Here is a 43,730-nt window from a genome sequence, read left to right on the forward strand (position 1 = left end):
AGCTAACCGATACTAATGAACCGTGAGGCTTAACCTTACAACGCCGAAGATGTTTTGGCGAAAGACAGACACAAGATTCAGCTTGATTACAGATTACATCGACATGCAAAAGCGTGTTGATAAACAGAATTTGCCTGGCGGCTGTAGCGCGGTGGTCCCACCTGACCCCATGCCGAACTCAGAAGTGAAACGCCGTAGCGCCGATGGTAGTGTGGGGTCTCCCCATGCGAGAGTAGGGAACTGCCAGGCATCAAATTTAGCGTGCTGATATGGCTCAGTTGGTAGAGCGCACCCTTGGTAAGGGTGAGGTCCCCAGTTCGACTCTGGGTATCAGCACCACTTTTTCGGTTAAAGTTTGGCACTTAGCAAAGAATTTGTCTGGCGGCTGTAGCGCGGTGGTCCCACCTGACCCCATGCCGAACTCAGAAGTGAAACGCCGTAGCGCCGATGGTAGTGTGGGGTCTCCCCATGCGAGAGTAGGGAACTGCCAGACATCAATTTAGTGAGAAAGCCCATCCTGACGGATGGGCTTTTTTGCGTTTGTAGTCCTGAGAATTCCCGGCGTCGCTGCTCGCGTCCGGGGGCAACATGATGATGGTATTATCCTCGATATAAACACCGTCTTGTCGCCTGGACGAGGCACATTCACGCCTACCCCGGAAACCCTCATCGTTAAATGACAGCGTTCTTAAAACCAGGCGGTAATTAAAAAACGTAAGGCTATCTCTTTATTATGGCTGGTGTTTTCTGACGGAGAAAATAAGAAAGGATGCTGTGAGATGAATAAAACAAACCCGCGCTACGATTATGAATAAAATAACCATATACGCGGGTTAATGTTGGAGATAACGATATCTCCGGCCGGGCTATTACTTCGTCAGAGCAACGATACCCAGCGTCAGCCCTGCCAGGGCAGCAGCGCCACCGGCAATGGCACCGGCCGTTTCCCAGTTGTCTTGCGTCGTGCCTTTCATACAGGTGTTGGTGTGAACCAGACGGCCCTGATCGTCATAGACCGGAACGCAAGGTGAGTCATGTGCACAGCCCGCAAGCAGCGTTGCCAGCAGCGTCACCAGAATGAATTTTTTCATGATATAGCCTCTAAATAATCCGTTTCATTACGCCGCAGGAGCGTATTACGGAATGGCTTGTTTTATCACCGTCATGCCGGCTGCCTGATAGGGGAAATAATCTCAATTTATGAGTTACGTAAATATCATGGAGAAAGGGCGCTAAATTGGCGGGATTATGTAGAAATGATGCAGATGAAAATAACGAAATAGTTTGCTAACCCGCGTGATTAGCGGCGTAAGCGATAACGCATTGAACCTTTTGTATTTATCTCGCAACAAAAAAGGCGTCCGAAGACGCCTTTCACATACGGTGGATGGGGTTACTCAGAATGTCTGGTAAATCGACGTCTGACGACCACGAAGAACACCGGCACGAAGAAGATAGCCAACAGCGTTGCCGTCAGCATCCCGCCCATTACGCCGGTACCCACCGCATTCTGCGCCCCGCTGCCGGCGCCGCGGCTGATAACCAGCGGCATAACGCCAAGAATGAAAGCCAGCGAGGTCATCAGGATAGGACGTAGACGCATGCGCGAGGCTTCAAGCGTCGCCTCAATAATCCCCTTGCCCTCTTTATCCATCAGGTCCTTGGCGAACTCAACGATCAAAATCGCGTTCTTCGCCGATAGCCCGATGGTGGTCAGCAGACCCACCTGGAAGTAGACATCGTTATTCAGACCGCGCAGAGAAGCGGCCAGCAGCGCGCCCACGACGCCCAGCGGCACAACCAACATGACGGAGAACGGAATTGACCAGCTTTCATAAAGCGCCGCCAGACACAGGAAGACAACGATTAACGAAATGGCATACAGCGCAGGCGCCTGGTTGCCGGATAAGCGCTCCTGATAAGACATTCCCGTCCAGTCAAAGCCAATACCTGAAGGCAGCTTACCGGCCAGCTGTTCCATCAACGCCATTGCTTCACCGGTACTTTTCCCCGGTGCGGCTTCCCCGAGAATCTCCATGGAAGGCAGACCGTTGTAACGTTCGAGGCGCGGAGAACCGTAGACCCAACGCGAGGTGACAAAGGCGGAGAACGGCACCATCTCTCCGTTGGCGCTACGAACGTACATGTTATTGACGTCGCTCGGCAGCATACGGAATTTCGCATCTGCCTGGACGTAAACCTTCTTCACGCGACCATGATCGATAAAGTCGTTAACGTAGTAACCACCCAGCGCCGCAGAGATGGTCTCGTTGATGTCCGATAACGAAACGCCTAATGCCTGCGCCTTTTCCTGATCGACATCGAGCTTAAATTGCGCGGTATCTTCCAGCCCGTTCGGACGCACACGGACCAGCTGATCCGGATGTTGCTGTACCATCCCCAGCAGCTGATTACGTGCCTGCGTCAGCGCAGTGTGCCCAAGGTTTCCCTGATCAATGAGCTCAAAGTCAAACCCGGTCGCCGTACCCAGCTCAATGATCGCGGGCATATTGAACGGGAAGACCATCGCGTCTTTAATCTGGCTAAAGGCCATGGTTGCGCGCTTGATAATCGATTCCGCGCCATTCTCTTCACCGCTACGCGCTTCCCACGGTTTGAGGCTGACGAACGCCATACCGGAGTTCTGCCCCTGGCCGCTAAAGCTAAAGCCGTTAACGGTGAAGACGCTCTCGACGTTAGCCTTCTCGTTGTTCAGATAGTAGTGGGTGACCGTATCCAGCACCTTCTGCGTGCGCTCCTGTGTGGCGCCCGCGGGCAGCTGGACCATGGTCAGGAACACGCCCTGATCTTCGTCTGGCAGGAAGGAGGTGGGCAGGCGCACAAACAGCACCGCCATGCCGGCCACGATCAGCACGTAGATAACCAGATAGCGGCCAGTACTGCGCAGAATACCGCTCACGCTGTTAGTGTAGTGATTAACGCTCTGATCGAACTTATTGTTGAACCAGCCGAAGAACCCTTTCTTCTCATGGTGATCGGCCGATCCCGGCTTCAGCAGCGTGGCGCACAGCGCGGGCGTCAGAATCAAGGCAACCAGCACCGACAGCGCCATAGCCGACACGATGGTGATAGAGAACTGCCGATAGATGGCGCCCGTCGAGCCGCCGAAGAAGGCCATTGGCACAAACACCGCCGAAAGCACCATGGCGATGCCGACCAGCGCGCCCTGAATCTGCGACATGGATTTCTCCGTCGCTTCGATCGGAGAGAGCTTCTCCTCCACCATCACGCGTTCTACGTTCTCAACCACCACAATGGCGTCATCGACCAATAGGCCTATTGCCAACACCATCCCGAACATTGTCAGGGTATTGATTGAGTAGCCAAACATCTCCAGCACCGCAAAGGTTCCCAGCAGCACCACCGGCACGGCGATGGTGGGGATCAGCGTCGCGCGGATGTTCTGTAAGAACAGATACATCACGAGGAAGACGAGGATAATCGCCTCGAACAGCGTCTTAATCACTTCGTGAATGGAGATGGTAACGAACGGCGTCGTGTCATACGGATAGACCACCTTCATCCCCTGTGGGAAGAATGGCTGCAGCTCGGCCAGTTTGGCCTTGATGGCGGTTGCCGTATCCAGCGCGTTCGCGCCCGTGGCGAGCTTGATCCCCAGCCCCGAGGCTGGTTTACCGTTAATGCGGGCGATGACATTATAGTTCTCTCCGCCCAGCTCAATACGCGCCACGTCGCTCAAATGCACCACCGAACCGTCGGCATTGACGCGCAGGGTCACTTTGCCGAACTCAACCGGGTCTTTCAGACGCGTTTGCGCAATGATTGAGGCATTAAGCTGCTGGCCCTTCACCGATGGCGTACCGCCGAGCTGCCCTGCGGCAATCTGGTCGTTCTGTACCTTCAACTGGTTGATCACATCGACCGGCGTCAGGCTGTATTTGTTAAGCAGGTTACCGTCAAGCCAGATACGCATGGCGTATTGCGCGCCAAACAGCTGAACGTCACCCACGCCGTTCAGGCGGCTGATCGGGTCTTTTACGTTAGAGGCAATATAGTCGGAAATATCATCCTGCACGGTCTGTGGATTATCGGAGATAAACCCGGCGACCATCAGGAAGCTGCTGCTCGACTTCTCAACGCTGATCCCCTGCTGCTGCACCTCCTGTGGCAGCAGCGGCGTTGCCAGCTGCAGTTTATTTTGCACCTGAACCTGGGCAATGTCCGGGTCGGTCCCTGAGTTAAAGGTCAGGGTGATGGTCACTGAACCCGCAGAATCACTGGTTGAGGACATATACATCAGGTTATCGATACCGTTCATATTCTGTTCGATAACCTGAGTCACGGTATCCTGTACCGTCTGGGCATCAGCCCCCGGATAGGTGGCGGAGATCGCGACCGCTGGCGGGGCAATCGTCGGATACTGCGCGATAGGCAGCTGTAAAATCGCCAGCCCGCCCGCAATCATCATGATGATGGCCAGAACCCAGGCAAATACCGGGCGATGAATAAAAAACTTAGACATGGGTTTGCTACCTTATTGCGCAGCCGGAGCCGCGGTATCCGCTTCTGCCTTCACGGTCACGCCTGGGCGCACTTTTTGTAACCCGCTCACGATGACTTTATCGCCGGGCTTCAGGCCGCTGGTAATCAGCCACTGGTCGCCCACCGCTTGCGCGGCAACAACGCTGCGGGTTTCTACCTGATTTTTGTCGTTCACCAGTAGTACGGTGGCATCGCCGCGCGGCGTACGCGTCACGCCCTGCTGAGGCACCAGCATCGCGCTCGGATTGACCCCTTCATCAATGCGCGCACGCACGAACATACCCGGCAGCAGCGTGTGCTGCGGGTTCGGGAAGATGGCGCGCAGGGTGATGGAGCCGGTACTTTCGTCCACGGTGACGTCAGAGAACTGCAGGGATCCTTTCAGGGCGTACGGCTGGCCGTTTTCCATCAGCAGCTGCACGCTCTTTGCGGCGCCGCCCTGCTGCAGGCTTTCCTGCTTCAGGCGCATAAAATCGTTGCTCGACTGGGTGACATCGACATAAATCGGATCGAGCTGCTGCACCGTCGCCATGGCATCGGACTGACCGTTGGTGACCAGCGCGCCTTCCGTTACGCTGGATTTACCAATGCGGCCGGTAATCGGAGAAGTGACTTTGGTATAGGCGAGATTAATACGGGCGCTCTCGACGGCCGCTTTCGCCGCCATCACGTCGGCATCGGCCTGGCGTGCGGTAGCCACCGCCTGATCGTAATCCTGCTGACTAATGTATTTCGTCCCTAACAGCGGGACATAACGTTTTACCGTCAGATGGGCAATGGCTGCAGCGGCCTCTGCTTTGGACTCATCGCCTTTCGCGCTGTCATAGGCGGCCTGATAGGTTGCAGGGTCGATCTGGTACAGCGATTGCCCAGCCTCAACGTCGCTACCTTCCACGAAGTTGCGCTTCAGAATAATGCCGCTGACCTGTGGACGAACCTCGGCGACACGGAACGCGGAGGTGCGCCCCGGCAATTCTGTGGTGATGGATAGCGGCGCATTGTTCACGACATGAACGGTAACCTGGGGCATAGGCGCATGCGCTTGTTGAACCCCAGAATTATCGCAGCCGCTCAGTAATGCCGCAGAGATTATTAAGCTGGATAACAGTGTAACCCTGGCGTGGCTCGTCATTGCGGTTCCTTATAGATTGATAGCCAGATTTGACTACAAATCTGAGAAAGAAAGGGAGAATAAAAAAACGGTTCGTTATCCTACAAATAAACATCGGTGGATGTAAGAGATAGTTATTTTGGGAGGAATGACAAAGGCACGGAAACACAAAAACAGCAGGATTGGAGAATTTGCTTAACGAAATTTAAGAGGTTTATATTTATCCGGTGAATGCAATGGTGCTTAAATATATGTGTATCGGATTTATTTGTTTTTTAACCGGCATCAAACTTTTTGGTAAATACAGCGCTGATACAGAGTGGTAAATTAAATAGATTATTCCATTCGTCGCTTATTTAGCGGCAGGTGATTGACATCATGGCCCGAAAAACGAAAGAAGAGGCGCTCAGGACGCGTCAGCTACTGCTGGACTCGGCAATTCAGCAGTTTGCGCAGCGTGGCGTCAGCAACACCACGTTGACCGATATTGCCGATGCGGCCGGCGTGACCCGCGGCGCGGTGTATTGGCATTTTGCCAGCAAAAGCGAGTTATTTAATGCTATGTGGCAGGAACAACTCCCGCTACGCGAGTTAATTCATCATAAATTGCAACAAATAGAGAGCGGGAATCCGCTACTGGATTTACGCAATAAGTTTGTATTAGGTTTGCAATATATTGCTGAGAATCCCCGGCAGCGCGCCCTGATGCAAATTTTGTATCATAAGTGTGAATTTAGCAGTGATATGATGTCAGAATATGATATTCGAACGCGAATTGGTTTTAACTATGATGCAATACGGGATATATTCCGGATGTGTGAGCGTAACGGAATTTTACCTCCGGATACAAATATTGAAATTATCCTGATTGTATTGCATAGCGCATTTAGCGGCGTCATTAAAAACTGGCTTATGGATCCGCACCAGTTCGATCTCTATCAGCAGGCACCGCTGCTGGTCGACAATATCATGTCTATCGTTTGCACCCCGCATCACTGGGCCACTCGACCCGCGCTGGTGGTGAATTACTAGCGCAGCTCTTACTCAGGCAGGGATGCCTGAAAAGATTTCATTTCTCCGCCTCCCTCTGTTTTCCCCTGACGGTATCTGTCATCTTATCCATTACTTATCGTGCTCATAATGAGGTGTTTATGAATGCTGTCTCCCGCCAGATTGGGGATTTTCAGGTAACCGCGCTGAGCGACGGGAATATGTCCGCCAGCCTGGATCTGCTTTCGGGTATCACGACGACCGACGCGGGAGAGATTCAGCGCCGCGCCGGCGTGGCTGAACCCGGCAACCTGCATATTTATGGCTACCTGATACGCGGACGCGGGCGCACGATGCTGGTGGATTCAGGGACTGGAGGTGCTAACAACGTGGGCGGGCAGCTTAGTGCTAACCTCCAGGCGTTGGGCGTGGCGCCGCAGGCGGTGGATACGCTGCTGTTGACCCATGCGCATCCCGACCATATCGGCGGCCTGCTGGATGAGGCCGGTAAAGCGGTGTATCCGAATGCGCAACTCTACCTCCATCCGCTGGAAGTGGCATTCTGGCAGGATGATGGCCTTCTGGCGCAGGCGAGCGAACGGGCGCAGCGTAACTTTGCCCGGGCGCGCCGCACGCTGGCGATCTACGGCGAGCGCGTCCGTCTGCTGGACGACAAGCCGATTGTCGAGGGGATTCAGCCCGTTCCGCTGCCGGGCCACACGCCGGGGCACACGGGCTTCAGGATTGATACGCCGCAGGCTAGCCTGATTATCTGGGGTGACATCGTCCACTTCCCCTATATTCAGACCGCGCATCCGGAGGTGTCTATCGCCTTTGATATCAACCCCGAGCAGGCGAAGGCCTCGCGTAAACGTATTCTGGCACAGGCGGCGCAGGAAAAGCTGCTGGTGGCGGGAATGCACTTTGGCGGCAGCGGTTTTGCGCGGGTGATGCCTGAAGGGCAGGGATACCGCATCGTCTATTCTGAGGCGTAAAGCAGGCAATAAAAAAGGCGCTTCCCCATGCCGAGTAGCGCCTTCAAAATCAAGCAATTAACTGATTAGTATCAGTTCATGCCGTATTTTTTCAGTTTCTTACGCAGAGTACCGCGGTTGATGCCCATCATCAGGGCAGCGCGGGTCTGGTTACCACGGGTGTATTGCATCACCATGTCCAACAGGGGCTGTTCTACTTCAGCCAGTACCAGCTCATACAGGTCATTAACGTCCTGACCGTTCAGTTGAGCAAAATAGTTCTTCAGTGCCTGTTTAACCGAGTCACGCAGGGGTTTTTGGGTTACCTGATCCTGAGAGTTAACGGTAGAAACGGTCAGTACGTCAGAATTTACGCGTTGTTCGAACATAGTTCTGTCAGCTCTTTATTTCTATTACGCAAAATTTTCGAAGTATGCCTCCAACGCCTCCAGCTGTTCGCTGGCATCCTCAATGGCGTTGAATGTGCGCCGAAACTGGTCATTTGGAGCGTGCTCCTGGAGATACCAGGAGACGTGTTTCCGCGCGATTCGGTACCCTTTTGCCTGACCATAAAAGTCATGCAGTTCCCGAACGTGCGCACAAAGCAAGCGCTTCACCTCTGCCAGAGGCAGGGGGGGTAGCAGCTCCCCAGTGTCCAGATAATGCTGGATTTCCCGAAAGATCCAGGGTCTTCCCTGAGCCGCACGGCCTATCATCAGGGCATCAGCCCCCGTATAGTCGAGTACAGCTCTGGCTTTAAGCGGGTCAGTAATGTCACCATTCGCGATAATCGGAATGGAAACGTTCTGCTTAACTGCCCGAATGCTGTCGTACTCAGCTTCTCCGTTAAACAAGCAGGCGCGGGTGCGTCCGTGAATAGTCAGAGCCTGAATGCCACAATCTTCAGCCAGTTGGGCAATTTCTACACAGTTACGGTGCTCAGGAGCCCAGCCAGTGCGAATCTTGAGTGTGACAGGAACGTCCACCGCCTTCACAACCGCGTTCAGGATAGCCTTCACCTGATCGGGGTATTGCAGTAGGGCTGAGCCTGCGAGCTTGCGATTCACCTTTTTTGCCGGACAGCCCATATTGATATCAATAATCTGGGCGCCGCTTTCCACATTAATGCGGGCGGCTCCGGCCATCTCTTCAGGATCGCTACCGGCAATTTGCACGGTTCGGATACCTGGTTCATCCACGTGCACCATCCGTAAGCGAGATTTGTCGCTCTCCCACACCTGTGGGTTGGAAGACATCATCTCTGATACGGTTAAGCCCGCTCCCATCTCGTAGCACAACGTCCGGAATGGTCTGTCTGTAATGCCAGCCATGGGCGCTGCGATCAGGCGATTTCTGAGCTGGTGTTGTCCGATACGCATGAGTTAAGAAATGACCATACTGTGACTGCAAGGCGGCGTATATTACGCATTTTTTGCACGAGATGAAAGGCCAAACTTTGAGCAATCAGATGTTGTAGATCAATGAATCTCAGTGCTGAAAGCGAATCGAAGATAAATTTCTATATTAATCATCACATTAAACAAAAGTGGATGATTTGTGCGCATTTCAAAAATCGTAAAACTTCTCTCGCATTCTTACGAAGTGGCGAGCAGTTGAGCGATAAAGCGATGATTTTATGTGCAATATTGGTTCAGAAAATGCGATCAGTCTCGCATTTATGGCGGGGAAAAACGGCAGGGTAGGCTAAAATGCGGCCCGTGGGCCGCATTCATAGACGATTATTTTTTGCGGCCAGTAATGCGGCACCACTCTTCTTTTTCGACCACGGCATCGAGGTCGAAGAGGTCGGCATACGCTTCACAAACGCTTTCCGCCTGACTGGCCAGGATACCTGACAGGCCCAGCAGGCCGCCTGTAACCGGCAGCACGCTGATTAACGGTGCCAGCTCGCGTAACGGGCCGGCCAGGATGTTTGCAACCACCACGTCGGCTTTCATGGCTTCTGGCTGGTCCTGCGGTAAATACAGCTCCAGACGCTCGGAAACGCCGTTACGCTGGGCGTTATCGCGGCTGGCCTGAATAGCCTGCGGATCGATATCGATCCCGATCGCTTTTGCCGCGCCCAGCTTCAGAGCGGCGATCGCGAGGATCCCCGAGCCGCAGCCGAAGTCGATGACCGTTTTGCCCGCCAGATCCAGACCGTCCAGCCATTGCAGGCACAGCGAGGTGGTCGGGTGGGTACCGGTGCCGAACGCCAGACCCGGGTCGAGCATCACGTTGACTGCGTTCTCGTCCGGCACGTCGCGCCAGCTTGGGCAGATCCACAGACGCTCGCCAAAGCGCATCGGGTGGAAGTTATCCATCCACTCACGCTCCCAGTCTTTGTCTTCCAGCTGTTCGATTTTGTGCGCAAAGCCCACGCCCAGCAGCGGATGCTGCTCCAGCAGGGAAACGACCGCTTTCATGTCGGTTTCTGCGTCGAACAGGCCGATAACGTCAGTGTCGCCCCACAGGCGAGTTTCGCCCGGCAGCGGCTCAAAGACCGGCGTGTCATGCGTATCCTGGAAGGTGATGGAGACCGAACCGGCTTCCATCAGCGCATCGCTAAGATCTTCGGCATTCGCGCCGGTTGTGTTCAGTTTCAGTTGGATCCACGGCATGGCAAAACTCTTTATTTAACAGTAGAAATTACGGCAGCCTGCGGCACGGGTTGACCAAAACGGTTCCCGACCACAAACGCCAGCAAACTTAGCAGTAGCGAAGGCACAATCGGATGGAAGCCCAGATACTGAATATTAAATGTCGCCAGTATGGCGTACAGCACGCCGCCGACGATCATCGCGCTTAACGCGCCTGCAGCGTTGGCGCGCTCCCAGTACAGCCCCAGCACCAATGGCCACAGGAACACCGCTTCCAGCCCGCCAAAGGCCAGCAGGTTCAGCCAGATGATCATCTCCGGCGGACGCCAGGCGGCCAGCAGCAGCAGGGCGCCCAGAATCAGCGTAATCGCCGCCGACATGCGCTTCAGGCGGCGCTCATTCTGCATCTGCTCCGGATGCAGGTTGAGATAGAGATCTTTGATGATCGTAGCGGAACTTTGCAGCAACTGGGCGTTAATTGTCGACATAATTGCCGCCATCGGCGCGGCAAGGAAGATCCCCGCGGCGAACGGAGGCAGCACTTTGACCATCAGCGTGGGGATAACCAGGTCAGGCACGGTAAGGTCGGGAATCACCGCCCGCCCCAGCGCGCCAGCAAGGTGCATGCCGAACATCAGGATGGCGACGACGATCGTGCCGATGATAATCCCTCTGTGCACCGCCTTGCTGTCTTTATAAGAGATGCAGCGTACCGCCGTGTGCGGTAAACCAATGACCCCAAAGCAGACCAGCACCCAGAACGAAGTCATAAAGGTTGGCGACAGAATATCATCCGCACCCTGTGGTGAAACGAGTTTCGGGTCAATCGCTTCCAGGGTTTGCACCGCGTGGCTCAGCCCGCCCGCCGCATGCACAATGCCAACCAGCAGCACGATGGTGCCGATAAGCATCACCAGGCCCTGCATGGTGTCGTTCAGCACGCTGGCGCGGAAGCCGCCGAACGCGGTATACAGCGCAATACTGATGCCGAAGATCAGCAGGCCGGTTTCATAGGGAATGCCCGCGGCGGTTTCCAGCAGACGTGCGCCGCCGATAAACTGGACGGTCATCGCGCCGACAAAAGCAACCAGCAGGCTCAGGCTCGCCAGCCAGACCAGCAGACGGCTCTGATAGCGGGCAAACAGCATATCGTTTAGCGTCACGGCGTTATAGCGCCGAGCAAGAATGGCGAATTTTTTACCCAATACCCCCAGCGACAGCCAGATCGCCGGCAGCTGAATCATCGCCAGCAGCACCCAGCCCAGCCCGTACTTGTAGGCCGCGCCCGGCCCACCAATAAACGAGCTGGCGCTGATATAGGTGGCGGTCAACGTCATGGCAAGGACGATGCCCCCCATTGAGCGGCTACCGAGAAAATACTCGTTGAGGAAGTTTCCCGTCGCTCGTTTGCGCATCGCGTAAATCGACAGCCCAAACACTACGAGCAAATAGGCGATAAGCGGCAGAATGACTTCAAGCTGCATGGTCGTCATCCTCCAGCGGAATATCGCGATAGATAAATTTCACCATCGCCCAGCACAGCAGAATAAAAATAAGCGGCATCAGCAGGCAGGCCATTTCAAACCAGTGCGGCAGGCCGGTGAAGCCCTGCATCGAGTTTGGTATGTAAGCACTTGCTAACCATGCAGCAAGATAGAGAAGGGTTAGCCACAGCGCCCAGCGCGCCTCTTTATGGGCCTGAACAAAACGTTTGTCCATTTTTTGTCCCTTGTGGATGAAGAAAGCGGGGATTGTACCGCAAGGACAAGATGAGAGGAGAGAAAAACAAAAAAGGCCGGAAAATCCGGCCTTCTGCTGCGATAACAGGATTATTTTTCCTGCAAGCCGAGTTTTTTCTCCAGATAGTGGATGTTGGTACCACCATGCTGGAAGTTCTCGTCGCTCATAATGCGCATCTGCAGATCAACGTTGGTTTTGATACCGTCGATGATCAGCTCCTGCAGCGCATTCTTCATGCGAGCAATCGCCACGTCACGGGTCTCACCGTAGCAGATGAGTTTGCCGATCATTGAGTCATAGTACGGCGGCACGGTGTAGCCAGCGTAAATATGAGATTCCCAACGAACGCCAAAACCGCCCGGCGCGTGGAAGCGGGTGATTTTACCCGGGCTCGGCAGGAAGGTGTCCGGGTCTTCGGCGTTGATACGGCATTCCACCGCATGGCCGCGAACCTGAACTTCGTCCTGCTTGATGGACAGCGGCTGACCGGCAGCGATACGCAGCTGCTCTTTGATCAGGTCGACGCCGGTGATCATCTCGGTAACCGGGTGCTCTACCTGGATACGGGTGTTCATTTCAATGAAGTAGAACTCGCCGTTTTCGAACAGGAACTCGAAAGTACCTGCGCCACGGTAGCCGATATCCACGCACGCTTTCGCGCAGCGTTCGCCGATGTAGCGACGCAGTTCCGGGGTAATGCCCGGCGCCGGTGCTTCTTCGACGACTTTCTGGTGACGACGCTGCATGGAGCAGTCTCGTTCCGCCAGATAGATAGCGTTGCCCTGACCATCAGCCAGCACCTGGATCTCGACGTGGCGAGGATTTTCCAGGTATTTCTCCATGTACACCATGTCGTTGTTGAAAGCAGACTTCGCTTCCGCTTTGGTCATGGCAATGGACTGCGCCAGATCGGCGTCGCTGCGCACAACGCGCATTCCGCGACCGCCGCCTCCGCCGGAGGCTTTGATGATAACCGGGTAGCCGATGCGTTTCGCATGCGCGCGGTTAGCGTCCATGTCGTCGCCCAGCGGGCCGTCAGAGCCAGGCACGGTCGGTACGCCGGCCTTCTTCATCGCGGTGATCGCAGACACTTTGTCGCCCATCAGGCGAATGGTGTCGGCTTTCTGGCCGATGAAGATAAAGCCAGAACGTTCAACCTGCTCGGCAAAGTTGGCGTTCTCAGAAAGGAAGCCATAGCCTGGGTGAATGGCAACTGCCCCGGTGATCTCAGCGGCGCTGATGATTGCCGGGATGTTCAGATAGCTTTTTACGGACGGAGCCGGGCCGATACAGACCGTCTCATCCGCCAGCAGTACGTGTTTTAAATCGCGGTCCGCAGTGGAGTGCACGGCGACGGTCTTGATGCCCAGTTCTTTACAGGCACGAAGAATACGCAGTGCGATCTCGCCGCGGTTGGCGATGACAATTTTATCCAGCATCTTCGCCTCGTTTACTCGATGACGACCAGAGGCTCGTCAAATTCAACCGGCTGACCGCTTTCTACCAGGATTGCTTTCACAGTCCCTGCTTTGTCAGCTTCGATCTGGTTCATCATTTTCATCGCTTCAACGATGCACAGGGTGTCGCCCACGTTAACTTTCTGACCAACTTCCACGAATGCTTTAGCATCCGGGCCTGGAGTGCGATAGAAAGTACCAACCATCGGGGAACGTACGATGTGACCACTGATTTCAGCTTTAGCCGGAGCTTCCACTGCGGCTGGTGCGGCTGCCGCGACAGGTGCCTGCTGTTGCATTACAGGCGCTGCATAAGCCTGCTGCATCACTGGAATACCGGTGTTCGGCGCGGTACGGCTGATGCGTACAGACTCTTCGCCTTCAGAAATTTCCAGTTCGTTGATGCCAGACTCTTCGACCAGCTCGATCAGTTTTTTAATCTTACGAATATCCATGAGTGGGTTCCGTACTCTTTGTTTAGTTTGATTGTGACAGGCGTTTTACCGCCGTCTGTAAAGCGTATGAATAGCCGTCAGCCCCGAGTCCGCAGATAACGCCGGAAGCGACATCAGACAGATACGAGTGGTGGCGGAATGGTTCGCGCGCATGGACATTGCTCAGGTGAATCTCGATAAACGGGATGCTCACCGCCAGCAACGCATCGCGAAGGGCAACGCTCGTGTGCGTGAACGCGGCCGGATTGATCAGGATATAGTCAATATTGTCTTTAGCCTGATGAATACGGTCGATGAGGACGTACTCGGCGTTGGACTGCAGGCTATCGAGCGTGACGTTCAAGGCTTCGGCTTCCGCGGTTAAGCGGCTTACGATCTGGGAAAGCGTCAGCGTGCCGTACTTCTCTGGCTCACGGGTGCCTAACATATTCAGGTTCGGGCCGTTCAAAAGCAAAATGCGAAACTTGTCAGTCATTGTGCTGCTATCTCCTGCAATTCTCGGGTAAAAAACAAAATATACCTTCGATGCGCGATTGTCACCTTTTCAGGGGGGTAAAATCCCTGTCAGGAAAACCAAGGTCGCACATTATAACTATTTCGTAGCATTTGGCAGCTAAATACTGGTCTTATCAGGGAAGATTATCAACCGCTATCGTGTAAAGAACGTCTGACTATAAGTGAATTGTGGTAAACCGCACATATCGCGACATCATCGCCACCACTGGCGGAACTTCTTATATCGGCAGGCTAAAAGCACGATCGCGCACCCGGCATAGATGAGCGGCTGCGGTGAGAGTATCTTCACCGACCATAGATAATGTATCGGCGCGAGGATCGTGACCAGATAGACGAAATTATGTAACAGTTGCCAGCGCCGCCCCAGTTTTCGCTGCATCGTCTGCGTTGAAGTCACCGCCAGCGCCAGCAGGATGAGCCAGCAGGCTAAACCCAGCAGTAAATAGGGGCGAGTCACGATTTCCTGCCCCAATAGCGACAGATTCTGAATCCCCAGCTCCAGCACGCTGTAGCTGGTGAGGTGAAGGGTCGCCCAGGCAAAACACCACAGCCCCAATAACCGGCGCGTGCGAATCAGCAGCGGCTGTTTAGCGTAGCGCGCCAGCGGGGCGACCAACAAGGTCGCCAGCAGCAATTTCAGAGCCATCCTACCGGTAAAGTGCTGGATATCTTTCACCGGATCGGCGCTGAGCTGCCCCTGAGACACCGCCCAGAACAGCCAGACGAGCGGCAAAAAGGCCGCAAGATGCAGGAAAACCTTCAGCCAGGTGACCTGTTTTACGCTCAGACGCATTAAAAATTCTCCCGTAAATTCATCCCGCGATACAGCGAAGCCACCTCATCGGCATAGCCGTTAAACAGCAGCGTCGGCTGGCGCTGCACGTCGAGGATCCCGCCCGCGCCGATAAAGCGCTCGCTGGCCTGCGACCAGCGCGGGTGATCGACGTGCGGGTTAACGTTGGCGTAAAAACCGTACTCATTCGGCGCCGCCAGGTTCCAGGTGGAGTCCGGGCGTTCTCGGGTGAGCGTAATGCTGACAATCGACTTAATGCCTTTAAAACCGTACTTCCAGGGCACCGTCAGGCGAATCGGCGCGCCGTTTTGCGGCGGCAGCGCTTTACCGTAGACGCCAACGGTGAGCAGTGTGAGCGGATGCATGGCCTCATCCAGCCGCAATCCTTCTATATAAGGATAAGCCAGACCGCCGCCAATAAACCGATCCTTCTGCCCGGGCATGTGTTCCGGGGAGTAGAGCGTTTTAAAGGCCACGTATTTCGCGTTGCTGGTGGGCTCGACGGCGGCCAGCAGCTTATGCAGCGGGAAACCGACCCACGGCACTACCATCGACCACGCTTCGACGCAGCGCATCCGGTAAATGCGCTCCTCCAGCGGAAAGCGTTTGGTTAAATCATCGTGATCCAGAGTCAGCGGTTTGGCCACCTCGCCGCCGATGGTCAGTTTCCAGGGATTGAGCGGTAAACTGCCGGCGTTCGCCGCCGGATCGGCCTTATCCAGCCCAAATTCATAGTAGTTGTTGTAGCCGGTGACTTTGCTTTCCGGCGTCAGCGTCAGTTTGCTTTGCCACTGGGCGGGTTTATCGAAGGTGAGCGGCGCGCCTGAGGGGGCGGCGGGGCGATCGTTGCCTTTGAACCAGTCGGTCAGGCTGGAGGCGTGCAGAGGAAGCGAGGCCGCAGCGGTGCCGATCCCCAGCATCTTCAGTACCTGGCGGCGCTTGAGCATAAAGACGGACTCGGCGGTCACGTCTGCTTCGGTCAGTTTTTTGGGCTTCATGGTGCTCTCCGTCATGCTTTTTTTCTAAGCATGACGGAGGCAAAGCGTTAATGCGAATATGTCACGAAAAATTGTAGATTAGGCGATTTTGACCAGCGTACGGCCCTGAATCTGGTTGTTAATGATCTTGTCGGCGAAGTCAGGCGCTTGCTCAAGGCCAATCTCCGTGGCGCTCTGCGCGAAGAACGATTCCGGCAGATCGGTGACCAGGCGCTGCCAGGCTTCGGCGCGGCGCGCGGCTGGCGTCATGACCGAATCAACGCCCTGCAGGCGCACGTTACGCAGGATAAACGGCATCACGGTGGTTGGCAGGGCAAAGCCGCCCGCCAGGCCGCAGGCCGCCACGCAGCCGCCGTAGTTCATCTGTGCCAGTACTTTCGCCAGCACTTTATCGCCGACGGTATCCACCGCACCGGCCCAGATCTGTTTTTCCAGCGGGCGGGTTTCCGCGAACTCATCACGCCCCAGAATGCGGCTCGCGCCGAGCGCGCGCAGGTAATCATGGGTGCTTTCGCGGCCGGAAACGGCGGCGACCTGATATCCCAGCTTGTGCAGCAGGGCCACCGCGGTGCTGCCCACGCCGCCGCTGGCGCCGGTGACCACAATTTCGCCGTCTTGCGGATGGACGCCCGCCTCTTCCAGCGCCATCACGCACAGCATGGCGGTAAAGCCCGCGGTGCCGATGATCATCGCTTTACGCCCGTCGAGGCCCGCCGGCAGCGGCACCAGCCAGTCGCCGTTGACGCGCGCGCGTTCGGACAGCCCGCCCCAATGGTTTTCGCCCACGCCCCAGCCGGTCAGCAGCACCTGTTGGCCTGGCGTAAAGCGCGCATCGTCGCTTGCAGAAACCGTACCGGCGAAGTCGATACCCGGCACCATCGGGAAATTACGGATAATTTTCCCTTTACCGGTGATCGCGAGCGCATCTTTATAGTTCAGACTGGACCACTGGATATCGACGGTGACGTTGCCCTGCGGCAGCAGACTGTCGTCAACGGCCTTCACTGCGGCGAGGGTTTTGCCATCCTGCTGTTCTAAGATGAGTGCCTGCATAACCTTTCCTTACATGGTCTGATAGTGAAAAAAATTAACGGGGACTATACTCGCTTATCATCTTTTGATGTCGATTTGGCGCAATAAATTGCCAGATCCGCCAGGTTTGGTAGTATGCCGCCCTGGTTTGATATGTTAGTGCTTACTTCTTGTAAGACACGGACGCTGGCGCCCGACCGCTGTCGGGAGATGATTAACCCACGGAGTTAACTCAGGGATGCGATTAACGACGAAGTTCTCAGCCTTTTTTACGCTCTTAACCGGGCTTACTATCTTTGTGACGTTAATCGGCTCCTCACTGAGTTTCTATAACGGCATACAGTATAAGATAGCCACCCGCGTGCAGGCCGTCGCCACCGTACTGGATAATCGGCTGGTCAACTCCTCGTTTGATAAGCTCGACCACCAGCTTGATGAAATCATGGTGCCGCTCGACATCGTGCGCATCAACTTTACCCTCAACGGTAAATCGCTGTTTCAGCATACCCGCGACAGCAGCTATCTGCCGATGGGCAGCCACTACCAGTACCGCGAGATGTCGGTGGCATCGCTCAAACATCCCGGCGTGACGATTGTCCTGACGTATCAGGATCCGATGGCCAACTATTTCCGCTCGCTGATGACCACCGCGCCGCTGACCATCACCATTGCCTTTATGGTGCTGGTGGTGTTTATCGCCGTGCGCTGGCTGCGGCGTCAGCTGGCGGGGGAAGAGCTGCTGGAGATGCGCGCGACGCGGATCCTCAACGGCGAGCGCGGCGCGAAGGCAAAGGGGAATATCCACGAATGGCCGGCGCGCACCAGCTCGGCGCTGGATACGCTGCTGTCTGAGATTCAGTTTGCCGGCGAGCAGCGCAGCCGCCTGGATACGCTTATCCGCTCCTACGCCGCCCAGGATTCAAAAACCGGCCTGAGCAACCGCCTGTTCTTTGACAACCAGCTGGCGACGCTGCTTGATGACCAGGAAAACGTTGGCGCGCACGGCATCGTGATGATGATCCGCCTGCCAGATTTCGACTTCCTGCGCGACAACTGGGGCCGCGCGGCGGCGGAAGAACACGTCTTCACCCTGATAAACTTGCTCTCTACCTTTATTATGCGCTACCCCGGCGCGCTGCTGGCGCGCTACCCCGGCGCGCTGCTGGCGCGCTACCGCCGCAGCGACTTTACCGTTTTGCTGCCGCACCGCACGCTGAAAGAAGCCGACAGCATTGCCGGTCAGCTGTTAAAAGCCATCGACGGTCTGCCGCTGGCTAAAATCCTTGATCGTGACGATATGATGCATATCGGGATCTGCGCCTGGCGCAGCGGGCAAACCACCGAGCAGGTGATGGAACACGCGGAAGCGGCGGTACGTAACGCGGTGCTGCAGGGCAGCAACAGCTGGGCCATCTATGACGATTCGCTGCCGGAGAAAGGGCGCGGCAACGTCCGCTGGCGCACCCTGATTGAGCAAATGCTCAGCCGCGGCGGGCCGCGCATTTATCAAAAACCAGCCGTCACCCTCGACGGTGCCGTGCATCACCGCGAGCTGATGTGCCGTATCTTCGACGGTAAAGAAGAGGTTACCGCCGCCGAGTATCTGCCAATGGTGCTGGAGTTTGGGCTGGGCGAAGAGTACGACCGCCAGCAGATTACCCGCCTGCTGCCGTTCCTCGGCTTCTGGCCGCAGGAAAACCTGGCGATTCAGGTCACGGTGGAGTCATTGATTCGCCCGCGTTTTCAGCGTTGGCTACGTGATGTATTAATGCAGTGCGAAAAATCGCATCGTCGGCGGATTATTTTTGAACTTGCAGAGGTAGATGTCTGTCAACATATGGCGCGTCTTCAACCTGTGGTCCGTTTAATTCACGCGTTAGGCGTTCGGGTGGCGGTCACGCAGGCGGGTTTAGCGCTGGTCAGCACCAGTTGGATTAAACAGCTTGAGATTGAACTCATTAAGATCGACCCGGTTCTGGTGCGCAATATTGAAAAACGCAGTCAGAACCAGCTGCTGGTACAAAGCCTGGTCGAGGCCTGTAAAGGAACGTCAATACAGGTATTTGCCGCCGGTGTACGCAGTCGAGGTGAGTGGCAGGTGCTGACGGAATGCGGAGTTTTCGGCGGTCAGGGGGATTTTTTTGCTTCTTCCCAGCCACTTGACGCAAATGTGAAAAAATATTCGCAAAGATATTCGGTTTGACCTGCTGTTTAACGTGTTTATCACGTAGAATAACGCGCGCGGTTTTTTCCGGGAGTGTGCATGTCTGCTTGCCGGGGGAAACGACGCATCACGCATGTGACGACCTTTGACAGGTACAAATCCAGGATGGAGCGGCAGTGAGTTTCCCTGCACTGAAGGAGTCAGGTTGGATTTGTAACAAAGGTAACGAACTGCACTAATTTTCACCGTTGCAGATGATTTTTGCGCCTTGTCGCTGCTGCGTGTGGTTGGTAAAGTAAGCGGATTTTATTTTTCCGCCCCAGCTTTCAGGATTATCCCTTAGTATGTTGAAAAAATTTCGTGGCATGTTTTCCAATGACCTGTCCATTGACCTGGGTACCGCGAATACCCTGATTTACGTAAAAGGACAAGGCATCGTATTGAATGAGCCTTCCGTGGTCGCCATTCGTCAGGATCGTGCCGGTTCACCGAAAAGCGTGGCCGCCGTAGGTCATGACGCTAAACAGATGCTGGGCCGTACGCCGGGCAACATCGCGGCTATTCGTCCGATGAAAGACGGCGTAATCGCTGACTTCTTCGTCACTGAAAAAATGCTTCAGCACTTCATCAAGCAGGTTCACAGCAACAGCTTCATGCGTCCAAGCCCGCGCGTGCTGGTGTGTGTGCCGGTTGGTGCCACTCAGGTTGAACGTCGCGCCATCCGTGAATCCGCTCAGGGCGCTGGCGCGCGTGAAGTCTTCCTGATTGAAGAACCGATGGCGGCGGCAATCGGTGCTGGCCTGCCGGTTTCTGAAGCGACCGGTTCGATGGTTGTCGATATCGGTGGTGGTACGACTGAAGTCGCCGTTATCTCCCTGAACGGCGTGGTTTACTCCTCTTCCGTACGTATCGGCGGCGACCGCTTCGACGAAGCGATCATCAACTACGTTCGTCGTAACTACGGCTCTCTGATCGGTGAAGCCACCGCAGAACGTATCAAGCACGAAATCGGCTCCGCTTATCCGGGCGACGAAGTACGTGAAATTGAAGTGCGTGGCCGTAACCTGGCAGAAGGCGTTCCGCGTGGCTTTACGCTGAACTCCAACGAAATTCTTGAAGCGCTGCAGGAGCCGCTGACCGGCATCGTGAGCGCGGTGATGGTTGCACTGGAACAGTGCCCGCCAGAGCTGGCTTCCGACATTTCTGAGCGCGGTATGGTGCTGACCGGTGGTGGCGCGCTGCTGCGCAACCTCGACCGCCTGTTAATGGAAGAAACCGGTATTCCAGTTGTCGTGGCTGAAGATCCGCTGACCTGCGTAGCGCGTGGCGGCGGCAAGGCGCTGGAAATGATCGACATGCACGGCGGCGACTTGTTTAGCGAAGAGTAGTCAGCATGAGGTTCAGGGTAGCCAGAAGGCTACCCTCAATTTCACTGACACGAGAATACGCATAGCCTATGAAGCCCATTTTTAGCCGTGGCCCGTCGCTGCAGATTCGCCTTATTCTGGCGGTGCTGGTGGCGCTGGGTGTCATTATCGCCGACAGCCGCCTGGGTATGTTCAGTCAAATCCGAACGTACATGGATACTGCCGTCAGTCCTTTCTATTTTGTTTCTAATGGTCCCCGTGAACTGCTGGATAGCGTCTCGCAAACGCTGGCTTCACGCGATCAGCTCGAACTCGAAAACCGCGCATTACGTCAGGAACTGCTGCTGAAAAACAGCGACCTGCTGATGCTGGGTCAGTACAAGCAAGAAAATGCCCGTTTACGTGAACTGTTAGGTTCACCGCTGCGCCAGGACGAACAGAAAATGGTGACGCAGGTGATCTCAACGGTTAACGATCCCTATAGCGACCAGGTGGTTATCGATAAAGGCAGCGTCAATGGCGTCTATGAAGGCCAGCCGGTCATCAGCGACAAAGGCGTGGTCGGCCAGGTGGTGGCGGTAGCCAAACTCACCAGCCGCGTGCTGCTGATTTGCGATGCGACCCATGCGCTGCCGATTCAGGTGCTGCGTAACGATATCCGCGTGATTGCCGCCGGTAACGGCTGCACCGACGATCTCCAGCTGGAGCATCTGCCGGCTAACACCGATATTCGCGTTGGCGACGTGCTGGTGACTTCCGGTCTGGGCGGCCGCTTCCCGGAAGGCTATCCGGTCGGCGTTGTCTCGTCGGTTAAGCTGGATACGCAGCGCGCGTATACGGTGATCCAGGCGCGCCCAACCGCGGGCCTGCAGCGTCTGCGCTATCTGCTACTGCTGTGGGGCGCCGATCGTAACGGTACCAACCCGATGACCCCGGAAGAGGTGCATCGCGTGGCCAACGAACGTCTGATGCAAATGATGCCTCAGGTGCTGCCATCGCCTGATGCGATGGGGCCACAGCTGCCCGCACCGGCGACCGGAATCACTACGCCACCTGCGGGCACGCCGCCACCTCCGCTCCCCTCGGGAGGGCAATAGTGGCAAGCTACCGTAGCCAGGGACGCTGGGTTATCTGGCTCTCGTTTCTTATCGCACTGCTGCTACAGGTCATGCCCTGGCCGGACGACCTCACGGTTTTCCGGCCAAACTGGGTTCTGCTGATTCTGCTTTACTGGTCGCTGGCGCTGCCGCATCGGGTGAATGTTGGCACGGGCTTCGTGATGGGTGCCATACTGGATCTGATCAGTGGTTCAACGCTCGGCGTGCGCGCGCTGTCGTTGAGCATTGTGGCGTATCTGGTGGCGCTGAAGTATCAGCTGTTCCGTAACCTGGCGCTCTGGCAGCAGGCGCTGGTGGTCATGTTGCTCTCGCTCGCCACGGATATTATTGTTTTCTGGGCAGAGTTTTTAGTGATCAACGTCTCTTTCCGACCTGAAGTGTTCTGGAGTAGTGTAGTAAACGGCGTGCTCTGGCCGTGGATATTTCTTCTGATGCGTAAAGTTCGTCAGCAATTTGCCGTTCAATAAGGTCGTTATGGTATCTCTCTATCTTGCTTCAGGTTCCCCACGTCGTCAGGAACTGCTTACTCAGCTAGGTGTGACCTTTGAGAAAGTGGTGCCGGGTATTGAAGAACTGCGCCGTCCTCACGAGGAAGCGCAGCACTACGTGGCGCGTCTGGCGCGCGAGAAAGCGCAGGCTGGCGTGGCCTTAGCCCGCGAAGATCGCCCGGTGCTGGGGGCGGATACCATTGTTATCCTTAACGGTGAAGTGCTGGAGAAACCGCGCGATGAAGCCCATGCGGCAGCGATGCTGCGTAAGCTTTCGGGGAATACCCACCAGGTGATGACCGCCGTGGCGCTGGCCGATAGCCAGCACACGCTCGACTGTCTGGTGGTCACCGAGGTGACCTTCCGGACGCTCTCTGATGACGATATCGCAGCGTATGTTGCGAGCGGAGAACCTTTAGATAAAGCAGGTGCATACGGTATTCAAGGGTTGGGTGGCTGTTTCGTCAGGAAGATAAATGGCAGCTATCACGCCGTAGTCGGCTTACCGCTGGTGGAAACGTATGAGTTGCTGAGTAACTTTAACTCGCTACGTGAAAAAAGGGATAAACATGACGGCTGAACTATTAGTGAACGTGACGCCATCGGAGACGCGAGTGGCGTACATCGATGGCGGCATTTTGCAGGAAATCCATATTGAGCGTGAAGCGCGACGCGGAATAGTAGGCAATATCTACAAAGGTCGTGTCAGTCGGGTCTTGCCGGGTATGCAGGCGGCTTTTGTAGATATTGGTTTGGATAAGGCGGCCTTTCTCCACGCCTCCGATATCATGCCGCATACCGAATGCGTGGCCGGTGAAGAGCAAAAACAGTTCACCGTCCGCGATATCTCTGAACTGGTGCGTCAGGGCCAGGACCTGATGGTGCAGGTGGTGAAAGATCCGCTGGGCACCAAAGGCGCGCGTCTGACCACCGACATCACGTTACCCTCCCGCTACCTGGTCTTTATGCCCGGCGCCTCGCATGTCGGCGTTTCCCAGCGCATTGAGAGCGAAGCCGAACGCGAGCGCTTAAAGAAGGTGGTGGCCGATTACTGCGATGAGCAGGGCGGCTTTATCATCCGTACCGCCGCGGAAGGCGTATGCGAAGAAGATTTGGCCTCTGACGCCGCCTACCTCAAGCGGGTGTGGACCAAAGTGATGGAGCGTAAAAAGCGCCCGCAGACCCGCTATCAGATGTACGGCGAGCTGGCGCTGGCGCAGCGCGTACTGCGCGACTTTGCCGACGCGCAGCTGGATAAAATTCGCGTGGATTCCCGTTTAACCTACGAAGCGTTAATGGAATTCACGGCTGAATATATGCCTGAAATGACCAGTAAGCTCGAGCACTACAGCGGTCGCCAGCCGATTTTTGATCTCTTCGACGTTGAGAATGAAATCCAGCGGGCGCTGGAGCGTAAAGTTGAACTTAAGTCAGGCGGCTATCTGGTTATCGACCAGACCGAAGCGATGACCACCGTCGACATCAATACCGGGGCGTTTGTCGGCCACCGCAATCTTGATGACACCATTTTCAACACCAACATTGAAGCCACCCAGGCGATCGCCCGCCAGCTGCGTCTGCGCAACCTCGGCGGCATTATCATTATCGACTTTATCGATATGAATAACGAAGATCACCGCCGCCGCGTGCTGCACTCGCTGGAGCAGGCGCTGAGCAAAGACCGGGTCAAAACCAGCGTTAACGGCTTCTCACCGCTGGGGCTGGTGGAGATGACCCGCAAGCGCACCCGCGAAAGCGTCGAGCACGTGCTGTGCACCGAATGCCCGACCTGCCACGGTCGCGGTACGGTGAAAACCGTCGAAACGGTGTGCTACGAAATTATGCGTGAAATCGTTCGCGTGCATCATGCTTATGACTCCGATCGTTTCCTGGTCTACGCTTCTCCTTCGGTGGCCGAAACGCTGAAAGGCGAAGAGTCCCACGCGCTGGCGGAAGTGGAAATCTTCGTCGGTAAGCAGGTTAAAGTACAGATCGAACCGCTCTATAACCCGGAGCAGTTTGATGTGGTCATGATGTAATAACGCAGTCTGCTGCGACCCAAGGAGAGATGCGTGAGGCGATTGCCGGGGATTTTACTGCTCACCGTTGCCACACTGGTTGTCGTTGTCGCGCTGCTGGTGAGCGGCCTGCGTCTCGCCTTGCCGCATCTGGACAAATGGCGTCCGGCGCTGCTGGAGAAAATTGAAACGGCAACCGGGCTGCCGGTCTCTGCATCACAAATTCAGGCCAGCTGGCAGAATTATGGCCCGACGCTCGACGTGCGCGATATCAAAGCCGGGCTGAACGACGGCGGCGAGCTCTCCATCAAACGCGCTTCCATGGCGCTGGACGTCTGGCAAAGCCTGCTGCACATGCGCTGGCAGTTCCGCGAGCTAACCTTCTGGCAGCTGCAAATTCACACCAACACGCCGTTGCAGAAAAACGACAGCGACGACAGCCTGCAGGGCGATCGCATCGGCGACCTCTTCCTGCGCCAGTTTGACCATTTCACCTTACGCGACAGCCATCTCAGCTTCCTGACGCTCTCCGGCCAGCGCGCCGAGCTGGCGGTGCCGCAGCTGACGTGGGTCAACGATAAAAACCGTCACCGCGCCGAAGGCGAGCTTAGCCTTTCCAGCCTCACCGGGCAGCACGGGCTGATGAAAGTGCGCATGGATCTGCGCGATGAAAACGGTCTGCTGAACAAAGGCCGCCTGTGGCTGCAGGCCGATGATATCGACGTTAAGCCGTGGCTGGGCCGCTGGATGCAGGACAATATCGCGCTGACCAGCGCCCGCTTTAGCCTTGAGGGCTGGGCGACGCTGGATAAAGGCGAAATCGCCAGCGGCGATGTGTGGTTGAAGAAGGGCGGCGCCAGCTGGCAGGGCGACCAGAAAACCCATCAGCTCTCGGTGGATAACCTCACCGCGCACCTGTCGCGGGAGAAAGAGGGCTGGGAGTTCCGCATTCCCGATACCCGTATCACCATTGACGACACGCCATGGCCGCGCGGCGCGCTGGCGCTGGCGTGGATCCCCGCCCAGGAAGTTGGCGGGCAGAATAATCAGCGTAGCGATGAACTCCGTATCCGCGCCAGTCATCTGTCGCTGGCCGGGCTAAATGGCCTGCTGCCGATTGCCGAGAAGCTCTCGCCGGAAGTGGCCGATATCTGGCGTACGGCTCAGCCGACCGGCATGGTCGATGCGCTGGCAATGGATATTCCGCTGCAAGAGACCCACAAAACGCGCTTTAACGCCAGCTGGGATAACCTGGCCTGGAAACAGTGGAAGCTGCTGCCGGGCGCGGAGCATGTTTCCGGTAGCGTGGCGGGTAGCGTAGAGAACGGCGCGCTGCATGTCGCTATGCAAAAGGCGCTGATGCCGTATGAACACGTCTTCCGCGCGCCGCTCGAGATCGCTGACGGCGTCGCCACGCTGAAATGGCTGAACAACGACAAAGGCTTTATGCTCGACGGCCGCAATATCGACGTGCAGGCGACCGGCGTTCGCGCGGCCGGCGGCTTCCGCTATCTGCAGCCAAAAGACGATCAGCCGTGGCTGGGGATTCTCGCTGGGATCAGCACCGACGACGGCGGCCAGGCGTGGCGCTACTTCCCGGAAAACCTGATGGGCAAGAAGCTGGTCGACTACCTGAGCGGCGCGATCAAAGCCGGCAAGGCGGAAAACGCTACGCTGGTGTACGGCGGCAACCCGCATCTGTTCCCTTATAAGCACAACGAAGGCCAGTTCCAGGTCTACGTTCCGCTGCGCGATGCCACTTTCGCCTTCCAGCCGGATTGGCCTGCGCTGACCAACCTTGATATTGAGCTGAACTTTATCAACGATGGCCTATGGATGAAGGCCGATAAAGCCGCGCTCGGCGGGGTGACCGCCAGCCATCTTGAAGCGGCCATTCCGGACTACGAAAAAGAGAAGCTGCTGATCGACGCCGACATCAACGGCCCGGGCAAGGCGGTTGGACCCTATTTCCAGCAGACGCCGCTGAACGATTCGCTGGCGGCGGCCCTTGAAGAATTGCAGATTGACGGCGATGTGAGCGCCCGCTTACATCTCGATATCCCGCTCGACGGTGAGCTGGTGACCGCCAAAGGTAAGGTCGCGCTGAACAACAATAGCCTGTTTATCAAGCCGCTGGACAGCACGCTGCATAACCTGAAAGGTCAGTTCAGCTTTGAAAACGGCAATCTGACCAGCGAACCGCTGAGCGCGACCTGGTTTAATCAGCCGCTGAATGTCGATTTCACCACCACCGAAGGGGCGAAGGCGTATCAGGTTGGCGTGAATATGCAGGCCGATTGGCAGCCCGTTAAAATGGGCGTGCTGCCGAAACAGCTCAACGATGCGTTGAAGGGCAGCGTGCCGTGGAAAGGCAACGTGGCGATTGAGCTGCCGTATCACGGTAGCGCCACCTACAAGGTGGGGATTACCGGCGATCTACAGAATGTGAGCAGTAACTTACCGTCTCCGGCCAACAAAGCGGCGGGGCAGGCGCTGCCGCTCAACATTAACGTAGACGGTAATCTGCATCGCTTCGACCTGACCGGTAACGTTGGAGCGAGCAACCACATCAACAGCCGCTGGCTGCTGGGTAACAGGCTGGCGCTGGAGAGCGCTATCTGGGCGTCGGACAGCCGGACGGTGCCGCCGCTGCCGCAGACGCCGGGGATTGAGCTGAATTTACCGCCGATGGACGGCGCGCAGTGGCTGGCGTTGTTCCAGCGCGGCGCGGCGGATAGCGTGAGCTCGGCGGCTTCTTTCCCGCAAAGCGTCACGCTGCGCACGCCGTCTCTGGCCTTTGCGGGCCAGCAGTGGAACAACCTCAGCCTGGTGTCAAAACCCACCGCTGACGGTACGCGAGTGGAAGCGCAGGGCCGTGAAATTAACGCCAGCCTGACGATGAAAAACAACTCGCCGTGGCAGGCCGCGGTGCGCTATCTCTACTACAACCCGTCGGCGAATCCGCTGACGCAGACGGCGAGTACGGAAAGCACGGGTGGCTCCGCCAGCAGCAGCGCCATCGACTTCCACGGCTGGCCGGATCTCCAGCTGCGCTGCGCCGAATGCTGGCTGTGGGGGCAGAAATACGGGCGCATCGACGGTGATTTCAGCGTGAAAGGCGATACGCTTTCGCTGGCTAATGGCCTGATCGATACCGGTTTTGGGCGACTCACCGCCGACGGCGTATGGGTTAACGCGCCTTCCGGCCAGCGGACGTCGCTGAAGGGCAAAGTTCACGGCAACAACGTGGACGATGCGGTGGCCTTCTTCGGCGTTTCCACGCCGATCCGCGACGCGTCCGTTGATGTAGACTACGATTTACATTGGCGCGATAAGCCGTGGCAGCCGGATGTCGCTTCGCTGAACGGCATTCTCAAATCGCGTCTCAGCAAAGGGCAGTTCACCGATATTTCTACCGGCCACGCCGGGCAGCTGCTGCGTCTGTTGAGCGTTGATGCGCTGCTGCGTAAGCTGCGTTTTGACTTTAGCGACACCTTCAGCGAAGGTTTCTACTTTGACTCCATCCGCAGCACCGCGTGGATTAAAGACGGCGTGCTGAACACCGATGACACGCTGGTGGACGGCCTGGAGGCGGATATCGCGATGAAAGGTTCGGTTAACCTGGTGCGCCGTGAGCTGAATATGGAAGCGATTGTCGCGCCGGAAATCTCGGCGACGGTCGGCGTTGCCACCGCCTTTGCGGTGAACCCGATTATCGGCGCGGCGGTGTTTGCCGCCACCAAAGTGCTGGGGCCGCTGTGGAATAAGGTCTCGATCCTGCGCTATCGCATCACCGGCCCGATCGACAAGCCGCAAATTAACGAAGTGCTGCGCCAGGCGCGTAGCAACAAATAGCCGTGATTTGACGCAAGCCTTGAATTGCCTCAATCTCATACGACAAACACCCGGAATATCGGCCCGCTATGCTTAACGCATGCGGGCCTTAAAGAGTAGCGAAATAATGAGTCTAAACCTGGTAAGTGAACAATTGCTGGCGGCGAACGGCCTGAATCATCAGGACCTGTTTGCCATTCTTGGTCAACTCACGGAGCGCCGTCTGGACTATGGCGATCTCTATTTTCAGTCCAGCTATCATGAATCCTGGGTTTTAGAAGACCGCATCATCAAAGACGGCTCCTACAATATCGACCAGGGCGTCGGCGTGCGCGCGGTCAGCGGCGAGAAAACGGGCTTTGCCTACGCCGACCAGATTAGCCTGCTGGCGCTGGAGCAGAGCGCGCAGGCGGCGCGTACCATTGTGCGCGAAGCGGGCGACGGTAAAGTGCAAACCCTGGGCGCGGTTGAGCACCCGGCGCTGTACACTTCGCTCGACCCGCTGCAAAGCATGACCCGCGAAGAGAAGCTGGATATTCTGCGCCGCGTCGACAGCGTCGCGCGCGCCGCTGATTCCCGCGTGCAGGAAGTGACCGCCAGCCTGACCGGCGTCTATGAGCTGATTCTGGTCGCGGCAACCGACGGCACCCTGGCGGCGGACGTTCGCCCGCTGGTGCGTCTGTCGGTAAGCGTGCAGGTAGAAGAAGACGGTAAACGCGAGCGCGGCGCCAGCGGCGGCGGCGGTCGTTTTGGCTATGACTACTTCCTTGCCGATCTCGACGGCGAAGTGCGCGCCGATGCCTGGGCGAAAGAAGCGGTGCGCATGGCGCTGGTGAACCTGTCGGCGGTGGCTGCGCCAGCGGGAACGCTGCCGGTAGTGCTCGGCGCGGGCTGGCCGGGCGTACTGCTGCACGAAGCGGTCGGCCACGGTCTGGAAGGCGACTTCAACCGTCGCGGCACTTCGGTCTTCAGCGGCCAGATGGGCCAGCTGGTGGCGTCTGAACTCTGTACTATTGTCGATGACGGCACGATTGGCGATCGTCGCGGCTCCGTGGCGATTGACGATGAAGGGGTGCCGGGCCAGTACAACGTGCTGATTGAAAACGGCATTCTGAAAGGCTACATGCAGGACAAACTCAACGCGCGCCTGATGGGCGTGGCGCCAACCGGTAACGGCCGCCGCGAATCCTACGCGCACCTGCCGATGCCGCGTATGACCAACACCTACATGCTGGCGGGCAAATCGACGCCGCAGGAAATTATCGAATCCGTCGAATACGGCCTGTATGCGCCGAACTTTGGCGGCGGCCAGGTGGATATCACCTCCGGGAAATTCGTCTTCTCAACGTCGGAAGCCTACCTGATTGAAAACGGTAAGGTCACTAAGCCGGTGAAAGGGGCCACGCTGATTGGTTCCGGCATCGAAACCATGCAGCAGGTGTCGATGGTTGGTAACGACCTGAAGCTGGATAACGGCGTTGGCGTGTGCGGTAAAGAAGGCCAGAGCCTGCCGGTGGGCGTGGGTCAGCCGACGCTGAAGGTGGATAACATGACCGTTGGCGGCACGGCGTAATCACTCACGCGCCCGCGTAACGCGGGCGCGATATTACCGCACCATCTCGTTCTCTTCTCCGCGCCCGCGCATACTCTGATAAATTCGCGCCACCTCCACGAAGTAATCGGTCAGATAGTTAATACACACCTGCACCTTCAGCGGCAGCTTATCCTTTTCGGTATAGAGCGCGTAAACCGGGCGCGGATCGGACTGATAGCGCGGCAGCAGGATCTCCAGATCGCCGCGGTTGATCTCGTCGATCACCCACATCAGCGGCACGTAGGCCAGCCCTGCGCCAGCGGAAAGCCAGCGGGTGAGCGTCATCGGATCGTTGGTCACGAAGCGCCCTTCGGGGATCAGGCGCGTAGAGATCCCTTCCGGGGCGACCAGCTCAAACTCGTTATCCGGCCGCACGCTGTACTACAGCCACGAGTGGTTGGCGAGGTCGGCGGGTTTTTCCGGCACGCCCGCGTGTTGCAGGTATCTTTTTGCGGCGCACACCACCATCGGCATCGCGCCCAGACGGCGGGAGAAGAGGCTGGAATCCTGTAACGCGCCGACGCGGATCACCACGTCCAGCCCGTCGGCAATCAGGTCCGGCGCCGGGATCCCGGTGACCAGGTTTACGGTAAGGCCGGGGTATTTTTTCAACATATCGGCGGTGATCCTGGCGAGGACATTTTGTGCCATAGTTGAAGAGCAGCCGACGCGTAGCGTACCGATCGGCGTGTTGTTGAAGGCGTAAAGCTGTTCATGAACGTCCTGGACTTCGTGCAGCATTCGGCGGCAGCCCTGGTAGTAAATTTTACCGGCTTCGGTTAACCCAATGCTCCGCGTACTGCGGTTAAGCAGCTTGACCTGAAGCTCATCTTCCAGTTTAGAGACAGTCTGACTGATGGAAGAAACGCTCATTTGTAGCTGCCGAGCCGCGGCGGTAAAGGAGCCTTGCTCAACAACTTTGGCAAACACCGACATCCGTTTTAGTCGTTCCATTGTTCACTCTGGCTTAAAAGTGATTTGCATCACACTATGTAGATAAGGCGATAACAGTTACGTTAATATACTGTTAGTTGAATAACTAAAGTTCCACTCTCACCTGCACGCTAGTCTAGTAAGGTCAACATGAGCCTGTTTCCTGTCATCGTGATTTTCGGTCTCTCTTTTCCGCCGATCTTCTTTGAGCTGCTCTTATCGCTCGCCATTTTTTGGTTGGTGCGTCGAGTGCTGACGCCAACCGGGATCTACGATTTTGTCTGGCATCCCGCGTTGTTCAACACCGCACTGTATTGCTGCCTTTTTTATCTGATATCACGTTTGTTCGTTTGAGGTAGATGTGAAAACACTAACAAGAAATATCTCCCGCACCGCTATTACGGTGATACTGGTTATCCTGGCGTTCATCGCAATTTTCCGCGCCTGGGTCTATTACACCGAATCCCCCTGGACCCGCGACGCCCGCTTTAGCGCGGACGTGGTCGCCATCGCCCCCGACGTTTCGGGCCTGATTACCGGCGTGCAGGTCAAGGATAACCAACTGGTTAGTAAAAATCAGGTTCTGTTTGTCATTGACCAGCCGCGCTACCAGAAGGCGCTGGCCGAAGCCGAAGCCGATGTCTCCTACTATCAGGCGCTGGCCGAAGAGAAAAGCCGGGAAGCCGGGCGTCGTAACAAGCTGGGCGTAAGCGCGATGTCGCGCGAAGAAATCGACCAGTCTAACAACGTGCTGCAAACCGTTCTGCATCAGTTAGCGAAAGCCCAGGCGACCCGCGATCTCGCGCGCCTGGACCTCGATCGTACCGTGATCCGCGCGCCGGCAGACGGCTGGGTGACCAACCTGAACGTCTATGCCGGTGAGTTTATTACCCGTGGCTCCACGGCGGTAGCGCTGGTGAAACAGCACTCCTTCTACGTGATGGCCTATCTGGAAGAGACCAAGCTGGAAGGCGTGCGCCCCGGCTACCGGGCGGAAGTTACGCCGCTGGGCAGCAATCGCGTGCTGAAAGGGACCGTCGATAGCGTGGCGGCCGGCGTCACCAACGCCAGCAGTAGCGTCGATAGCAAAGGGATGGCGACCGTCGATTCCAACCTGGAGTGGGTGCGTCTGGCCCAGCGCGTGCCGGTCCGTATTCATCTTGATGATGAACCGGGTAACCTGTGGCCTGCGGGCACCACCGCCACGGTGGTGATCACCGGTGCGAAAGATCGCGACGCCAGCCACATGACCTTCTTCCAGAAACTGGCACTGCGCCTGCGTGAATTCGGTTAATCGCTATGGGCATCTTCAGTATTGCCAACCAGCATATCCGCTTTGCCATCAAGCTGGCCTGCGCGGTGGTGCTGGCGCTGTTTGTCGGCTTTCACTTTCAGCTTGAAACGCCCCGCTGGGCGGTGCTGACCGCGGCTATCGTGGCGGCGGGCCCGGCCTTTGCCGCCGGGGGAGAACCCTACGCGGGAGCGATTCGCTATCGTGGGATGCTGCGTATCGTCGGTACCTTTATCGGCTGTATCGCCGCGCTGGTGATTATTATCACCATGATCCGCGCGCCGCTGCTAATGCTGCTGGTGTGCAGCATCTGGGCCGGTTTCTGTACCTGGATCTCGTCGCTGGTGCGCGTCGAAAACTCATACGCCTGGGGCCTTTCCGGCTATACGGCGCTGATTATCGTTATCACTATTCAGACTGAGCCGCTGCTGACGCCGCAGTTCGCGGTTGAGCGCTGTAGCGAGATCGTGATCGGTATCGTCTGCGCGATCGTCGCCGATCTGCTGTTCTCGCCGCGTTCGATCAAAAAAGAGATCGATAACGAATTAGATTCCATGCTGATCGATCACTATCGCCTGATGCAGCTGTGCATTAAGCACGGCGACAGCGATGAGATGGATCGCGCCTGGCTGGCGCTGGTGCGCCGCGCCACCGCGCTGGAAGGGATGCGCAGCAATCTGAACATGGAGTCTTCACGCTGGACGCGCGCTAACCGCCGCCTGAAAGCGCTGAATACCGTTTCGCTGACGATGATCACCCAGGCGGTTGAAACCTTTATCATGCAGAACTCGCGCCCGGAGCTGGTCACGGACGCCTACCGCGAACTGTTTGAAGAACCGGTAGAGACGGTGCAGGACGTGCATCGCCAGCTGAAGCGCATGCGCCGGGTGCTGGCGTGGACCGGTGAACACGACACGCCAGTGACCATCTACAGCTGGGTGGGGGCGGCCACGCGCTATCTGCTGCTCAGGCGCGGCGTGGTGGGTAACGCCAAAATCAGCGTCCGCGAAGAAGAAATTCTGCAAAGCGAAGTGGTGGTGCGTCCGGAATCCGCCGAACGCCATCACGCGATGGTCAACTTCTGGCGTACCACCGTCTCCTGCGCGCTGGGCATTTTGTTCTGGCTGTGGACCGGCTGGACTTCCGGCAGCGGGGCGATGGTGATGATCGCCGTGGTCACCTCGCTGGCGATGCGTTTACCGAACCCGCGTATGGTGGCGATAGACTTCCTCTACGGGACGATTGCGGCCTTGCCGATTGGGGCGCTGTACTTCCTGGTGATCATGCCCGCCACCCAGCAAAGTATGTTCCTGCTGTGCCTGAGCCTGGCGGTGATGTGCTTCTTTATTGGCATTGAGGTGCAGAAAAGGCGGCTTGGCTCGCTCGGTGCGCTGGCCAGTACCATCAACATTCTGGTGCTGGATAACCCGATGACCTTCCACTTCAGCCAGTTCCTCGACAGCGCGCTGGGGCAGATTGTCGGCTGCTTTATGGCGCTGATAGTCATTCTGCTGATTCGCGATAACTCGCGCCTGCGTACCGGCCGCGTGCTGCTTAACCAGTTTGTGTTTGCCGCCGTCTCGGCGATGACCACCAATATGGCGCGGCGCAAAGAGAACCATCTGCCGGCGCTGTATCAGCAGCTGTTTTTACTGCTCAACAAATTCCCCGGCGACGTTGCCAAGTTCCGCCTGGCGCTGACGCTGATTATCGCGCACCAGCGCCTGCGCGATGCGCCGATCCCGGTGAATGACGATCTCTCGGCGTTCCACCGCCAGCTGCGTCGTACCGCCGATAAGGTCATTTCAGCCAGCAGCGACAATAAACGCCACTACTACTTCTCGCGGCTGCTGGACGAATTGAGCGTTTATCAGGATAAGCTACGCGTCTGGGAAGCGCCTGCGCAGGTAACTCAGCCTGTTGAGCGGCTGGTGGCGATGCTGCATAAATATCAGAGCGCGTTGACCATTAACTAACAGACTCCCCGGTGCCTGCTGGCACCGGAACTTTCCCCATCTCACCTATCCCCGCAAAAGCGCTGACTATACTTAACTGGAAACACTTTTCAGGAGGGTGTAATGACCACGCAAGCGCTACAGGACAATGACCTTTTTCAAACCGGCTATCTGGTAAACGGTGAATGGCGTCATCTCGACACCACCTTTGACGTGCTGAACCCGGCGACGGGCGAGGTGGTGGCAAAGGTCGCGAAGGCCGGGCAGAAAGAGACCGAGCAGGCGATTGCCGCCGCCGCCAAAGCGTTCCCCCAGTGGCGAGCGAAAACGGCGAAAGCGCGCTCGGAACTGCTTTACCGCTGGTATCAGCTGATTCTCGAAAACAAAAGCTGGCTGGCGCGCCTGATGACCCTTGAGCAGGGCAAGCCGCTGAAAGAGGCGGAAGGCGAAGTGGACTACGCGGCGAGCTTTATTCAGTGGTTTGCCGAACAGGGTAAACGAGCGAATGGGGAAATTATCCCGCCGGTGAAACCCGGTTCGCGGATTCTGGCCACGCGTGAACCCATTGGCGTGGTGGCGGCCATCACCCCGTGGAACTTCCCGATGGCGATGCTGACCCGTAAGCTCGGTCCGGCGCTGGCCGCAGGCTGTACCGGGGTGATTAAACCCGCCAATAACACCCCGCTTTGCGCGTTCGCGCTGCTGGCGCTGGCGAAGAAGGCCGGGATCCCTGACGGCGTGCTGAACGCCGTCGCGGGTAATACGCCGGAGATCAGCGACGCCATTATGGCCAGCCACGAGGTGCGTAAAATTTCCTTCACCGGCTCGACGTCGGTGGGGAAAACGCTGGTGCGCAACGCGGCGGAAACCATGAAGAGGGTGTCGATGGAACTGGGCGGTAATGCGCCGTATATCGTGTTTGAGGATGCGGATATCGACGCGGCGGTACAAGGGGCGGTGGCTAACAAGTTCCGTAACGCCGGGCAGGTGTGCGTCAGCGTGAACCGTTTTTATATCCACGACAGCGTCTATGAACGTTTTACCAGCCAGCTTGCTGCTGCCGTGAAGGCGCTGAAGGTGGGTAACGGGCTGGACGACGGCGTGGTGATCGGCCCGTTGATTGAAGCGTCGGCGGTGAAAAAGGTGCGTGAGCACGTGGAAGACGCCGTCTCAAAAGGCGCGAAGGTGCTGGTCGGCGGGGAGCCGCATGAGCTGGGCGGTAACTTCTGGCAGCCGACGGTGCTGGGCGACTGCCAGGAAGAGATGCTGCTGGCGAAGGAAGAGACGTTTGGCCCGCTGGCGGCCTGCTTCCGTTTTGGTGATGAAGACGACGTTATTCGCCGGGCGAATAATACCCCCTACGGATTGGCCGCCTATTTCTACACGCAGAATCTGTCGCGGGTGTTCCGCGTCTCGCAGGCGTTAGAGAGCGGGATGATTGGGATTAACGAATGCGCGGTCTCGACCGAACTGGGGCCGTTTGGCGGCGTGAAGGAGTCCGGCCTGGGGCGTGAAGGCTCGGTGCTGGGGCTGGAAGAGTACCTTGAGGTGAAAACGCTACACATTGGGGGGCTTTAGTTTGCACGATGGGAGAGGGCGTGAGATGAAAATCTATACTTTTGATTTTGACGAGATAGAGGATCAGGGCGATTTTTACCGGGAGTTCGCTCGACTCTTTGCCCTCGATCGGGAGTCGATACACGATTTAGATGCGCTTTGGGATGTGGTCACCGGCGCGACAATGCCGTTACCGCTGGAGATCGAATTTATTCATCTGGATGAGAAGCAGCGCCGTCGCTACGGCGCGCTGATTCTGCTGTTCGATGAAGCGGAAGAAGAGCTGGAAGGGATGCTGCGTTTTAACGTTTCGCGCGCATAAAAAAGCCCTCGCATAACGGCGAGGGCAAGTCGTCGGACAAGACGACGAGGGTTTATTTGTACAGCTCAGCCGTAGCGTGCCAATGGTCGCCGGTACGGGCTTCAATAATGCGGTAGCTGCTGGCGCCTTGTTTTTCGGCTTTGGCGGCTAACGCGCTGCGCATATCCATCGGGTCGCTACCGATCTGAGAGACAGATACGGTGCCGACAGATTGTAAATTCTGTGCCTGGTCGGCGTTCACCTGGTGTACTGCGGCGCTTGCGCCGAAAGACAGTACGGAGGCCAGACCAAGGGATGCGATAATCATTGCGCTTTTCATAATATTTTACTCCTCACCTGATTCTTTATTCTTCAGCGGTGAGAGGATGTTATTTCCGATTCCTGGGACCGCTGGGTCATTCACTTTTTTACGCTGCTGACGTGCTGGACTTATTTGTACAGTTCAGCCGTTGCGTGCCAGTTGGCGCCGGTACGGGCTTCAATGATGCGATAGGATGAAGCGCCTTGTTCTTCCGCTTTTTTGTTCAGCATTTCGTGCATATCCATCGGGGATGAACCGACGGAACCGATAGAAACGGTGCCGATTGACTGACGCGCCTGGGCCTGATCGCTGCTGATGGAGTCAGCGGCAAATGCGCCAAAAGAGATAACGGAAAGGATGCTCAGAGCGGCAACTGTTGTTTTGATTTTCATGATACTTACCTCGTCGAATTTTTTTGGAAGGTCTTTGTTTTGTGACCCTCATCACGAAATTAAGTATACACTAATCACATGAAATATTAATACCCCGCTAATTGTTTCTTGGGTAATTACCTGTCAGGAAGCGTCATTTTTAGAACATTTGTGTATAAAAAAATGCACATTTTGGCAAAGTTGTGTAGAAATAATGCGTAGAATCAAACATGTAGAGGAATTTGATTTTTCGTGCGGTTAAAAATAGATATATTCACTGAATCTATGTTTTTAGCCAGAAAATCGCACTTAATGCTAACGAAACGAGAGTAGAAGCTGTGGGGATTGACGGGAAAAGCAGCTCCTCTGGCAGACCAGAGGAGAAAGGAAGAGGGATTACAGCTCCTGCTCGAACAGAACCTGAATGGCCTCGTAAAGATCTTTAACGGTGAAGCCGCGCGCCGGCGTGGTGAAAATGGTGTCATCACCGGCGATGCTGCCGAGGATACCTTCCGCTTTACCCAGTGAATCCAGCAGACGTGCAATCAGCTGCGCAGCGCCCGGGCTGGTGTGGATAACCACAACCGCATCGTTGTAGTCGATATCCAGCACCAGATTTTTCAACGGGCTGCTGGTGGTGGGTACGCCCAGCTCAGCGGGCAGACAGTACACCATCTCCATTTTGGCGTTGCGGGTACGCACGGCGCCAAACTTGGTCAGCATACGCGACACTTTGGACTGGTTAATATTATCGAAGCCTTCTTCCTGTAAGGCCTGAACAATTTCGCCCTGAGAGCTAAATTTTTCTTCCTTCAGTAACGCTTTAAAGGCTTTAACTAATTCTTCTTGTTTAGTTGAACTTCGCATAAGTCACCCGAGTATGGTGGTGAAATTAACATTATTATGCATATAGGTGAATTTTTATGCAAAATAATTTGCTCCAGGAGGCAATGCCAGATAGAGAAAGGCCGAATTTTAGCAAAAATTAGACCTAAGAAACATGCCTATATCACGGGATCTAAATAAGTTAAAAGTAAATGAAATGTTATTAAATTGCTGTTGTTTTACGCAACATGCTGGGTATATTGTAATCGATAGTTGATGAAAATTTGGTTTCGTAGTCAGGCCTTTTTCTGGGAGTAGTGCGGATGCTGTTGAATGGCCCGCATTCTGTAAGCAATTATATTGTAATTATTTACCTTGTGAATTAAGGTCGCCGCAACGGAGTAACAACGGGTATCTCCTGCGTTGGTTTATGCGGTCCACGACAGGTTGTTACCTGAAAGTCATTAACCATAATAAGGAGTTTAGGATGAAAGTCGCAGTCCTTGGTGCCGCCGGCGGTATTGGCCAGGCGCTTGCCCTACTACTAAAGACCCAACTGCCTTCAGGTTCAGAACTCTCCCTCTATGATATTGCCCCCGTCACGCCGGGTGTGGCAGTCGATCTCAGCCATATTCCTACTGATGTCAAAATCAAAGGTTTCTCCGGTGAAGACGCGACGCCCGCGCTGGAAGGGGCAGATGCTGTCCTGATTTCTGCCGGGGTGGCGCGTAAGCCCGGCATGGATCGCTCCGATCTGTTTAACGTTAACGCCGGGATTGTCAAAAACCTGGTGCAGCAAATTGCCAAAACTACGCCGAAAGCCTGTATTGGTATTATCACCAACCCGGTGAATACCACCGTGGCGATTGCCGCCGAAGTGCTGAAAAAGGCGGGCGTGTACGACAAAAACAAACTGTTCGGCGTGACCACGCTGGATATCATCCGCTCTAACACCTTTGTGGCGGAGCTGAAAGGCAAAAGCGCCGGCGATGTGGAAGTTCCGGTTATTGGCGGCCACTCTGGCGTCACCATTCTGCCGCTACTGTCGCAAATCCCGGGCGTGAGCTTCTCCGAACAGGAAGTGAATGACCTGACTAAACGCATCCAGAACGCCGGCACCGAAGTGGTGGAAGCGAAGGCGGGTGGTGGTTCGGCGACGCTCTCCATGGGCCAGGCGGCGGCGCGTTTCGGACTGTCTCTGGTTCGCGCCCTGCAGGGCGAGAAGGGCGTGGTTGAATGCGCCTATGTCGAAGGCGACGGCCAGTACGCGCGCTTCTTCTCGCAGCCGCTGCTGTTAGGTAAAAACGGGATTGAAGAACGCCAGTCGATCGGCAAACTGAGCGCTTACGAACAGCAGGCGCTGGAAGGCATGCTCGATACGCTGAGAAAAGATATTCAGCTGGGTGAAGATTTTATTAATAAATAAGCTGTTCCTGCCCGATGCCGGGGCTTTTGCTCCGGCTTCTTTGGCTGTAAACAAGCCACGAAATCAAGCACTAAATCTGCTAAACTCCCCACGTCTTATCGGTTATTAACGAGAACGTCGTGAAAAAGATCCAAAGAACGCAAACTCGCGATCACATTACGCAAATGCTTCGCTATGAAATTCTTTCCGGCAATATAAAAGCGGGAGAAGAACTCGCGCAGGAAAGTATTGCGGAGCAGCTCGGTCTTTCACGAATGCCGGTTCGAGAAGCGCTACAGTCACTCGAACAGGAAGGTTTTTTAATCCGACTGCCCAACAGGCACATGCAGGTCGCGCATCTTGAGGCCGATCGCGTGAGTCATATTTTTCGCGTGATTGCCGCGATGGCCGCCGAAATGTTTTCGCTGATACCCAGTGAAGTCGGCGATGCCCTCCTGATACGTGCGCAAGCGCTGGCCGTTGCAGAAGACAAATCCTGCGAGCTGGAGTGTCATGCGATGCTGATTTCTTATGTGAATAACCGCTATCTGGAAAAGGTGTATCAGCAGTTCCTGGACGGCTATGTCTCTTATGTTATTTTGCATCTGAAAAAAGATAATCAGGAGTCAGCCCAGCTATTTGCTGAACTGGCTGACGTCATACGCCAGGGGCGGCGTGATGAGATTGGGCAAGTTACGCAGCGTTATTTCCTCTCTTTAGCAGAAATAATGCGTCAACATATGAAGGATTGGGAAAGTGCAGAAGCCTAAGTTAGGGAAGATTAAGCTTCTTTCAGCGAAAGAACAGGTCGCGGCGGTGCTGCGTAAAGCGATTCTTTCGAGGGAGCTAGTGGAAGGGCAGGAGATTACGTTAGAAGGCATTGCCGGCATGGTTGGCGTGTCCAGTATGCCAGTGCGCGAGGCGTTTCAAATTCTGGCGGCGGATGGGCTGATAAAAGTGCGCCCTAATAAAGGGGCGGTGGTGTTGGGCATCAATGAACAAACGATCCGTGAACACTATGAAATTCGCGCGCTGTTAGAAAGCGAGGCGGTGGCTAAAGCTTCTCGTCCCGGCACCGATATCTCGCGGATAGCCGAGGTACATTATGCTGCTGAAAAGGCCCTGGCGGAAAATAACTCGGCGGAATACTCCGACCTGAATCAGGCATTTCACATGGAAATATGGAATGTTGCTGGCAACGAAAAAATGAAAATGTTGCTCTGTAACATGTGGAACGGCCTGTCGATGGGCCATAAGGTCACCGAAGAAGAGTATGCCGTGATTTCCATTCAGGAACATAAAAGTATTCTGCAAGCCCTTGAACTTCATGACGAAACATTGGCTCGCCAGCGCATGCGCGAACACATTATTCGCTCGATGGAGAATATGCTGACCCGCTATGTCGGCGACCCTTCTGCCTGATCTTTTCGCCTGCGTGAGCATCGCAGGCGCTTCAACCGATTCTTCAATTCTATTAATCACCTCCAGTAACGATCCAACTACGATCTTGATGTAGATCCCACTCCAGCATCTTTCCTGAGAAACGATTTGACTTATTTTTTGTATGGGAATAATTTCTCCTCGTCAGTATTGGATACAATATCATATATCATTGATTGGATAATTATAACTATGGAACCCATTACCCTTACCCTATGTTTATTGGTGTTCGCTATCGTCATGTTTGTATGGGAAAAAGTGCCGCTGGCCGTCACTTCCATGATTGTCTGCGTGGCCTTAGTTATCACCGGCGTTCTGAATATCAAACAGGCCTTTGCTGGCTTTATCGACACTAACGTCATCCTGTTCGTTGCGATGTTCATCGTGGGCGGTGCGTTGTTCGAGACCGGCATGGCAAACAAAGTGGGCGGCGTCATCACGCGCTTCGCGAAAACAGAAAAACAGCTGATCTTCACCATTATGGTGGTGGTGGGCTTGATGTCTGGCGTCCTCTCTAACACCGGCACCGCTGCGGTTTTGATTCCGGTGGTGATCGGCGTGGCGGCAAAATCGGGCTTCTCACGTTCTCGTCTACTGATGCCGTTGGTTTTCGCCGCTGCGTTGGGCGGTAACCTGTCGTTAATTGGCGCGCCGGGCAATCTTATCGCGCAGTCTGCGCTACAGAATATTGGCGGCGGTTTTGGCTTTTTTGAATACGCAAAAATCGGCCTCCCGATGCTCATTTGCGGCATTCTCTACTTCCTGACCATTGGCTATCGCTTTCTGCCGAATAATGCGACCGGCGGTGAGGTGGGGAGCGTCGGGGAGCAACGTGACTACAGCCATGTTCCACAGTGGAAACAACTGCTCTCGCTGGTGGTGTTGATCGCAACGATCCTCGGCATGATCTTTGAGAAAAAGATCGGTGTCAGCCTGGCCGTGATCGGCTGTATTGGCGCTCTTGTGCTGGTCGTGAGCGGCGTACTCACGGAAAAACAGGCCTATAAAGCCATTGACTCCCAGACCATTTTTATCTTTGGCGGCACCCTGGCGCTGGCAAAAGCGCTGGAAATGACCGGGGCAGGCAAGCTGGTTGCGGACTATGTGATTGGCATGCTGGGGCAAAACTCCTCGCCGTTCATGTTGCTGATTGCCGTTTTCGCCTTATCCGTTGTGATGACCAACTTTATGTCCAATACCGCAACGACAGCGCTGTTGGTACCGGTGAGTTTGTCGATTGCCGCAGGCATGGGCGCCGACCCGCGTGCGGTTCTGATGGCGACGGTCATTGGCGGTTCCTGCGCCTACGCAACTCCTATCGGCATGCCCGCCAACATGATGGTGCTCTCCGCGGGTGGCTATAAATTTGTCGACTACGCCAGGGCCGGTATCCCCCTGATTATCGTTTCAACCATTGTCAGCCTGATCCTGCTGCCAATCCTTTTCCCTTTTCATCCGTAATTAGACGGACGCTGTTCAGACCAAGGAGTATTTATGAGCAAAAGCGAACAGATATCGCACATGACCAATGTGATGGCCAAATTCGTGGGATATACCGGCAAAGTGCTGCCTGATGATGTCACTGCAAAATTAGAAGAATTGCAGACCAAAGAGATCAGCCAGCTGGCGAACGTTATCTTCACCACCATGTTTGATAACCAACGGCTGGCGAAAGAGCTGGATCGTCCTTCCTGTCAGGATACCGGCGTGATTCAGTTCCTGGTGGAGTGCGGAGCAAACTTTCCGCTGATTGGCGAACTTGAAGCGCTGCTGCGCGAAGCGGTGATCAAAGCAACGGTTGATTCCCCGCTGCGCCATAACAGCGTTGAGACTTTTGACGAATACAACACCGGGAAAAACGTGGGTAAAGGTACGCCGACGGTATTCTGGGAGATTGTTCCTGAGTCCGACCAATGCAGCATTTATACCTACATGGCCGGTGGCGGTTGCTCTTTGCCAGGAAAGGCAATGGTGCTGATGCCGGGGGCGGGCTATGAAGGTGTCACCCGTTTCGTGCTGGATGTGATGACCAGCTACGGCCTGAATGCGTGCCCGCCGCTGTTGGTTGGCGTGGGCGTCGCGACCTCGGTAGAAACCGCGGCGCTGCTATCCAAAAAAGCGCTGATGCGCCCGGTGGGTTCGCACAATGAAAACGAGCGTGCGGCGTCGCTGGAGAAAATGCTGGAAGACGGGATTAACAAAATTGGCCTGGGGCCACAGGGTATGTCTGGTAACACTTCTGTGATGGGCGTGAATATTGAAAACACCGCACGCCATCCTTCCACGATTGGTGTGGCGGTCAATGTCGGCTGCTGGTCGCATCGTAAAGGGCATATCGTTTTTGATAAAGATTTGAACTACACCATTACCTCCCACTCCGGAGTAAATTTCTGATGACAAAAAAAATTCTGACTACGCCAATTAAAGATGAAGATTTAGCCGATATTAAGGCCGGTGATATTATTTATCTCAATGGTCATATTGTTACCTGTCGCGATGTGGCGCATCGTCGTTTAATTGAAGGCGGCCGTGAACTTCCCGTGAATATTGACGGTGGCGCTATTTTACATGCTGGCCCTATTGTTCGTCCGATTAAGGGCGCTGATGATAAATTCGAAATGGTTTCCGTTGGCCCGACCACCAGTATGCGAATGGAAAAATTTGAAAAAGAGTTTATTGCCAAAACGGGCGTGAAGCTGATTGTTGGCAAAGGCGGGATGGGGAAAGGCACTGAAGAAGGCTGTGCTGAGCATAAGGCGTTGCATTGCGTATTCCCTGCGGGTTGCGCGGTGGTTGCTGCGGTCTGTGTTGAAGAAATTGAAGATGCACAGTGGCGCGACCTGGGGATGCCTGAAACGCTGTGGGTATGTCGGGTAAAAGAATTCGGTCCATTGATTGTGTCAATTGATACCCATGGCAATAACTTATTTGAAGAAAATAAAATCATCTTTAATCAGCGCAAAGAGATTGTCGCTGACGAAATTTGTCAACACGTAAGCTTTATTAAATAAGAAAACTGCACAGTAATGGCTGTTGTTTAGTGAGTAAATAAAAGACTCGGCTCTGGGGTGATTCGGGGGAATCCGCTCTTACCTATTTATTCTTTAAACGCGCCATTACTGTGCCTTCCATTTAAAGGTCATTTTATGACAGATGCATTGCTATTAGGTGAAGGCTTCACCCTGATGTTTCTCGGCATGGGATTTGTACTGATCTTCCTGTTCCTGCTCATCTTCGCCATCCGCGTGATGTCTGCCGCCATTGCCCGCTTTTTCCCGGAGCCCGTCGCCGCACCCGCGCCCCGCGCCGCGCCCGTCGTGGACGATTTCACCCGCTTAAAGCCGGTGATTGCCGCCGCCATTCACCATCACCGTCTTCATGTTTAATTCACGGAGGAACCCATGACCGTTGCCATTACCGATGTCGTCCTGCGCGACGCCCACCAGTCCCTGTTTGCCACCCGCCTGCGTCTTGATGACATGCTGCCCATCGCCGCACAGCTCGACGACGTCGGCTACGGCTCGCTCGAGTGCTGGGGCGGCGCCACCTTTGACGCC

39 protein-coding genes, 1 tRNA gene, 2 rRNA genes and 2 pseudogenes are annotated in these 43,730 nt (G+C 55.7%); 26 read left to right on the forward strand and 18 right to left on the reverse strand.

Features of this window, described 5'->3' with window-relative positions:
* Window positions 1–133: 133 nt before the first annotated feature.
* From rrf (ACK5JN_RS13450) to rrf (ACK5JN_RS13460), 3 genes are all read left to right on the forward strand, one after another.
* Window positions 134–249, forward strand: a 5S ribosomal RNA gene (rrf, locus tag ACK5JN_RS13450).
* Window positions 250–263: 14 nt separating this feature from the next.
* Window positions 264–339 (forward strand) — tRNA-Thr (locus ACK5JN_RS13455).
* 38 nt (window positions 340–377) lie between these two features.
* Window positions 378–493 (forward strand): 5S ribosomal RNA (rrf, locus tag ACK5JN_RS13460).
* 376 nt (window positions 494–869) lie between these two features.
* Here rrf (ACK5JN_RS13460) and ACK5JN_RS13465 read toward each other — a convergent pair.
* From ACK5JN_RS13465 to ACK5JN_RS13475, 3 genes are all read right to left on the reverse strand, one after another.
* On the reverse strand, window positions 870–1,091 hold the full coding sequence (locus ACK5JN_RS13465; protein ID WP_035891258.1) for a lipoprotein: 222 nt from the start codon (window positions 1,089–1,091) through the stop codon (window positions 870–872).
* A 302-nt stretch (window positions 1,092–1,393) separates the two neighbouring features.
* Complete coding sequence (locus ACK5JN_RS13470) at window positions 1,394–4,504, reverse strand: efflux RND transporter permease subunit (protein ID WP_416870656.1); 3,111 nt, start codon at window positions 4,502–4,504, stop codon at window positions 1,394–1,396.
* A 12-nt stretch (window positions 4,505–4,516) separates the two neighbouring features.
* Complete coding sequence (locus ACK5JN_RS13475) at window positions 4,517–5,656, reverse strand: efflux RND transporter periplasmic adaptor subunit (RefSeq protein WP_416870657.1); 1,140 nt, start codon at window positions 5,654–5,656, stop codon at window positions 4,517–4,519.
* A 357-nt stretch (window positions 5,657–6,013) separates the two neighbouring features.
* Between ACK5JN_RS13475 and envR the strand changes: the two genes are divergently transcribed.
* Window positions 6,014–6,667 (forward strand): acrEF/envCD operon transcriptional regulator, encoded by a 654-nt coding sequence (envR, locus tag ACK5JN_RS13480; RefSeq protein ID WP_416870658.1) that lies wholly within the window; start codon window positions 6,014–6,016, stop codon window positions 6,665–6,667.
* Window positions 6,668–6,786: 119 nt separating this feature from the next.
* Window positions 6,787–7,620, forward strand: coding sequence for an MBL fold metallo-hydrolase (locus ACK5JN_RS13485; protein ID WP_416870659.1), 834 nt, complete (start codon window positions 6,787–6,789; stop codon window positions 7,618–7,620).
* Between the two features lie 71 nt (window positions 7,621–7,691).
* On the opposite strand, the gene fis is transcribed toward ACK5JN_RS13485, so the two are convergent.
* The 11 genes from fis to ACK5JN_RS13540 all read right to left on the reverse strand — a co-directional run bounded on the left by fis (window position 7,692) and on the right by ACK5JN_RS13540 (window position 17,211).
* Window positions 7,692–7,988 carry a DNA-binding transcriptional regulator Fis gene (gene fis, locus ACK5JN_RS13490; RefSeq protein WP_000462905.1) on the reverse strand — a complete coding sequence of 99 codons (297 nt, stop codon included), beginning with the start codon at window positions 7,986–7,988 and terminating at the stop codon, window positions 7,692–7,694.
* A 24-nt stretch (window positions 7,989–8,012) separates the two neighbouring features.
* Window positions 8,013–8,978: a tRNA dihydrouridine synthase DusB gene (dusB, locus tag ACK5JN_RS13495; protein ID WP_416870660.1), complete on the reverse strand. Its 966-nt coding sequence runs from the start codon at window positions 8,976–8,978 to the stop codon at window positions 8,013–8,015.
* Between the two features lie 360 nt (window positions 8,979–9,338).
* Window positions 9,339–10,220, reverse strand: a complete 882-nt coding sequence (prmA, locus tag ACK5JN_RS13500; RefSeq protein WP_416870661.1) for a 50S ribosomal protein L11 methyltransferase — start codon at window positions 10,218–10,220, stop codon at window positions 9,339–9,341.
* Between the two features lie 11 nt (window positions 10,221–10,231).
* Entirely contained in the window at window positions 10,232–11,683 is a 1,452-nt protein-coding gene (gene panF, locus ACK5JN_RS13505; protein WP_416870662.1) for a sodium/pantothenate symporter, read from the reverse strand.
* Window positions 11,673–11,918, reverse strand: a complete 246-nt coding sequence (locus tag ACK5JN_RS13510; RefSeq protein WP_416870663.1) for a YhdT family protein — start codon at window positions 11,916–11,918, stop codon at window positions 11,673–11,675. Before ACK5JN_RS13510 ends, panF begins: the two co-directional genes overlap by 11 nt.
* 110 nt (window positions 11,919–12,028) lie before the next feature.
* Window positions 12,029–13,378 (reverse strand): acetyl-CoA carboxylase biotin carboxylase subunit, encoded by a 1,350-nt coding sequence (gene accC, locus ACK5JN_RS13515; RefSeq protein ID WP_416870664.1) that lies wholly within the window; start codon window positions 13,376–13,378, stop codon window positions 12,029–12,031.
* Between the two features lie 11 nt (window positions 13,379–13,389).
* On the reverse strand, window positions 13,390–13,851 hold the full coding sequence (gene accB, locus ACK5JN_RS13520; protein ID WP_416870665.1) for an acetyl-CoA carboxylase biotin carboxyl carrier protein: 462 nt from the start codon (window positions 13,849–13,851) through the stop codon (window positions 13,390–13,392).
* Window positions 13,852–13,873: 22 nt separating this feature from the next.
* Window positions 13,874–14,326 (reverse strand): type II 3-dehydroquinate dehydratase, encoded by a 453-nt coding sequence (gene aroQ / locus ACK5JN_RS13525; RefSeq protein ID WP_416870666.1) that lies wholly within the window; start codon window positions 14,324–14,326, stop codon window positions 13,874–13,876.
* Window positions 14,327–14,560: 234 nt separating this feature from the next.
* Complete coding sequence (gene msrQ / locus ACK5JN_RS13530; RefSeq protein ID WP_416870667.1) at window positions 14,561–15,160, reverse strand: protein-methionine-sulfoxide reductase heme-binding subunit MsrQ; 600 nt, start codon at window positions 15,158–15,160, stop codon at window positions 14,561–14,563.
* Window positions 15,160–16,158, reverse strand: coding sequence for a protein-methionine-sulfoxide reductase catalytic subunit MsrP (msrP, locus tag ACK5JN_RS13535; RefSeq protein WP_416870668.1), 999 nt, complete (start codon window positions 16,156–16,158; stop codon window positions 15,160–15,162). The genes msrQ and msrP overlap by 1 nt, the downstream gene beginning before the upstream one ends.
* Window positions 16,159–16,236: 78 nt before the next feature.
* On the reverse strand, window positions 16,237–17,211 hold the full coding sequence (locus ACK5JN_RS13540; RefSeq protein WP_416870669.1) for an MDR family oxidoreductase: 975 nt from the start codon (window positions 17,209–17,211) through the stop codon (window positions 16,237–16,239).
* Window positions 17,212–17,428: 217 nt separating this feature from the next.
* Here ACK5JN_RS13540 and csrD point away from each other — a divergent pair, with 217 nt between their 5' ends.
* The 8 genes from csrD to tldD all read left to right on the forward strand — a co-directional run bounded on the left by csrD (window position 17,429) and on the right by tldD (window position 29,752).
* Window positions 17,429–19,393, forward strand: a complete 1,965-nt coding sequence (gene csrD, locus ACK5JN_RS13545; protein WP_416870670.1) for an RNase E specificity factor CsrD — start codon at window positions 17,429–17,431, stop codon at window positions 19,391–19,393.
* Window positions 19,394–19,698: 305 nt separating this feature from the next.
* On the forward strand, window positions 19,699–20,742 hold the full coding sequence (gene mreB / locus ACK5JN_RS13550; protein ID WP_000913396.1) for a rod shape-determining protein MreB: 1,044 nt from the start codon (window positions 19,699–19,701) through the stop codon (window positions 20,740–20,742).
* 68 nt (window positions 20,743–20,810) lie between these two features.
* On the forward strand, window positions 20,811–21,818 hold the full coding sequence (gene mreC / locus ACK5JN_RS13555; protein ID WP_416870671.1) for a rod shape-determining protein MreC: 1,008 nt from the start codon (window positions 20,811–20,813) through the stop codon (window positions 21,816–21,818).
* A complete protein-coding gene (gene mreD, locus ACK5JN_RS13560) occupies window positions 21,818–22,306 on the forward strand; it encodes a rod shape-determining protein MreD (RefSeq protein ID WP_064541739.1) in 489 nt (162 codons plus the stop codon). The genes mreC and mreD overlap by 1 nt, the downstream gene beginning before the upstream one ends.
* Before the next feature lie 7 nt (window positions 22,307–22,313).
* Window positions 22,314–22,907 carry a Maf family protein gene (locus ACK5JN_RS13565; RefSeq protein WP_416870672.1) on the forward strand — a complete coding sequence of 198 codons (594 nt, stop codon included), beginning with the start codon at window positions 22,314–22,316 and terminating at the stop codon, window positions 22,905–22,907.
* A complete protein-coding gene (gene rng / locus ACK5JN_RS13570; RefSeq protein WP_416870673.1) occupies window positions 22,897–24,366 on the forward strand; it encodes a ribonuclease G in 1,470 nt (489 codons plus the stop codon). The genes ACK5JN_RS13565 and rng overlap by 11 nt, the downstream gene beginning before the upstream one ends.
* Window positions 24,367–24,399: 33 nt before the next feature.
* Complete coding sequence (gene yhdP, locus ACK5JN_RS13575) at window positions 24,400–28,200, forward strand: AsmA2 domain-containing protein YhdP (RefSeq protein WP_416870674.1); 3,801 nt, start codon at window positions 24,400–24,402, stop codon at window positions 28,198–28,200.
* A 106-nt stretch (window positions 28,201–28,306) separates the two neighbouring features.
* Window positions 28,307–29,752 (forward strand): metalloprotease TldD, encoded by a 1,446-nt coding sequence (gene tldD, locus ACK5JN_RS13580; RefSeq protein WP_416870675.1) that lies wholly within the window; start codon window positions 28,307–28,309, stop codon window positions 29,750–29,752.
* A 33-nt stretch (window positions 29,753–29,785) separates the two neighbouring features.
* Here the strand turns inward: tldD and aaeR are convergent.
* A pseudogene (gene aaeR, locus ACK5JN_RS13585) lies at window positions 29,786–30,727 on the reverse strand (HTH-type transcriptional activator AaeR).
* A 129-nt stretch (window positions 30,728–30,856) separates the two neighbouring features.
* Between aaeR and aaeX the strand changes: the two are divergent.
* From aaeX to ACK5JN_RS13610, 5 genes are all read left to right on the forward strand, one after another.
* Window positions 30,857–31,060: a p-hydroxybenzoic acid efflux pump operon protein AaeX gene (gene aaeX, locus ACK5JN_RS13590; RefSeq protein WP_035891204.1), complete on the forward strand. Its 204-nt coding sequence runs from the start codon at window positions 30,857–30,859 to the stop codon at window positions 31,058–31,060.
* Between the two features lie 7 nt (window positions 31,061–31,067).
* Window positions 31,068–32,000 carry a p-hydroxybenzoic acid efflux pump subunit AaeA gene (aaeA, locus tag ACK5JN_RS13595; protein ID WP_416870676.1) on the forward strand — a complete coding sequence of 311 codons (933 nt, stop codon included), beginning with the start codon at window positions 31,068–31,070 and terminating at the stop codon, window positions 31,998–32,000.
* A gap of 5 nt (window positions 32,001–32,005) precedes the next feature.
* Window positions 32,006–33,973: a p-hydroxybenzoic acid efflux pump subunit AaeB gene (aaeB, locus tag ACK5JN_RS13600; RefSeq protein ID WP_416870677.1), complete on the forward strand. Its 1,968-nt coding sequence runs from the start codon at window positions 32,006–32,008 to the stop codon at window positions 33,971–33,973.
* A gap of 102 nt (window positions 33,974–34,075) precedes the next feature.
* Window positions 34,076–35,530 (forward strand): NAD-dependent succinate-semialdehyde dehydrogenase, encoded by a 1,455-nt coding sequence (locus ACK5JN_RS13605; RefSeq protein WP_416870678.1) that lies wholly within the window; start codon window positions 34,076–34,078, stop codon window positions 35,528–35,530.
* A 25-nt stretch (window positions 35,531–35,555) separates the two neighbouring features.
* Complete coding sequence (locus ACK5JN_RS13610) at window positions 35,556–35,831, forward strand: barstar family protein (protein ID WP_416870679.1); 276 nt, start codon at window positions 35,556–35,558, stop codon at window positions 35,829–35,831.
* Window positions 35,832–35,883: 52 nt separating this feature from the next.
* On the opposite strand, the gene yhcN-B is transcribed toward ACK5JN_RS13610, so the two are convergent.
* From yhcN-B to argR, 3 genes are all read right to left on the reverse strand, one after another.
* Window positions 35,884–36,150 carry a DUF1471 family stress response protein YhcN-B gene (gene yhcN-B, locus ACK5JN_RS13615; RefSeq protein WP_416870680.1) on the reverse strand — a complete coding sequence of 89 codons (267 nt, stop codon included), beginning with the start codon at window positions 36,148–36,150 and terminating at the stop codon, window positions 35,884–35,886.
* Window positions 36,151–36,260: 110 nt separating this feature from the next.
* A complete protein-coding gene (gene yhcN, locus ACK5JN_RS13620; protein ID WP_416870681.1) occupies window positions 36,261–36,524 on the reverse strand; it encodes a peroxide/acid stress response protein YhcN in 264 nt (87 codons plus the stop codon).
* A gap of 375 nt (window positions 36,525–36,899) precedes the next feature.
* Window positions 36,900–37,370 (reverse strand): transcriptional regulator ArgR, encoded by a 471-nt coding sequence (argR, locus tag ACK5JN_RS13625; RefSeq protein WP_185669807.1) that lies wholly within the window; start codon window positions 37,368–37,370, stop codon window positions 36,900–36,902.
* A 445-nt stretch (window positions 37,371–37,815) separates the two neighbouring features.
* Between argR and mdh the strand changes: the two genes are divergently transcribed.
* The 8 genes and pseudogenes from mdh to ACK5JN_RS13665 all read left to right on the forward strand — a co-directional run.
* Window positions 37,816–38,754 carry a malate dehydrogenase gene (gene mdh, locus ACK5JN_RS13630; protein ID WP_416870682.1) on the forward strand — a complete coding sequence of 313 codons (939 nt, stop codon included), beginning with the start codon at window positions 37,816–37,818 and terminating at the stop codon, window positions 38,752–38,754.
* Between the two features lie 119 nt (window positions 38,755–38,873).
* Window positions 38,874–39,503, forward strand: coding sequence for a GntR family transcriptional regulator (locus ACK5JN_RS13635; protein ID WP_000723777.1), 630 nt, complete (start codon window positions 38,874–38,876; stop codon window positions 39,501–39,503).
* Complete coding sequence (locus ACK5JN_RS13640; protein WP_058110171.1) at window positions 39,490–40,155, forward strand: GntR family transcriptional regulator; 666 nt, start codon at window positions 39,490–39,492, stop codon at window positions 40,153–40,155. Before ACK5JN_RS13635 ends, ACK5JN_RS13640 begins: the two co-directional genes overlap by 14 nt.
* Before the next feature lie 210 nt (window positions 40,156–40,365).
* On the forward strand, window positions 40,366–41,634 hold the full coding sequence (locus tag ACK5JN_RS13645) for an SLC13 family permease (RefSeq protein ID WP_416870683.1): 1,269 nt from the start codon (window positions 40,366–40,368) through the stop codon (window positions 41,632–41,634).
* A 33-nt stretch (window positions 41,635–41,667) separates the two neighbouring features.
* Complete coding sequence (gene ttdA / locus ACK5JN_RS13650; RefSeq protein ID WP_416870684.1) at window positions 41,668–42,567, forward strand: L(+)-tartrate dehydratase subunit alpha; 900 nt, start codon at window positions 41,668–41,670, stop codon at window positions 42,565–42,567.
* The gene (gene ttdB, locus ACK5JN_RS13655; RefSeq protein ID WP_416870685.1) at window positions 42,567–43,184 is read left to right on the forward strand and encodes a L(+)-tartrate dehydratase subunit beta; all 618 of its coding nucleotides are present in this window, start codon (window positions 42,567–42,569) and stop codon (window positions 43,182–43,184) included. The genes ttdA and ttdB overlap by 1 nt, the downstream gene beginning before the upstream one ends.
* 135 nt (window positions 43,185–43,319) lie before the next feature.
* Window positions 43,320–43,559 carry an oxaloacetate decarboxylase subunit gamma gene (locus ACK5JN_RS13660; RefSeq protein WP_416870686.1) on the forward strand — a complete coding sequence of 80 codons (240 nt, stop codon included), beginning with the start codon at window positions 43,320–43,322 and terminating at the stop codon, window positions 43,557–43,559.
* 15 nt (window positions 43,560–43,574) lie between these two features.
* Window positions 43,575–43,730, forward strand: a pseudogene (locus ACK5JN_RS13665) (oxaloacetate decarboxylase); the annotation flags it as partial.

This window comes from Kluyvera sp. (genome assembly GCF_047971185.1).
In the GTDB taxonomy this organism is placed as follows: Bacteria; Pseudomonadota; Gammaproteobacteria; order Enterobacterales; family Enterobacteriaceae; genus Kluyvera.

Excerpts from the sequence above, each read along its gene's own strand:
- ACK5JN_RS13465 (WP_035891258.1), bottom strand. The coding sequence starts at position 1,091 with ATGAAAAAATTCATTCTGGTGACGCTGCTGGCAACGCTGCTTGCGGGC.
- ACK5JN_RS13470 (WP_416870656.1), bottom strand. The coding sequence starts at position 4,504 with ATGTCTAAGTTTTTTATTCATCGCCCGGTATTTGCCTGGGTTCTGGCC.
- ACK5JN_RS13475 (WP_416870657.1), bottom strand. The coding sequence starts at position 5,656 with ATGACGAGCCACGCCAGGGTTACACTGTTATCCAGCTTAATAATCTCT.
- envR (WP_416870658.1), top strand. The coding sequence starts at position 6,014 with ATGGCCCGAAAAACGAAAGAAGAGGCGCTCAGGACGCGTCAGCTACTG.
- ACK5JN_RS13485 (WP_416870659.1), top strand. The coding sequence starts at position 6,787 with ATGAATGCTGTCTCCCGCCAGATTGGGGATTTTCAGGTAACCGCGCTG.
- fis (WP_000462905.1), bottom strand. The coding sequence starts at position 7,988 with ATGTTCGAACAACGCGTAAATTCTGACGTACTGACCGTTTCTACCGTT.
- dusB (WP_416870660.1), bottom strand. The coding sequence starts at position 8,978 with ATGCGTATCGGACAACACCAGCTCAGAAATCGCCTGATCGCAGCGCCC.
- prmA (WP_416870661.1), bottom strand. The coding sequence starts at position 10,220 with ATGCCGTGGATCCAACTGAAACTGAACACAACCGGCGCGAATGCCGAA.
- panF (WP_416870662.1), bottom strand. The coding sequence starts at position 11,683 with ATGCAGCTTGAAGTCATTCTGCCGCTTATCGCCTATTTGCTCGTAGTG.
- ACK5JN_RS13510 (WP_416870663.1), bottom strand. The coding sequence starts at position 11,918 with ATGGACAAACGTTTTGTTCAGGCCCATAAAGAGGCGCGCTGGGCGCTG.
- accC (WP_416870664.1), bottom strand. The coding sequence starts at position 13,378 with ATGCTGGATAAAATTGTCATCGCCAACCGCGGCGAGATCGCACTGCGT.
- accB (WP_416870665.1), bottom strand. The coding sequence starts at position 13,851 with ATGGATATTCGTAAGATTAAAAAACTGATCGAGCTGGTCGAAGAGTCT.
- aroQ (WP_416870666.1), bottom strand. The coding sequence starts at position 14,326 with ATGACTGACAAGTTTCGCATTTTGCTTTTGAACGGCCCGAACCTGAAT.
- msrQ (WP_416870667.1), bottom strand. The coding sequence starts at position 15,160 with ATGCGTCTGAGCGTAAAACAGGTCACCTGGCTGAAGGTTTTCCTGCAT.
- msrP (WP_416870668.1), bottom strand. The coding sequence starts at position 16,158 with ATGAAGCCCAAAAAACTGACCGAAGCAGACGTGACCGCCGAGTCCGTC.
- ACK5JN_RS13540 (WP_416870669.1), bottom strand. The coding sequence starts at position 17,211 with ATGCAGGCACTCATCTTAGAACAGCAGGATGGCAAAACCCTCGCCGCA.
- csrD (WP_416870670.1), top strand. The coding sequence starts at position 17,429 with ATGCGATTAACGACGAAGTTCTCAGCCTTTTTTACGCTCTTAACCGGG.
- mreB (WP_000913396.1), top strand. The coding sequence starts at position 19,699 with ATGTTGAAAAAATTTCGTGGCATGTTTTCCAATGACCTGTCCATTGAC.
- mreC (WP_416870671.1), top strand. The coding sequence starts at position 20,811 with ATGAAGCCCATTTTTAGCCGTGGCCCGTCGCTGCAGATTCGCCTTATT.
- ACK5JN_RS13565 (WP_416870672.1), top strand. The coding sequence starts at position 22,314 with ATGGTATCTCTCTATCTTGCTTCAGGTTCCCCACGTCGTCAGGAACTG.
- rng (WP_416870673.1), top strand. The coding sequence starts at position 22,897 with ATGACGGCTGAACTATTAGTGAACGTGACGCCATCGGAGACGCGAGTG.
- tldD (WP_416870675.1), top strand. The coding sequence starts at position 28,307 with ATGAGTCTAAACCTGGTAAGTGAACAATTGCTGGCGGCGAACGGCCTG.
- aaeX (WP_035891204.1), top strand. The coding sequence starts at position 30,857 with ATGAGCCTGTTTCCTGTCATCGTGATTTTCGGTCTCTCTTTTCCGCCG.
- aaeB (WP_416870677.1), top strand. The coding sequence starts at position 32,006 with ATGGGCATCTTCAGTATTGCCAACCAGCATATCCGCTTTGCCATCAAG.
- ACK5JN_RS13605 (WP_416870678.1), top strand. The coding sequence starts at position 34,076 with ATGACCACGCAAGCGCTACAGGACAATGACCTTTTTCAAACCGGCTAT.
- ACK5JN_RS13610 (WP_416870679.1), top strand. The coding sequence starts at position 35,556 with ATGAAAATCTATACTTTTGATTTTGACGAGATAGAGGATCAGGGCGAT.
- yhcN-B (WP_416870680.1), bottom strand. The coding sequence starts at position 36,150 with ATGAAAAGCGCAATGATTATCGCATCCCTTGGTCTGGCCTCCGTACTG.
- yhcN (WP_416870681.1), bottom strand. The coding sequence starts at position 36,524 with ATGAAAATCAAAACAACAGTTGCCGCTCTGAGCATCCTTTCCGTTATC.
- argR (WP_185669807.1), bottom strand. The coding sequence starts at position 37,370 with ATGCGAAGTTCAACTAAACAAGAAGAATTAGTTAAAGCCTTTAAAGCG.
- mdh (WP_416870682.1), top strand. The coding sequence starts at position 37,816 with ATGAAAGTCGCAGTCCTTGGTGCCGCCGGCGGTATTGGCCAGGCGCTT.
- ACK5JN_RS13645 (WP_416870683.1), top strand. The coding sequence starts at position 40,366 with ATGGAACCCATTACCCTTACCCTATGTTTATTGGTGTTCGCTATCGTC.
- ttdA (WP_416870684.1), top strand. The coding sequence starts at position 41,668 with ATGAGCAAAAGCGAACAGATATCGCACATGACCAATGTGATGGCCAAA.
- ttdB (WP_416870685.1), top strand. The coding sequence starts at position 42,567 with ATGACAAAAAAAATTCTGACTACGCCAATTAAAGATGAAGATTTAGCC.
- ACK5JN_RS13660 (WP_416870686.1), top strand. The coding sequence starts at position 43,320 with ATGACAGATGCATTGCTATTAGGTGAAGGCTTCACCCTGATGTTTCTC.